The following is a 54,413-nucleotide window of genomic DNA, read 5'->3' as shown; positions in this document are numbered from 1 at the left end:
TTGATGCGCATTCCGATTTCCATACACCCGCAACAAGCGGGTCCGGCCATTTGCATGGCACGCCTGTGGGTTACATCACCGGCCTGCCCGGCTTCGACCATTTCCCGGCGCTGAAGGCACCTGTCCCGCAAGAGTATGTCTGCATGATCGGGCTGCGCTCCGTCGATCTGGAGGAAAAGCAGGCGCTGGCGGCGACCGAAATCACCTGCCACGACATGCGCGCCATCGACGAACATGGCATCGCCGCCCCCTTGCGTGACTTCCTGGCACGGGTCGAAGCGGCCAACGGGATGCTTCATGTCTCGCTCGACGTGGACTTCCTCGACCCTTCCATCGCGCCCGCCGTGGGCACCACCGTGCCGGGCGGCGCCACCTTCCGCGAGGCGCATCTGGTCATGGAGATTCTGCATGACAGCGAGCTTGTCACCTCTCTCGACCTTGTTGAGCTGAACCCGTTTCTCGACGAACGCGGGCGCACCGCATCACTGATGGTCGATCTGACCGCATCGCTGATGGGCCGCCGCGTCTTTGACCGCCCCACAAGGAGTTTCGCAGCATGAACAAACTACCCCAACCCTCTGATCGTGCTTACGTTCCCTTCGTTTCAGTCGAAAACATGATGCGACTTGTCCATTCCATCGGGCTGGAACGGATGCTTGTGGAAATGGCCGACTATATCGAGGAAGATTTCCGCCGCTGGCCGCTCTTTGACAAGACGCCACGTGTGGCCGCGCATAGCCCCGTGGGCGTGATCGAGCTGATGCCAACCTCGGATGGTGAGCAATACGCCTTCAAATACGTGAATGGACACCCGACCAATACAAAGTCCGGGCTTCAAACTGTGACGGCTTTCGGGCTTCTGGCGGATGTGGCGACGGGCTATCCGACGCTGCTCAGCGAAATGACCGTGCTGACCGCGATCCGCACCGCGGCGACCTCGGCCATGGTGGCCAAACATCTGGCCCCGAAAGGCGCAAGGACCATGGCGATGATCGGCAACGGCGCGCAGTCGGAGTTTCAGTCGCTGGCGATGAAGGCCGTGGTTGGGATCGACACCGTGCGGCTTTACGACATCGACCGCGCGGCGACTGAAAAAGCCGCGCGCAACCTGGCCGGTCAGGGTCTGACTGTTGTGACTTGCACCACGCCCGAAGACGCGATGGAAGGGGCAGAGATCATCACCACCTGCACTGCTGACAAGCAATATGCCACGATCCTGAACGACAACATGGTTGGCGAAGGGGTGCATATCAACGCAATCGGCGGCGACTGCCCCGGCAAGACGGAACTGGCGCCTGCAATCCTGCACCGGTCGTCCATTTTCGTGGAATACCCACCGCAGACGCGCATTGAAGGCGAGATTCAGCAGCTGGACGAAGATCACCCGGTGACGGAGCTGTGGCAGGTCATTCTTGGCGAGGCCGAGGGCCGGGTGTCATCCCGGCAGATCACGCTTTTTGACTCCGTGGGCTTCGCCATCGAGGATTTTTCGGCGCTTCGCTATGTGCGGGACCGGCTGGAAGGAACAGCGCTGTTCGACCAGCTCGACATGCTGGCCGACCCCGATGATCCGCGCGACCTTTTCGGGATGCTGCAACGCGCCAAGGGGTAAGGGATTTCGCCGCGCATCGCGCGTCGAGCCGCGGGGGGTGTCTCCCCCCGCATTCCCCTTTGGCAATTCAGCCCTGATGACGGAGTTAGGGTATTTTCTGTTAGTGAAGGGTAAGTTCACCCACGACGTTGCGCCATTCGCCCGGCCCGATCAGCTTGCGATGCGTGAAGCGGACGGAATGCAGCGGGCCTTCGATCTCATCCTGCCAGAACTCGATAAAGGAAAAGAGTTTTGGGTGGTCCGGCGCCAGGTCGTAATCCTGCCAGACGAAGGTATTCAACACATGCGGGTGATCGGGCATGTGGTAAAACATTTCTGCGGTTGTCAGACCATATCCTTTGAGCATCAATTCGGTCTCTTCGTGGGCCATATGCGCGCCTCCTGAGTTGCTGACTAAAAATGATGCTGCCACAGCTTTATTAAAAATCAACAAAAACAGATTGTTAGCCATCCACAGGCGCGAGTGCCAGCCGCCTCGGGCCATTGCCATTGCACCCTATATCCCGGCCCTCTATACTGCCCGACAACAATATATAGACGCGCGGACAGAAGCGAGCATCAGGCGTGACCGACACCCCAGAACCCCCTGAAAACATGGAAGAAACCGGCCCCGAAGCGCCGGTGCCCCATGGCCCCCAAATCTCAATCGCAGAGGAGATGAAGACCAGCTTCATCGACTATGCGATGAGCGTGATCATTTCCCGCGCGATTCCCGATCTGCGCGACGGGCTGAAACCGGTGCACCGGCGCATCCTCTATGCGATGCATGAAACCAACAACAGCCACGACAAGGCCTACCGCAAATCGGCCCGTCCCGTGGGTGATGTGATGGGTAAGTACCACCCCCATGGCGACAGCGCGATCTATGACGCGCTGGTGCGGATGGCGCAGGACTTCTCGATGTCGCTGCCGCTTTTGGATGGTCAGGGCAACTTCGGCTCCATGGACGGGGATAACCCGGCGGCGATGCGCTATACCGAAGTGCGGATGGACAAGCCCGCCGCGTTCATGCTGGCCGATATCGACAAGGACACTGTCGATTTCCAGGACAACTATGACGGAAAGGACCGGGAACCGACGGTTCTGCCCTCTCGCTTTCCGAATATGCTGGTCAATGGCGCCGGCGGGATTGCCGTTGGCATGGCCACCAACATTCCCCCGCACAATCTGGGCGAAGTGATCGACGCCTGTCAGGCGCTGATCGTGAACCCCGACCTCAGCAGCGAAGAGCTGATGGAATACGTCCCCGCCCCGGATTTCCCCACAGGCGGGATCATCCTGGGACGCACCGGCGCGCGAAAGGCCTATCTGGAAGGGCGCGGCAGCGTCGTCATCCGCGCCAAGACAAGGGTCGAGGAGATCCGCAAGGACCGCTATGCCATCGTGCTCGACGAGATCCCCTATCAGGTCAACAAGGCCTCGATGATCGAAAAGATCGCCGATCTTGTACGTGAGAAAAAGCTGGAGGGCATTTCCGCCGTTCAGGACGAAAGCGACCGGATCGGCGTGCGCGTGGTGATCGAGCTGAAACGCGACGCAACGCCCGAGGTGGTGTTGAACCAGCTGTTCCGCTTTACCCAGATGCAGACCCATTTTGGCTGCAACATGCTGGCGCTGAATGGCGGACGGCCGGAGCAGCTGACCCTGCGCCGGTTCCTGACGTCGTTCCTGGATTTCCGCGAAGACGTGGTCGCCCGGCGCACCGCCTATGAGCTGCGCAAGGCGCGTGAACGGTCGCATATCCTGTGCGGCCTGGCCGTGGCCGTCAGCAATGTCGATGAGGTCGTGGCCACCATCCGTCAATCCGCCGACGCCGCCGAAGCGCGCGAAAAGCTGATGACGCGGCGCTGGCCCGCTGGTGAGATCGCTGATTACATCCGGCTGATCGACGACCCGACCCACACAATGAACGATGACGGGACGTATAACCTGTCTGAGACGCAGGCCCGTGCGATCCTGGAATTGCGCCTTCAGCGCCTGACACAGATCGGGGTGAAGGAAGTCACCGACGAGCTGCAAGAGCTCGCCGCCAAGATCAAGGACTACCTCGCCATCCTCGCCAGCCGTGAACGGATCATGCAGATCATCTCGGACGAGCTGGCAGAAGTACGCGAACAGTTTGCCGTGCCGCGCCGGACAGAGATCGTCGAATGGTCCGGCGACATGGACGACGAAGACCTGATCGAACGCGAAGACATGGTCGTGACCGTAACCTCGGGCGGCTATATCAAGCGCACGCCGCTGGCCGATTTCCGGGCGCAAAAGCGCGGCGGCAAGGGGCTGTCGGGTGGTGAGCTGAAGGAAGATGACGTTGTCACCAACCTGTTCGTCGCCAACACCCACACGCCGCTTCTGTTCTTCACCACTGACGGGATGGTCTACAAGCTGAAGACATGGCGCCTGCCCCAAGGCGGACGTACGTCCAAGGGCAAGGCAATCGTCAACATCCTGCCCATCCCCACCGGCGTATCCGTGGCCGCTGTGCTACCCATTGACCGGGACGAGGACCACTGGGACGAATTGCAGATCGTCTTCGCCACCACGGCGGGCGATGTCCGGCGCAACCAGCTTTCGGATTTCGCCAATGTTCGTTCGAACGGCAAGATCGCCATGAAACTGCCCGAGGACGGGTCCGTCAGCATGGTGAACGCGCGCATCTGCACCGAGGACGACGATGTCATGCTCGTCACCGATGCGGGCCGTGCGATCCGTTTTCGCACCACCGATGTTCGCGTCTTCAAGGGCCGCGATTCCACCGGTGTCCGGGGCATTCGCCTGCCTGATGGCGCAACCGTGGTGTCCATGGCCGTGATCCGCCATTTCGAGGCCAGTGCCGAAGACCGTGCGGCCTATCTAAAGATGCGCCGTGCCGTGGCGGGCGTGACCGAAGAAGCCGAGGACAGCGACGAAGAGACCGTGGCAGATACGGCGCTGAGCCCGGAAAAATATGCAGAGATGTCGGCCGCCGAGGATCTGATCCTGACGATCACCGCAAAGGGATCGGGCAAGCTGTCCTCGTCGCATGACTACCCGGTGCGGGGCCGTGGCGGTCAGGGCGTCGCTGCGATGGACAAGGCGATGCGTGGCGGGGCCCTGGTGGCCTGCTTCCCGGTCGATATCAGCGATCAGATCATGCTGGCGACTTCCAAGGGTCAGTCGATCCGTTGCCCGGTTGACGGGATCTCGTTCCGATCACGCTCTGCTGGTGGGGTGAAGGTCTTCGACACCGCCAAGGGCGAAGAGGTCGTCTCGGTCGCCTGGATCGCCGAACAAAGCGATGAGGACGATGCAGCAGATGCCGATGTATGATTGGATTCCGCTCTTCCTGTTTGGAGGGGCGGTCATCCTGGCGATGATCCCGCTGGCCCGCTATCAATCGGGCCGCTATCAGGACTATCTGGCGCGTCATACGGCTGAGACCGAGAAGGTCACCTCCAACCAGACCCGGCAGATCGAGCAGCAGGAAGCGCATCATGCCCTGCTGCGCGAACAGAATGCCCTGCTGGATCGCATCGCCACGGCACTGGAACGCAAGGGATGACAAATCGGCTGGCGCTCGTGGCCTATCTGGCGCGTGACTATGATGAGGCCATTGCCTGGTTTCAGGACGCACTTGGCTGGGTCCTTCTGGAAGACACCGATATGGGTGGCGGCAAAAGATGGGTGCGGATGGCCCCAGACAGCACTGCAGCAACCCAGTTTCTAATCGCGCGCGCAGTGGATGATCAGGTGGGCGCCATTGGCCATCACGCAGGCGGGCGCGTGGGCTATTTCCTGCACACCGACGATTTCGAGGCCAGTCGTGTGCAGATGCTGGCCGCCAGTGTGGTGTTCGAGGAAGAACCGAGACACGAGACATATGGAACCGTCGCCGTTTTTCGTGATCTCTATGGCAACCGGTGGGATCTGATCGAGCCAAGTTAGGCGCTGGAACGCATAGAACCGGCGCATAGACGGGCGGTTTTGCGCATTGAGGAACAGGCCCTTTTTGTGGACATGATCATTGCGGGCCTCGCCCTCGTTGCGCATGGTGCTGGGGCGTTCTCGGTCGATAAACGTCTTTCGCGGGCAGCGCTCGCCTGAATTCGTCACATTGGTTACCCCTCACCGCCGCGGGCAGATCTGCCAGCGGCGGTTGTGTTTTCATACTGGGCCACAGTCCGGCCGCATTTGCGCCCCAGACCTGCCGCGTGAATGCACCGCCTTTTCCTCAAATACATAATAATACTGCCAGAATTCAGACCCAGATTGGTCCCACTGGGGCGACACGCCGGGGGGCGCACGCCAGTCTGCAAGGCTGCCAAGCAGAGAAGACTTTGGTCATGACCAATTCAAGCGCCGAACGCATCACGCTGAATGCCACTGCGCAAAACCTGTTGCGGATCGTCATCGCATCGTACTTTCTGGCCGTTGGGCTAAATCTAATCCCTGGCACCAACCTGACCATCCTGGCCGAGCAAGTCCTGCCCGCCCATGTGGCCGAGCCGCTGTCGGCAATGCTGGTCTTCGCCCTCGCCTTTCTGGTCATGATCGGCCTGTATATGCGCCCGGCTGCGCTTGTCCTGGGCTTGATGACGCTGTTTGCCAGCTATCTGCAAATGATTGAACTTGGCGTGGCGGATGAGCTGGGAACCTTCTGGCGTGACCTCGTGCTGATCGCGGCGCTGATGCTGACCTATGCCGAAAACGCGCCGCGGGATCACCGGATGCGCAGCGCCATTCGCCGCAAGGTGACGCCGCGCCGGATTACCCCCACCGACCACCCGCACCGCGCCCGCCCCGCAGCCAAGGCCGTGGCCCGCCCTGCACCTGTCGCAGAAGCGCCTGTGGTGAACTTTGTGAGCCGCCGCAAGCTGGCCGCGAACCTGCCCGACGCGGTCGACAACATATTCTCTGACTTCGCTGCAACTGGCTGACCCCCTGCTCCAGAGAGGGTGCCCAAGCGCCGCGTCCCTTTTGATAAGGACGCGGCGTTTTCTTTTCTACCAAGATCACGGCCTGATGCCGATCACGCGGGTGAACAATCCCCAGATTTGGAAACGACTTCCTTCGCAAATGTGGCACAGACCTGTCTAAAAAGTTAGGCCAAGTTGCCAAATAGAGAACAATGATGTGCTGTTGTCCGTACTGATGCCTGAATAGCTTGTAAAAGACCCCGAAGGTTCCCCGTCATCGGCCTTGTCCTGCCCCATTTGCAGCGGAGACTGTAGTTAACGAGCGATTTACCTTAACGAGACAGAGCACATGACCAACCTTACCGAATGGCTGAGACTGAACTTCCGGGTCTGCCTCTCGGCGACCCTTATGATCGAGGCCGCCATTGGCCTGGTCCCACAACTTCGCGATTGCAACATCCCGACAGTGGTCGGCGGCATGGAAGGGCTGGAGTTCCACTCCGCCGCCCTGGCCGCTCTGTACTTTGTGCTTAGCTTCTGGCTGATCCTTGGCATCCGCACCTCGATGGTGGCTGCCATGGCAATGGCACTGCTGGTTCTGCCCGCAATCATGACCAATCCCACTGGTGACCCGGCCCTGGCGGTCAAGATCACTCTGGTCTCGGTCTTCTCTGTGCCACTCATTCTGTACGGTGGTGGGCGCTACACGCTTTATGAAGTTCGGGAATCCCTTAATCTTTCCAGCGGTGGACGAGAAGAAGCGCACCACGCTGTCTAAAAAAAAATATTTTAGATCAAGGGGCAATCGCTATTGCGATTGCCCTTTTTTCATATTTATCTGCACCCTACATTAAACTATGTTAATATTAACTTAGTTTGATCGAAGATTCCTTGCTGAATAGGAAGGACCAAGGTTGCAAAACTGGGACGATCTAAAATTTGCATTGGCCGTTAACCGAACCGGAACGATGAGTGCGGCCGCAAAGATCCTTGGCACCAATGTCGCGACTGTTTCGCGGCGGATCGAACGGCTTGGTGAGAAAATAGGGATGCCACTGTTCATCAAGTCAGCTGGTATATGGAAATTGAACCCCGCCGTCGTCGGATTGCTCGAAGTTGTGGAAACGTTCGAAGGCGCGATGCTAAACGAAGAGCGGCGCATTAAAGCCAGAACCAACGCTGCCGTGTCGGCCCGTCTGCGCATCGGTGCTCCGCCATTCGTGACGTCAAATATTCTGGCTCCACGAATCACGGAAAGCATTGAAAATCATCCGAAATACTCCATTGAACTACATGATAGAGCCAATGGGGTGGGCCTTGGAGACATGGATATTATGCTGCGCGCAGGCCAACCGGAACACGGGCGGCTGATCACGCGCCGGATCGGTGAATTGACCTTCCGTCTGTATCGCCACAAGCTGTCCAAGGACCGCATGGCCTGGGCGGGGTTAACCGAAGAGTTCAATGATTTCCCACCCATGCGGCACGCCCTGGATTATTTCCAGAGCGCCCCCTCTCTCAGAACGACTCAGATCGCTCAACTCTTTCACCTGGCGCAATCCACGCGGATGATGGCCCCGCTTCCCGAACTTCTGGCCCGCGAAGATGACAATTTCATCCCGCTGGAGCCGGACGAAGACCCAATCTCAGTTGAGATCTGGCTTGCCTATCATTCTTCCAGAAAGTCAGACACCGCAATTCAGGATATGATCTTATGGATTTCCTCGTGTTTTCAGGAAATTTCCGCCCAACGCTATGCCCCGCAAGTGGCCTAGATCGATTGTGGTGCAAAAGCCTATTTGCATTTATTCGTCTTTTTGCTTTTGCAGTAGGTGATACTCTGTATTTACTAAAAAGAAAACTCGAGGCAAAGCAGTGACAATCCTCACCCTATCACACCTGCTGTGCAGGCTTTTGCTGGCGTTCTCCATTCTGGTCTTCGCTCTGGACGGGATATCGGTCGCTGCCCTGGCGCAGCAACAGGGCACTGGTGGGCTGCATCCGATTGAATGGGCCGCCGTCTTCTGCCTGTCCGGCCTTCTGCTGTTCATCTTTATCTGGCTGCTGTTCGGACTACAGACCCGTGTCATGGCTTCTTTGGGGCTTATCCTGTTCGCGGGGCAACTCCTGTGGTTCGAGAGGCTTGGATTGCAGACGCAATACGGTTCTGCCCATCTCGCCATCACCATATTGTTGGCTTTTCCCCTGCTGATTTTGGGCGGGGGTCGTTTTGCAATCTATCGGCGCGGCTGGCGGCTGCCGGTCTAAGCCCACTTGGCAAGGACGAGGCACTGGCCTACATCGCGGGCTATGACAAAAGCGATCCACATTATCGGCGGCGGCATGGCCGGGTCCGAAGCCGCCTGGCAGGCCATCACCATGGGCGTCCCCGTGGTCATTCACGAAATGCGTCCAACCGTCGGCACATTTGCCCACCAGACGGGCAACCTGGCGGAAATGGTCTGCTCCAATTCCTTCCGCTCGGATGATGACGAACAAAACGCCGTTGGCTTGCTGCATTGGGAAATGCGCGCCGCCGGTGGTTTGATCATGGAGATGGCAGATCGCCACCGCCTGCCCGCAGGTGGCGCACTGGCCGTAGATCGCGACCCTTTTGCACAATCAGTAACCGACCGGTTGCGCGCCCATCCTTTGGTTACTGTCGTCGAAGGAGAGGTCAATGCGCTGCCCTCCGAGGGTCCGGCCATCATCGCCACTGGCCCCCTGACCTCAGGCGCATTGGCTGACGCTATCGCACAAGAGGCAGGGCAAGACAGCCTCGCTTTCTTCGACGCCATCGCCCCCATCGTCCATGCCGACAGCATCGACATGTCCAAGGCTTGGATGCAGTCGCGCTATGACAAAGGTGAGACCGAGGAAGAACGCACCGCCTATCTCAACTGCCCGATGGACCGCGACACCTATGAGGCCTTCATCGACGCGCTTTTGGCCGCCGATAAGACCGAGTTTCGCGAGGGCGAGACCGCCAAGTATTTCGACGGCTGCCTGCCCATTGAGGTCATGGCAGAACGCGGCCGCGAGACGCTGCGCTTTGGACCGATGAAGCCCATCGGCCTGACGAACGCCCATCAGCCCGATCAGAAACCCTATGCCGTGGTTCAGCTGCGCTGCGACAACAAGCTGGGAACGCTGTTCAACATCGTGGGATTCCAGACCAAGATGAAATACGGCGCCCAGACCGAGGTCTTTCGCATGATCCCGGGGCTGGAAAACGCCAGCTTTGCGCGGCTTGGTGGCATCCACCGGAACACCTTTATCAACTCGCCCACGCTTCTGGATCACGAAATGCGCCTGCGTTCGCAACCCCATATCCGGTTTGCAGGCCAGATCACCGGGGTCGAGGGCTATGTGGAATCTGCCGCCATGGGGCTCTTGGCAGGCCGGCTTGCCGCTGCCGAAGTTCTGGGTCAAACACTGCCCCCCGTCCCACAGGAAACCGCCATGGGCGCCCTGATCCACCACATTACCGGCGGTGCTGAAGCAAAGACCTTTCAGCCGATGAATGTGAACTTCGGCCTCTTCCCGCCCATCGACTTGAAAGGCGGGCGCAAAAACCGGAAAGCGCGCTACAAGGGCTATACGGACCGGGCCAAAGCGGCCTGGCAAGGATGGCTGAACCAGGGTGAAGACCACCCCGCAACCATTTGAAATCGAAGTGACCTTTCGCACCCGATTTGCCCCATCGCCCACCGGCCCTCTGCATCTGGGCCATGCTTATTCGGCGATCCTCGCCCATGACATGGCGCGGGCAGCGGGCGGCGCGTTTCTGCTGCGGATTGAGGATATCGACCAGACCCGCGCAAAGCCGGAGTGGGAGGATCTGATCTATTACGATCTCTCCTGGCTCGGCCTGACATGGGATGAGCCGGTCATGCGCCAATCCGAACGGATGGACATTTACGCAGCTGCCCTGGACAAGCTTTGGGACCGAGACCTGCTCTATCCCTGCACGTGCAATCGACGTGATATTGCCCAGGCCGCTTCGGCCCCGCAGGAAGGGGCACCGCTTCTCGGCCCGGACGGGATCATTTATCCCGGCACTTGCCGAAGCAAACCACGTATGCCGAACCACATGTGTGCGCGCCCCAAACACACAGCGCTCCGCCTGAATATGGCGCAAGCGGCATTGGCCGACGATGTCTTTGTCCCTCGGCTTGGCACAGCAGGCGTGGCCGCGTTTGAGGAAAAGGGAAATGGGGAAGGCATCCCACGCGGGCTGATCGAATTCACCCCCGAGGATGTGGCCCACGACATCGGCGATGTGGTTCTCGCGCGCCGCGATATGGGCGGCTCTTACCATCTGTCCGTTGTGCTGGACGACGCGGCACAGGGCATTACGAACGTTGTTCGTGGCGCAGACCTGTTTGACGCCACGCGGATTCACGTGATCCTGCAACGTCTGCTTGGGCTCCCGACACCGGTTTACCACCACCACCGGCTGATCCGTGACGAGAACGGCAAGCGCCTGGCCAAACGCGATGACGCCCGCGCAATCCGCACCTATCGCGAAGAGGGCCTGACCCCATCTGACATTCGCGCCCTGGTGGGCCTCTCACATTAAGGTTAACCGCCCCCATTAACCTTAACGCGCGCCCTGCCCTTCTTCTTGGTCCAAATACTCCCGCCGGAGGCACCCATCAGACCCCGCAGGTGCAGGGCTCAGACCATGGGCGCCATCAGTTCCACCTCGTCCCCATCCTGCACGGCAGTGTAAAAACAGCTGCGGCGATTGGTATGGCAGGCAGGCCCGGTCTGGCGCACGACTGCCAGCAGACAATCCCGGTCGCAATCGACGCGCAACTCCACCAGGTCCTGCACATGGCCAGAGCTTTCGCCCTTGATCCAGAACGACTGACGTGAGCGCGACCAATAGGTGACCCGCCCGGTATCCAGGGTGCGTGCAACCGCCTCGGCATTCATCCAGGCCATCATCAACACTTCGCCTGTCCCCTCATCCTGCGCGATGCACGGGATCAATCCGTCAGCGGTATATGTCAACGTCGCGGGATCAAAGCTCATGACCGGCACCCTTTGCAATCCATGGATAGATCGCTACCTATAGGGCAGCAGCGCGGGGGAAAAGCCCATGAGCACCGAAAGCGACCTGATCAAACTCTATTCGCAGCGCATTCTTGCGCTGGCGGCGGACATTCCTCTGACTGACCGGCTGGAAACCCCGCAAGCAACGGTGAGAAAGCGCGCGCCGCTGTGCGGCTCGACGGTAACGGTGGATCTGGACCTCGAGGATGGACGCATCGTGCGGTTCGGCCAGGACGTAAAGGCCTGTGCGCTCGGTCAGGCGTCTGCTGCACTGATGGCGGCAAATGTCATCGGTCGCACCCGCGCCGAAGTGGAACAGGGCCGCGATCAGCTGCGTGCGATGCTGAAGGATGGCGCGCCACCGCCCGAGGCGCCTTTCACCGGCTACGAGGTTCTGGAACCTGCGCGTGACTACAAGAACCGCCACGCCTCGATCATGCTGGCTTTTGAGGCCACCGCGCAAGCCATGGCCGAGGCCGAAGCCGCCGCCTGCGCCTGAACTCCAACTCTAAACAAAAAAACCGCCGCTCTCCGGGGCACGGAGGCGGCGGCAGGTATGCGTGTCGGGGCGTCCAGTGGCCGGGCGTTTGGACAGGCAGTTCCAAAGACCCTGAGGCAGAGGCAGCGCGGGGAGTTGGGGACAGACCCGCAGCTATGAAGAAGCCATCCGGAGGTACGACCGCAGGCAGAAAAGCAAGCGTGTCAGAGGGTGCCGGGCAGATGCAGGGCCCCGAGGGTCATGACACCGATCGCCAGAACACCGGCAAAATCATACAGCAATGAGTCGCGCGAGGATTCGATAATCTGGCGGATCTGAGTGATCATGGTTTCCAATTCCTGAACAACTTGTGGCGTGTTAACGCTTTGTTCTCATATCCAGAGGCGGAATGCAAGAACTTTATGAGAACATTTGAGAACAAACGGAGCCCAATGGTTAACGATGGTTAATAGGTTATTAACCTTCCTTATCCGACCGAGATCAGCCCGATCGCCTTTTCCTGCTCCATCAACCACAACAGAACCCGCGCCGATTGTCCGCGCGGGCTGATCATCTCCGGATCCCGATCCAACAGCGCCCGCGCGTCCGATTGCGCGATGCTCATCAATGCTGTTTGCCCCTCCAAATCGGCCACGCGGAACTTCGGCAGTCCCGATTGTGCGGTGCCGATCAGATCTCCCGCCCCTCGGATCGCCAGATCCTCTTCGGCGATGCGGAACCCGTCCTCGGTTTCCCGCAAGACCTGCAACCTTCGCGTGGCAGTTTCCCCAAGCGGCGCGCGGTAGAGCAGCAGGCAGGTCGACGCACCCTCGCCCCGGCCCACGCGCCCGCGCAGCTGGTGCAATTGCGACAGCCCGAAATTTTCTGCCTGTTCGATCACCATAATCGTCGCATTGGGCACGTTCACCCCCACCTCGATCACCGTCGTGGCGACCAGAACGCGGGCCCGTCCCTCCACAAAATCTGCCATGGCGGCGTCTTTCTCGGCCGGCGGCAATTGGCCATGCACCAACCCCACGACGCCCTCGCCCAATGCGGCGCGCAGACTCTTGAACCGTTCCTCGGCGGCGGTCATTTCGACAGCCTCGCTTTCCCCCACAAGGGGGCAGACCCAATAGGCCTGCCGGCCCTCGGCCACCGCCTGACGCAGGTGATCGACCACTTCGTCCATGCGCGCGGTGCTGACCAGCGCGGTGCGCACGGGTTTTCGCCCCGGCGGCTTTTCATCCAGAACCGAGATATCCATGTCGCCATAGGTGGCAAGACTCAGCGTGCGGGGAATGGGTGTTGCCGTCATCACCAGAACATCTGCCTGCGCGCCCTTCTGGCCCAGCTTCACCCGCTGGCGCACCCCGAACCGATGCTGTTCGTCGACAATGGCAAGCCGCAGATCAGCAAATTCCACATCATCCTGAAACACCGCATGGGTGCCCACCAGAATGCCGATCTCCCCCGATCTAAGCGCCTCCAGCTTCGCGCGCCGTTCCGCCCCCTTATCGCGGCCAGTCAGGCTTTCCAGCCGCACACCCGCAGCCTCGGCAAGCGGTTTCAACCCATCGAAATGCTGCGCGGCAAGGATCGAGGTCGGCGCCATCATCACTCCCTGCCCGCCCGCTTCCACCGCCACCAGCAACGCCATCAACGCCACCAGCGTCTTGCCCGCGCCGACATCGCCTTGCAGCAAGCGGTTCATCTTGACCGGGCTGGCCATGTCCGCCGCGATTTCTGCAATCGCCCGTTCCTGCGCGCCGGTTGGATGATAGGGAAGTGATTTCAACACCTTGCCACGCAACGCCCCATCCCCCGCGCTGACCCGACCCTTGGCACGCTTCAGCTTAAGTCGCGCCAGACCGAGTGTCAGCTGATGGGCCAGCAGCTCATCATAAGCCAGCCGCTCTCGCGCAGGGTGGTTTCTCGACAGGGTTTCCGGCCCCTCCGGGCAATGAAGCTGCTCCAGCGCATCGGGCCAGGCAGGCCATTTTCGGGATTTCAGCAGCTCCAGATCAATCCATTCCCCGAAATAGGGCGCCCGCGGCAGGGCCGAGGCGATGGCTTTGGCAATCCCTTTTTGTGTCACACCTGCTGTCAGCGGATAGACCGGTTCATAGGCTGGAATTTCGTCTGCTTCGGCCGGGGGCAGGATGTGATCGGGGTGGACCATCTGCGCCAGCCCGTCAAATAGCTCCACCTTGCCAGAGACCAGTCGGCGGCTGCCCGTCGGCAAAACCCGTTGCAGATAGTCGCCATGTGCGTGAAAAAAGACCAGCTCGAAGCTTGTTGAAGCATCCGTCACCTGCACCCGGTAGGGCCGCCCACGCGAGGCGGGCTTCCGGTGCGGGCCAACCTCCACCTCGACCGTCACGATCCCCGGCAGCACCGCATCACGGATGCTGGCCCGGCGGGTTCGGTCCACGCCGCCAACGGGTAGGGTCAGCAATAGGTCATTGGGTGTTTCCACCCCCAAACCCTTGTAATGTTTTGCCGTTTTGGGTCCAATCCCATCCAGCCCTTCCAGCTCTGCGAACAGAGGGAACAGGATTTCAGGGCGTCCCTTGGGCATCTCAACCATCACCGATCAACGCGAGCCAAGCGTCCTCATCTATGGTTTCCACGCCCAGATCAGCGGCCTTCTTGGCCTTCGATCCGGCCCCAGGCCCCGCCACCAGAAGGTCCGTTTTGGCGGAGACCGAACCCGAGACCTTCGCCCCAAGCCCCTCCGCCCGCGCCTTGGCCTCGGCACGCGTCATCTTCTCTAGGCTGCCGGTGAAGACGACTGTTTTGCCAGCCACGGGGCTGTCGGATGTGGTGGGCGCCGCCTCTTCCTGCACTTTCAAAGCCGCGACCAGCCGATCGATGGATTCCCGTTCGCGCGGTTGCCCAAAGGCGGTGACAAGCGCCTGCGCAACTGTGGTCCCGATCCCGTCGATGCCGGTTATTTCGTCCCATGCAGTGCGGGCCTCGGCTGGCACGTCCTGCCAAATGGCATCCCGCGTGGCGCTGATTTGGGCGCGGCGACCTTCGTCAGCAGCGCGCGCACGCTCAGCAGCGATGGCTTCATCCGCCGCACGCGCGGCTTCGGCGGCGGGACGTGCCCGGTCGACGGTTAGGGCCAGGGCGGACCAAGACCCGAAATGGCGGGCAAGATCGGCGGCAGCCACTTCCCCCACATGCCGGATCCCAAGCGAAAACAGAAGCCGTTTCAGAGGGATGGAACGTTTCTCTTCAATCGCCTTGAACAGGTTCGCAGCCGATTTATCCCCCCAACCTTCTCGATTCTTCAGTTGTTGCAAGCCGCTGCCATAGCGCGCCTGAAGCGTGAAGATATCCGCCGGTTCCGACACCCAGCCATCCTTGTGGAACTGTTCCACCTGCTTGGCGCCGAGCCCCTCGATATCAAACGCCGCGCGGCTGACGAAATGCTTAAGCTTCTCGACCGCCTGCGCGGGACAGATCAGCCCGCCGGTGCAACGGCGCACGGCGTCGCCTTCCTCTCGCACCGCGTCGGACCCGCATTCGGGACATATGCTCGGGAATTCATAGGGTTTGGCATCCTCGGGCCGTTTCGACAGATCCACATCGGCCACTTTTGGGATCACATCGCCGGCGCGATAGACCTGCACCCAATCGCCCACCCGGATATCCTTGCCCTCACGGATCTGATTGCCCGAGGAATCGCGCCCTGCGATATAGTCCTCATTGTGCAGCGTTGCATTAGATACCACGACACCGCCAACCGTCACCGGGGCGAGGCGCGCTACCGGGCTGAGGGCACCTGTACGACCTACCTGAATGTCGATGGCTTCCAGACGGGTCCAGGCCAGTTCAGCTGCAAATTTATGGGCGATGGCCCATCTTGGCGTTGTCGAACGCATACCAAGCCTTGCCTGAAGCGCCAGATCGTTCAGCTTGTAGACGACCCCGTCGATGTCATAGCCAAGCGTGGCGCGGGCCTGCTCAATCTCGCGGTAATGGGCAAGCATGGCCTCGGTTGTGTCGCATAGCTTAGTGCGGTCATTTGTTTGGAACCCAAGCGCCTTTAGCCGCTCGATCGCACCCATCTGGGTGTCGGCCAGCGGTGCAGACAGCGCGCCCCAGGCATAGGCAAAGAATTTGAGAGGTCGGTCGCGGGTGATGGATGCATCGAGCTGGCGAAGCGATCCGGCAGCGGCATTGCGCGGATTGGCAAAGGTCTTGCCCCCACGTTGCGCTTGCCGCTCATTGAGCGCTTCGAAATCGGCGTGGGACATATAGACCTCACCCCGCACCTCGAGCACCTCGGGCGCATCGGCCAGCGTCTGCGGGATGTCTGCGATGGTGCGCGCATTGGCGGTGACATTCTCGCCCACCTCTCCATCGCCGCGCGTGGCAGCCTGCACGAGCAAACCGTTTTCATAACGCAGAGACAGGGAAAGCCCGTCGATCTTGGGTTCCGCGGTGAATTCCAGGGCGGACTCCGGTGAAAGCCCCAGGAAACTGCGGATGAACCGGGCGAATTCCGCGACATCCGAATCCTCGAACGCGTTGCCAAGCGATAGCATACGAACGGCGTGGGTCACCTTGGAAAACCCCTCAACCGGGGCAGCGCCCACCTGATCAGAGGGGCTGTCAGAGCGTTTGAGCGCGGGGAAGCGCGCCTCCAGCGCTGCATTCTCGCGTTTCAGCGCGTCGTAATCCGCATCAGAGATGTCCGGCGCATCCTGTCGATGATATGCGTCATTGGCACGGGCAATCGCTGCGGCCAGCTCTTTCAAACGTGCCGGTGCCTCAGCCTCGGTCACGGCATTCGCCCGGTCTTCAGGTGTCACGGATTGCGTTGCCATTTGTGCCTCTCGAAACTGTCACGGCCTCCTAGAGTGATAGGAGGCCGTAACCGGGAGGTCCAGACGTGAGAGCAGATCAGGCCGAGGCGGCGAAGCCCTGAGGCTGCGCCTCTTCCATTGGGTCGCGCAGCACATAGCCCCGGCCCCAGATCGTTTCGATATGATTGTCGCCGCCGGTGGCCTGAGACAGCTTTTTCCGCAACTTGCAGATAAACACGTCGATAATCTTCAGTTCCGGCTCATCCATGCCGCCATAGAGATGGTTCAGGAACATCTCTTTCGTCAGCGTGGTGCCTTTGCGCAGGCTGAGCAGTTCCAGCATCTGGTATTCCTTGCCCGTCAAATGCACGGCGCGCCCATCAACATCAACGGTCTTGGCGTCGAGATTGACGTTGATCCGACCCGTTCGAATCACGGATTGGGCATGGCCTTTGGAGCGTCGGATGATGGCGTGGATGCGCGCCACAAGCTCATCGCGATGAAACGGTTTCGTCAGATAATCATCTGCCCCGAAGCCAAAACCCTTGATCTTGCTTTCGGTATCATCAGAGCCGGACAGGATCAGGATTGGCGTATCGACACGGGACAGGCGAAGTTGGCGCAGCACCTCGTGGCCATTCATGTCGGGCAGGTTCAAATCGAGAAGGATAAGGTCGTAATCGTATAGCTTGGCAAGGTCGATGCCCTCTTCCCCCAGATCGCTCGAATACACATTTAGGTTGGCATGACTGAGCATCATTTCAATGCTTTTGGAGGTGGTGGGATCATCTTCTACAAGCAAGACACGCATCATGAACTCTCCGAATCTTTCGAACTGGTTACAACCATCGGCACACTTTGTTAATTTCAAGTTATCTTTATAGACAGTCTTATCAAAATTGCGTAATTGCAATCCCAAAATTGCATTATGCGCGGAAACGTTGAAGCGCTGTTGCCTTTAATGCCTGCTCCCCGTGTTCGAAAACGGCGCGAGTCCAACTGTCCAATTCTTCCTCGGACAGCGCGTAAATGCGACATGCCTCCTCCCGGTCCAGAAGGCCATATGAAACGGCATTTGCCACGGCCGCTTTTCGGCTTGCAACCCATCTCCGGGTTGCGGCACTGGGCAGATCTGCGCGTGTCATTACGCTGCCATCGGGAAGGGTAACGGATTGGACCCCTTTGACACGTCTGATATACATAGCGCTCCTCTCACCGCTCGGGTTGAGGGCCACCCTGTCGCAAAGAGTTTAACAGCCGGTAAGCACGTCCCTTGAGGATAGGTGGCATTTTCCTATATTGCCCCTGAAACCCCCGGAGACTCTCATGCCCCTTGACCCACATCCCGTGAATTCCCTTGGCTTTGCCAAGCCGCCCTCGGAAACCCGTGTCGTGGTGGCGATGTCGGGCGGTGTCGACAGCTCCGTTGTCGCCGCAGAGCTTGCAGAACAAGGCTATGACGTTATCGGCGTGACCTTGCAGCTTTACGATCACGGGGCAGCGCTTGCCAAGAAGGGCGCCTGCTGCGCGGGGCGCGACATTCATGACGCCCGGCGCGTGGCCGAAGAGATGGGATTCCCCCACTATGTGCTGGACTACGAGAATATCTTCAAAGACGCCGTAATCGACGAGTTCGCGGAAAGCTACCTTGCCGGCGCAACGCCCGTGCCCTGCATCCGCTGCAACGAGCGGGTGAAGTTCAAGGACCTGCTGGAAACCGCCCGCGATCTGGATGCCGACTGCATGGCAACCGGGCATTACATTCAGAGAATGGAAGGCTCAAACGGCGCGGAATTGCATTGCGCGGCGGATTCATCGCGTGATCAAAGCTATTTCCTGTTCTCAACAACAAAAGAGCAGCTGGAATTCCTTCGCTTTCCCTTGGGTCATTTGCCATCAAAGCACGAAACCCGGAAATTGGCGGCCCGATACGGGTTGCCGGTTGCGGACAAACCCGACAGCCAGGATATTTGCTTCGTGCCGGACGGAAACTACGCCTCGGTGATCGAGAAACTGCGCCCTGGCGCGGCAGATTCCGGCGATATCGTCGATATGGACGGCAATGTCCTGGGCGCACATCGTGGTGTGATCCACTATACGATTGGCCAAAGGCGCGGGCTTGGCATTGGCGGGCTGGAAACGCCGCTTTACGTGGTCAAACTTGACCCGGACACACGCCAGGTCGTGGTCGGCCCGAAAGAGGCTTTGTCCAAACGGATCGTGCCTGTGCGCGAAATCAACTGGCTGGGAGATGAGCCCTTTACCTCTCGTCCCGAATGGCACCTGGCGGTCAAGATCCGCTCCACCCGCCCCCCGCGTGAGGCGGTGATCCGGCCAATTTCGGAGACCGAGGCCGAGGTGGAACTGATCGTGGCCGAGGAAGGTGTCAGCCCCGGTCAGGCCTGTGTGTTCTACGATCCCGACGGCAGCCGCATCTTCGGTGGTGGCTGGATCTGGAGAGGCTACTAGGCACCCCCGCCCAGTAGATAGCTGCGCAACAGGATCAGCTGGTGCGTAGCGACCTGCCGAACCTCGGCCCGGTCGATGACCCGCACCATATCAGACGGCCCGCCCTGCCCCTCGATCACGTAGCCACCCGGCCCGAAAACGCGCACAGAGGCCGGGCGCTCTGCCGGGTCAGCTATGACGCGAACCGTGGTGAATTGCTCGGACAGGATCAATTGCACCGCATCGCCCGCCAGCGGCCCAACTCGGCGGCCGTCATCCCATGTTACCTGACACACCAGCCGCGCCACGGCGGCCTCTGGCCATGCGGTGGCATCGTCATGCAAGATCGCAGCCTGCCGCATCAGCGGAAACACCCGCGCGTCAGAGCTTGGCAGTTCCTGCAACCGATCCAGCGTGATCCGCCCGTAACGGGCACAAGTTACCAACCCACCAGGGGCCGAAACGCCTTCGATCGGCAAACCAAAGCGGCCCTCGACAGACCAGAAATACAGATCACCCTCCGTCGGGCTTGGGGCTGCGGGCTCGGGCAGCGGGCTGAACAATGGCAAAGCCTCGGCCAGTTGCATGGCAACCGCTTCGCGCGGTTGAAATGGGGCACCCATGATATCGAGCAAAGCCGCAAGGTCCGGTGGCACGGGATCGGCCCGCAGCGGACATGCCGCAAGGGTTAACATCAGAATGGACGGGATCAGACGCAGCATGTCCAAGATTGTGACGTAGCGGGGCCACTGCGTATAGAGGCAACCGCCACACCACCAACGACCCTGAAACAGCTTGGCAATTCAGCGCTTTACACCTCAGCCGACACAGGCTTATCTCCGACAATCTCATTTCGAAAAACAGCCATTGGGGGACATATGCCCGGTTTTATTGATGGGTCTTGGTTCTTCGGGATTACCGGAGCTGTCATCGCCTTCGCCGCGACCCGGTCGCGTGGCGGCATTCGGTTCTGGCAGCTTGTGCTCGTCGGGCTGGCCTCGGCCTATGTCCTTCCGCATGTGTTTGCATGGATTCAGCCACGCTGGCGCGCCGTGCCCTGGTTGCCTGACATCACCGGCGGCATGGTCTTTATCGGAGGCTGGTTCGCCCTTTTCGCGCTGACAATGTTCGAACAGAAAGGACAGCCGCGCAGGGTGCCCATATGGGCTGGACTGCTGTTTGCCACCTGCATGGCCTTTATCGTGCCTGCTGTGGTGAACCAGCTTACAGGGGCTTATCAAAGGGCCTCGCTGCGGGACGACGTCAATGCCTGCGTTCGGTACGCTCCGGGTGAAGATGGCGTTCTGGAAGCCACCAATCTGTGCGATCAGGAGATTGTCGTAGGCCTCTGCCTGCCGAACGAACACAACCCTGAGCCTTGTGCACAGTCCGTTGCCCTTGCCCCGGATGAGACAACCTTGCTGGATCCCGCCGGGACCGGTCTGTCCTCGGTGCCGGGCAACCCCAACGGATATACGCTGGTTGCATGTCGCCAGCCCAACCGCCCGTCCCGCATGACCCGAGTAACCGGTCGCGGTTTTGAAGGGGTTTGCCTGCCGGGCAGATGACGTCGGCGCAGGTCGTCCCGAAAAAATGTAAAATCTTTTTACATTCGCCCTTGAAGCTTCCGGGGACGTCCCCCATCTTGGGTCATGTAAAGACTGTTTACATTAACCCCGAGACGGAGGACACCATGACCGCAACCGCCACCACCACCGATGTGGCCGATACCGCCAAAGGCTGGTTTTCGCGCGCCGAAGACTGGCTTGATGACAAAGGCAAGGGCGCCTGGATCGCCGCCATGGTCCTTGGTTTCATCTTCTTCTGGCCGATTGGCCTCGCCCTTCTCTTCTACATGATCTGGAGCAAACGTATGTTCAACAAAAGCTGCCGTGCCCGTAAGCATTCCCATGGCCATTCCTTCCGCAGCTCCGGCAACACCGCTTTCGACACGTACAAGGCCGATACGCTGCGCCGGTTGGAAGACGAACAAGACGCCTTTGAAAGCTTCCTTAACCGCCTTCGCGAAGCCAAGGACAAGGCCGAGTTCGACCAGTTCATGGCCGACCGTGCCCGCCGGGCCCGGGAAGAGGCTGTTGACGCTGAAACCGTAGAGGCCTGATGCCCCTGACCCGGGCCTCTGCCCCCGCCGGCCGCGCCTGTCCCCGCGCGGCCGGTTCTTTTCAAACCTCAAGAAACACGCCATGACTTATTCCATGACATCAACCCTGCCAGACCCCGACCGCCAGGCCATCTTTTACGAAGGCATCCCCGCCAAGCGCCTTTTCGCCTGGGTCGTGGATGTGGGCCTGATTTTCCTCGCCATGCTGCTGCTTGGCGTACTCACCCTGTCGCTGGCCTGGTTCCTGTGGCCGCTGTTCTGGCTTGCCACCAGCTTTCTATACCGCAGCATCAGCATCGCCTCGGGATCTGCCACTTTGGGTATGCGGCTGATGAATATCGAGCTGCGCAACGCCCAAGGCGAACGTTTGAACGGCACCGAGGCGATGATGCATACCGGCGGCTATCTGCTGTGCGCCAGCTTTTTCCTGCCGCAGGTTCTGTCGATCGGGATGATTGCGCTTAGCCAACGCCACCAGAGTTTGCCGGACGCATTTCTTGGCACGGCAGCGATCAATCGCCCGCGCTGATCTTTCGTCGACTTACCGAGCGGGCCGAAATATGTTGCCCGCTCGTCCATCCTGTTGCAGGCTTTGTCCCATCAAGATGGTAACAGTAGCTTTTGCAGACGGGACGACATGCGCCATAGCCTACCGCTCGCGCCACAATTCTATGTGACGGCCCCGCAAACTTGCCCATATCTAGAGGGTAAGCGGGAACGGAAGCTGTTTACCGCGCTTCAGGGCGACCATGCCGAAAAGCTGAACGATTCGCTGTCTAAGCAGGGCTTTCGCCGCTCACAGAACGTGCTTTACCGCCCGTCCTGCTCTGATTGCTCGGCCTGTCTGTCGGCCCGTATCCGGGTGGCGGACTTTTCTCCGACGAAAAGCCAACGCCGCGCAATACGCCGCAATCAGGGGTTGGTGCGGGAAGCGCGCAGCCCTTGGGCGACCGAGGAACAATATGCCTTGTTCCGTGATTATCTGGATAGCCGGCACGCCGATGGCGGCATGGCCGATATGGATGTTTTCGAATTTGCCGCGATGATCGAGGAAACCCCTGTGCGCAGCCGGGTCATCGAATATCGCGACCGCGAGGCCGAGAATGATCTGACAGCCGTCTGCCTGACCGATGTGCTCGATGATGGGCTCAGCATGGTCTATTCCTTTTTCCGCCCCGATCAGGGCAGCAGATCGCTCGGAAGCTATGTGATCCTCGACCATATTCAGATCGCGCGGGATGCCGGGCTGCCTTATGTCTATCTGGGCTACTGGGTGCCGGGCAGCTCCAAGATGGGCTACAAGGCAAAGTATTCGGCGCTGGAGGTCTATCTGGGTGGCAAGTGGCAGCATCTGAAAAACCCAGAGGCCTACGAGTCCGAGGCGCATCCCCTGTCCATTGATCCGATCGCGGAACAGGTGGCTCGGCTTTCCCTGCCCGACACGCGCGCCACCGGCGACTGATCCCGCCCCTCACATTCGAACCACAATACAAAACGGGCCCCCGTTTCCGGAGGCCCGCTTTTTGGTGCGCTTGCCCTGCCCTTAGTTGTTGGGCAGCAGATCTGGCAGGATCGTCACGATCTGCGGGAAGAAGGCCAGCAATGCCAGACCCAACACCTGGATCAGCACGAACGGCAGGACGCCCCGATAGATATGGCCTGTCGTCACGCTGGCTGGCGCAACCCCGCGCAAATAGAACAGCGCGAAACCAAAGGGCGGTGTCAGGAAGCTGGTCTGAAGGTTCACAGCGATCATGATCGTCACCCATTTCGGATCCATCGTGCCGCCGTAGATGACCGGGCCCACGATAGGAATGACGATGTAGATGATCTCGAGGAAATCCAGCACGAAGCCAAGAACGAAGAGGATGATCATCACCAGAAGGAAGACCTTCCATTCTTCATCAAAGCTGCGCAGGAACGCTTGGATGTAGTGCTCGCCACCGAACGAAATCACCACCAGGTTCAACAGCTGAGAGCCGATGAGAATGGTGAAGACCATCGAGGTGACTTTCGCGGTTTCCCGCACAATCGGCGACATCACATTCCCGCGGAACAGCACCCAGCACCCGTAGAGCAGCCCGAAGAACGCGAAGTGATAGCTGCCAAGTGCGATCAGATAAGCGATCCAGTCTTCAACGGCCACGGACTCGCGGCCAACGCGCAGGTCGAAATTCACCCCGAAGAGGATCATGATCACGATGGCAAGGCTTGCCCACAGGATGATCTTGCCGGACTTTTGCTCTTCCTGAAGCTTGCGGTAGGCCGCTAGCATGATGGCGCCGCCGGCCCCAAGTGCCGCAGCGGGCGTCGGGTTGGTGATGCCACCAAGGATCGAGCCAAGAACCGCCACGATCAGCACCAGCGGCGGGAAGACCACGCGCAAAAGCTCGTTCGTGGACAGCCGCTTCATCCCTTCAAGCACACCATAAGCGGTGATCGCGAAGGGAATGGCGAGCAGAATGAAGGTTCTGCCAGAGCTGGTGAGGGGCCCAATCAGGGCAATATCCACCAAAAAGGCCAGCACGATCCCGAGGCCGCCAATCAGCAGCGGACGCGGATCAGCGGAAGGCATGATCCCACGGGCGAACGTCAGAACCATCGCCAGCAGCACGAAGAAGACCGCAACGCCGGTGCCGACTGGCGCGACATTGGCCAGGGCTTCGGCGCGTGCAACGTCCATTTCCTCTGCGGAGCGCTCGTGCGACTGCTCTACACCGCCAGCGGCGTCGATAGCCTCTTGCTGTGCGATAGCCGCATCCCAGGCCTCTTGGCCATGCAGTTCGATCATCGCATCACGGCAGCTGTCTGACACGTTCGTGCGCAGATCGGCGGACTCACCGGCCTCCGAGTAGGTGGAGACGAAGATCGTCTGGCTACCGACCAGGCCCACCTGCCCGCCCAAGACAACCGCGAAGATGATCGCAGCCGGAACACCAAGGAACCAGGTCAGCCCTTCGTTGCGGGTGATGACCTCGCCCGAGCCACCCTCGAACTGCACCGCAGGTGCCTTGGAGGGGTTGAGCAGTGCATAGCCAAAGGCATAGGCACCATAGAGGAACGCGAGAAAGATCCCCGGCAACAGCGCCGCCTGGAACAATGTACCGACCGACAGAACCGCCGGGCTACCCAGATAGGTCAGCGCGTCACGGCACCCTGCCGCGATGGCGCGGGTTTCCTGCCCGATGGCATAAAGGTCGCCGGCCAGTGTGCCGAGCAGAACGATCACGATGGATGGCGGAATGATCTGCCCCAGTGTCCCTGAGGCCGCGATCACACCCGTTGCCAGTTCCGGGCTGTAGTTATTGCGCAGCATGGTGGGCAGGGCCAGCAGACCCATTGTCACCACGGTTGCGCCCACGATGCCGGTTGAGGCGGCCAGGAATGCGCCCACGATCACGATCGACACGGCCAGACCGCCGGGCAGCGGCCCGAAGACCCGCGCCATCGTGGTCAGCAGATCGTTGGCGATCTTGGAGCGTTCCAGCGTGATGCCCATCATCACGAACATCAGAACGGCCAGCAGGGTCTCGATAGACTGTCCTGCAATTACCCGCTCGTTCATACGGTTGACGATAAAGCCCAGGTTCCGATCCAGCGCTTGTTCCCAGCCTCCGGGGAACAGGTGTTCTTCGACCCTTGGCAATTCCGGGTATCGGAAGACCGATATGGCCTCTCGCGCCACCCCTTCTGCGATCAGCGCGGCATAATCTGCCGAACTTGTATCAATGGCTGCGTGAACCAGCAGCCCGGCATTGTCCAGTGCGGCAATAATCCCGAAGGAAATCACCCCGGCGCCGCCGATGGCGAAGGCCACCGGGAAGCCGGTCATGATGCCCCCGAAGAGGCAGAGGAAGACCACGATCAGGCCGACCTCGACTCCATCAAGTCCGAATAGCATTGATCCCAGTCCCCTTAATGAGTGCCTTCGTAGGCTTCTTCGCCCTCGCCGAGCGAGTCTTTGTCCAGATAGCGGCCAGCGCTTTCCTCACCCTCGGCCCATTCCAGGAAGGACCGCCAGAAGAAGGCCATCGCCTGAATGAATACCAGTCCGCAATAGGCGACCAGCAGGACTTTGAACAGGAAGTAGGCATTGAAGCCATTGGGGCTGAACCCGATTGTTTCCACGTTCCAGCGCAGCGCCCGTGCCTGCATCAGCAGCCGGTCAAGATCGGCCGAGGCGTTCGGGTTCGGCGTCACCAGATGGCGCCAAAGGAAGTACCAGGCATACATCCAGGTCAGCACGGTCGCGGGCATCATGAACAGGATCGACCCACACATGTCGATGATCCGCTTGGTGCGGTGGCTGACCGCGGAATAGATAAGATCCACCCGCACATGGCCGCCCTGCACGAAGGTGTAGGTCACACAAAGCGCCACGATCATCGCGTTGTAGAGTTTCAGTTCCTCCGAGAACCAGCTGAGATCCTGGGTGAACCCAAGCCCCATGGGCCCGATGGAAATTTCAGCGACGCGGAAGATCCGTTGCAGAAAGACAATCATGATCTGCTGCAAAACCATGATCAAACCGGCCCAGGCAAAGAAGCGGCCGACCCCGTTCGCCAGACCTTCAAGGCCGCGCACGAGCCCCCACAGGAACTGGCGCTTCCAAAATCCGATGACCGTTAGAACGAGGAACATCGTGAAGATCACGAAGAAGAACTCGACCGAGCCGCCATAATAAATGAAGCGCGACAGAGACTGTTTGATCTCCAACGCACGCTCTCCTTCGGCATGCGCCCATCCGCCAAGCCATGCCAGCCACTCGCCGGGATGCGTTATCGCATAGCCCAGGTTGTAGAAAGACATGGCGATATTCTCCAGTGCCCAGAGAATGCCATCGAACATGTGGAATGCTCCCCCGTTTCGGTCGCCGCTCTGGTCATGTTGGCGTATCCGACCGTCACCTGTGGCACCGCCCCCCGGATTTGAGTCGAGGGGCGGGCCGGATTGTTAAAGCGCAATCAGCCCTTAGCCGAGAACGCGGTCACGCTGCGTGCGGTACGCACCTTCCGATGCAGTCAGCCAGCTGGACGAGGACGACATGGATTCCATCGCGCTGTTGCGGATGCGTGCGAACAGCTCGTCGCCCATGTTTTCGTCCAGCACTTCCTGAGCGGCGGCACCGAATGCATCCCAGACGGAGTCCGGGAATTCGCGGACCTGAACACCACCGGCAACCAGCTGCTGCAGGGCGGCACCGTTGTTCGACAGGAACTGCGAGAGGTTCCACTGGTGCGCTTCTGCGGCCGCGATCTCGATGATCTTCTGATGCGCGGGAGACAGGCTGTCGAACACGTCGCGGTTGGTTGCCAGCGACAGGCCCGCGCCCGGCTCGTGGAAGCCTGCGGTGTAGTAGATGTTGGTGATTTCCTGGAAACCAGCCGACTGGTCCGCCCAGGGGCCGATCCACTCGGTACCGTCGATGGCACCGGATGCCAGCGCCTGGTACACTTCGCCGCCGGGCAGGTTCTGCACCGATGCGCCGAGGCGGCCGAGCGCCTGACCGCCGAGGCCGGGCATACGGAAGCGCAGACCCTGGAAATCTTCCGGGCTGTTGATTTCGTTGCGGAACCAACCGCCAGCCTGTGCGCCGGTGTTGCCTGCAAGGAACGACTTCAGGCCGAAGATCTGGCCCAGTTCGTCATGCAGCTCGTGCCCACCCATGTGGTAGTACCAGTTCACAAGTTCCTGTGCGGTCATGCCGAAAGGCACAGCCGTGTAGAACGCGTAGCCGGGGTGCTGGCTGACGAAGTAGTAGTCGGCACCGTGATACATGTCGGCCTGACCAGAGGTCACGGCATCGAACACTTCGAATGCGCCAACCAGTTCGCCTGCTGCACGCAGGTCGATGGTCAGAGAGCCATCCGACATCGCGGTGATCGTGTCTGCAACGCGCTGAGCAGCGTCATGCACACCTGCAAGGCCACGGCCCCAGGTGGTGACGAGCGTCAGGGTGCGGTTGCCCTGTGCGTATGCCGGTGCGGCCAGTGCGGTCGAAGCAGCAGCAGCGCCGCCGACAGCGGACGTTCTCAGAAAAGAACGACGGTCCATATGGTATCCTCCCCATTTGGATCTCCACGACCCCCATCGGGCCGCGGTTGAGTGTTTTTAGTGAGGGCACGTTAGCGAAGCCTCACGGTGCAACAAAGCCCAATTTGACCCGTTTTACCAGAAAATTGTAAAATTATTTTACCAATTCCCTGATTTCGGGTGTCACTGTAGAAGATTGATCGAATTGATTGCGCTAACACTCAGTAAGTGTACACAATCGCATACACACGTATCCCGAACGACGATTAAGCGGGTACCTGTGATTCTCTTTTCGGGGTCATCGGCAGGGCTCAAACCTCGGCTAAAGTCGACAAATGCCACCTTGGTCGCGCCAGCCCGATCAGGGCCTGTCCGCACCATCAATGCCACATCCTTCGGGTCTGGCGACGATCCGGACAGAAAGTTGCTCAAAAACACCGTTCCGCGACATTCTTTCGCCCATGCAAGGTTGACGAGGTTTTTCAGTCATGCATAAGCTGCCGCCACCAGCAAAGAGGAGCCCGCGAATGCCCAGCATTCTCGTACTTGTAGGAAAGGCGCGCATGGGTCGGTGACGACAACCATATCGGTATCCCATGCGCCCCCGTTAGACCGGGGGCTTTTTTTTGCGACAGTGACAGATTTGACCAAGGACAGCCCATGAGGGGCAACTGCTGGAAGGAGCAAGAGCAATGACCCAGATGACCGGCGCCAGGATGGTTGTCGAAGCCCTGAAAGAACAGGGTGTCGATACCGTATTCGGCTATCCCGGCGGTGCCGTGCTTCCGATTTATGACGAGATCTTCCAGCAAAACGAGATCCGCCACATCCTTGTGCGTCATGAACAGGGCGCGGTGCACGCCGCCGAAGGCTATGCCCGTTCGACCGGCAAGCCCGGCGTCGTTCTGGTGACCTCGGGTCCCGGTGCCACGAACGCGGTGACTGGCCTGACCGATGCGCTGATGGATTCGATCCCGATCGTCTGCCTGACAGGTCAGGTACCGACCTTCATGATCGGCTCGGACGCATTCCAGGAAGCCGATACCGTCGGCATCACTCGCCCCTGCACGAAGATGAACTGGCTGGTGAAGGAAACAGACGCGCTCGCGGGCACCATCCACGAAGCGTTCCACATCGCCACTTCGGGCCGTCCCGGTCCGGTGCTGATCGACGTTCCCAAAGATGTTCAGTTTGCGACGGGCACTTACACGAACAAGCCGAAGGTGTCCAAATCGCATTACCAGCCGCGCTTGAAGGGTGATACCGACATCATCACTGCGCTGGTTGAGGCGATGGAAACGGCGGAACGCCCGATCTTCTACACCGGTGGCGGCGTGATCAATTCAGGTCCGGCAGCGAACCAGTTGCTGCGGGAACTGGTGGAAGCTACCGGTTTCCCGATCACCTCCACGCTGATGGGTCTGGGATCTTACCCAGCCAATGGCGACAAATGGCTGGGAATGTTGGGGATGCACGGCCTCTATGAGGCCAACCTCGCCATGCATGGCTGTGACCTGATGATCAATATCGGCGCCCGCTTCGATGACCGGATCACCGGGCGCATCGCCGATTTCAGCCCGAACAGCCGCAAGGCACATATCGATATCGACCCTTCGTCGATCAACAAGGTGATCCACGCGGATTTCCCGATCGTTGGCGATGTCGGCCATGTTCTGGAAGACCTGCTGCGAATCTGGAAAAGCCGTGGCCGCAAGACCAATGCCCCGGCGGTGAAACAGTGGTGGTCGCAGATCGAAGAGTGGAAGAAGACCCGCTGCCTCGACTACAAGACCTCCGAGACCACCATCAAACCGCAATACGCGCTGGAACGGCTGGAGGCGCTGACCAAGGACCATGACCGTTACGTCTGTACGGAAGTGGGCCAGCATCAGATGTGGGCGGCGCAATTCCTGGGCTTCAACGATCCCAATCGCTGGATGACCTCGGGCGGTCTGGGCACCATGGGTTATGGCACCCCCGCTTCGATCGGCGTTCAGATCGCGCATCCCGATGCGCTGGTCATCAACGTGGCGGGTGAGGCCAGCTGGCTGATGAACATGCAGGAAATGGGCACCGCGATGCAGTATCGCCTGCCGGTGAAGCAATTCATCCTGAACAATGAACGGCTTGGGATGGTGCGCCAGTGGCAGGAATTGCTGCATGGCGAACGCTACAGCCACAGCTGGTCGGAATCGCTGCCCGATTTCGTCAAACTGGCCGAAGCGTTCGGCGCCAAGGGTATCCTTTGCTCTGACCCGAAGGATCTCGATGACGCGATCATGGAGATGCTGAACTATGACGGTCCGGTGATCTTCGACTGTCTGGTCGAGAAGCACGAGAACTGCTTCCCGATGATCCCGTCCGGCAAGGCCCATAATGAAATGCTTCTGGGCGAGGCCGACACGCAAGGCGCCATTCAGGCTGGTGGCGCGGTTCTGGTGTGATGACCGGGGCATCGCAGACTGCACGCTCAGACGGGTCACTTCCCCGTCTGGCTCTGTTCGAAGGCCGTTTTGGCCTTCGGATAGGGGTGTTGTCTGCGGGCTCGACACTCCTGCTGCTTGCCATTTGGCTGTTTTTCGTCCGGCAGCTGTTTCTGTCCGGCGGGGCTGCCAGTTTCGACGTGGATTTCCGCGTGTTTTGGGCCGCCGCGCGGCTGGCTGTGTCAGGCGAGCCGTTGGCCGCGTTCGACCCGGCCCGATTGACCGAGATCCACGGCATCGCCGGCGATGACTGGCTGCCATGGGTCTATCCCCCGACCTTTCTGCTGATCCTGCTGCCACTTGGGCATTTGTCATTCTTTGCCGCGTGGCTTGTGTTCACGGCAATGTCGCTTCTCGCCATTCTTTTGGCGATCCGTCCGCTGGCGGCCGGGCATCGGGGGCTATGGGCGGCCATCGCGCTTGCCCCGGCCATGTTGCCCGCGCTGCTTCTGGGGCAGGTATCGGTCCTTTGGGCCGCCGGTCTGGTGACGGTTCTTGCCGCGTTGCAGGCGGGGTGGCCGGTGCTGGCCGGGGTCGTTTGCGGGCTGCTTACGATCAAGCCGCAATTGGGGGTGATGCTGGCCATCGCCTTGGTCGCCGGACGCCAGTGGAAAACAATCGGTGCTGCCGTTTCCGCAACCCTGGTCTTTGCGGCGCTTGCAACATTTGCCTTCGGATTAGCCTACTGGCCCGCCATGCTTGACGCCGCACAGGCCCATATGGACGTGGTGCGCAGCCGAATCGCTGAAGGCGGCTTCATGGTCAGCGCCTATTCCTTCCTGATTGCACTTGGCCTGGCAGAGCCCTCAGCGCTTGGGCTGCAATGGCTGCTGGTGATCGTCGCCGCCATCACTGTGTGGCTGGCCTGGTCGTCCCCCCTGATCGGACCGGACCTGAAAGGCGCTACCCTGCTGACCGCTGTGCTCGTCTCATCGCCGTATCTCTGGTACGGAGAAACTGCCTTGCTGGCGCCCGCGCTTTTGTTGTTTCTGCGCGCTGATGCGCTGCGACCGGGCTGGTTCGGCTATGCATTCGGGTTGGCTCTGCTCTTGGGAGCGGCGCCCTACATCCTGCTACACCTTCTGTCGACCGGCACCGAGGTTCCGGTTCGGCTTTTCGTTTCGCCCGTGATCTTGGCCGCGTTCGGCCTGTCGCTGGCCACCGTCATCACGCGCCGCAGGGCGCGCTAGCTGCTTTCGGGAAAGGAAGTCCACATGTCCCCGCTCAATATCGAACAAGGCTCTTCCAGCCACTCTGCCTATGACCTTCGCAGCCATCTGTCAGATGTCGTGGAATCCCATACGCTGGCCATTCTGGTCGAAAACGAACCGGGCGTGCTGGCGCGTGTCATCGGGCTCTTCTCGGGCCGTGGCTACAACATCGAAAGCCTGACCGTCGCCGAGGTGGATCACACAGGCCACCGCAGCCGCATCACCATCGTCACTTCAGGCACGCCGCAGGTGATTCACCAAATCAAGATGCAGCTGGAACGCATGGTGCCCGTGCACGAGGTCGCAGACCTGACCGTCGAAGGCCCCCATGTCAGCCGTGAACTGGCGCTGATCAAGGTGTTTGCAAAAGGGGATTCCCGCGTGGAAAGCCTGCGCATCGCCGAAATCTTCCGCGCCAATGTTGTGGACAGCACCCTGCAAAGCTTCATCTTCGAAATGACCGGCACACCGGAGAAGATTGACGCCTTTGCAGAGCTCATGCGCCCCTTGGGTGAAGTCCGCATGGCGCGCACCGGTGTCGCGGCGATGGCGCGCGGTCTCTGAGATTTCAGTACACACAAGATCGGGGGCGTCAGATCATCTCTGACGCCCCCTTGTCGTGACGGCTGTCCCGCCTTCCAGCTATTCGCACCCCGTCCGCCGGACGGCTGCCGCCGCGGGCTGCACCCCTCAGGCGTCTTCGGGCAACAGGCCCATGTCTATGCCTCGGGTGACTTCGGCAAGGTCAAGCGCCCCGCTGTCATCGATATCCATCGTCATAAACAGCTCTTCCGTAGCCTCTGGTATCGATGCCTGAAGTTCCTCCAGGGTCACAAGCCCGTCTCCGTCTGCGTCCATTGGCGCCCCCTGGGCCGCCAGTGCCGCCACCAACAGCGCGGCTCCGGCCAGGGATGCGCCCATGATGCCGGTGATCCCTCGTTGCAGGATATGGGTGAAATTCATGTCTCTTTCTCCTTCGCAAGCTGTTCTGGTTTGCGAGGACAGGCCTGGACCCGCACCTCATAAGAACAGGACGGATGGGCATCAGCTTCCTTCCACAGGCGACTGTCATGCGCGGCTGACGGCCTAAAACCACCCCATGGCTGCGCAACAAGCCGCCTTGGGGAACGCCTGCTCGCGAAAGCCCGCCGACCTGCGGCAGAGAGAAGCCCGAATACCGCCCGACCAAAGACCGTGATTGCGCGTATGCGAAAAGCACCCCTTCCCTTTCGCCATGACACGGCCCATTCCAACAGCTGCGGCAAGCCAGTTGCAGGCCCTTCTGCCAGACCTGCTGCGCCTGGCCCGCTACCTGTTGCGCGACCGAGCCGCCGCCGAAGATGTGGTGCAGGATATCGTGCTGCGGCTGTGGACGCGGATGATCGACCCGGTAGAGCCCCCGATCGACGATCTGCGTGCCTATGCGTTTTCCGCCCTGCGCAACCGGCTGCGCGACCGCCGGTCGTCCCTTCCCGATGCGGAAATCGACGAGAATCTGCCCGATCCCGTTGGAAGCAGCACCCTGCCCGCCCGGCTGGCCTGTGTTGATGCGCTGGCCGCGCTGGACAAGCTGCCCGCCGATCAGGCCGACCTGATCCGTATGCGCGCCATCGAGGGGCTGTCCTATGCACAAATCGCGGCGCGCACCGGATTGGCGGAGGGCACCGTCACCTCTCGGCTGTCGCGCGCCCGAATGGCGCTGCGCACCATATTGGACCTGCCAGCCGGTACGCCCGTCACTTTCCTTATCGAGTGATGAAGCAAACCCGACACCTGTGTCAATTTCCGTCATCTCGCTGTCGCGCACGGGCAAGACCCTTGATGGGTCATCCCCTATCGCTTTTTCAAACAAGCGACGTCCAACCGGGAGGGATAGGATGCCAAAAGATCGAGACCTGAACGTGTTGGATGCGGTACGCGCACCCATCGAATCCGCGCGCGGCCTGCCCAACAGCCACTACACCGACCCTGCCACCATCGCCGAGGAAAATGAGGCTGTGCTGCGCCGGACCTGGGCCGGGCTGGCCGTTGGCGCCGATGTGCCCGAACCATCCGACTGCAAACCGATCGAGTTCCTGGGCCAGCCGCTGCTGTTGGTGCGCGACAAGGACGGCACTCTGCGCGTGTTTGAAAACATCTGCCGCCACCGGGGCATGATCCTGGTTGAAGAACCCCGCAAGATCGAAGGCGCGATCCGTTGCCCCTATCACAGCTGGTGCTATTCCAAGGACGGTCGGCTTGTGTCCACCCCGCATGTGGGCGGCCCCGGCCAGAACAGCCACCCTCGTATGGACAAATCCGATCTCGGCCTCATCGAGGTGCGCAGCCATGTCTGGCGTGACGTGATCTTCGTCAACCTGTCGGGCGACGCCGCCCCGTTCGAGGAGGTGCACGCCACGGTTCTGGAACGCTGGAAGGACGTGGAAAAGCCGCTCTACCATGGCGGGGCAGACAGCAGCTTTACGCTCGACGTCAAAACCAACTGGAAGCTGGCGGTCGAGAATTACTGCGAGAGCTATCACCTGCCTTGGGTTCATCCGGGCCTGAACAGCTATTCCCGGCTGGAAGACCACTACCATATCGAGGAAAAGGGCCAGTTTTCCGGTCAGGGCAGCTATGTCTACCGGCAGCTGAAAGGCGAAAACGGCGAGGTTTTCCCCGATTTCGACGGCCTGCCGGAGTTCTGGGACACCGGCGCGGAATATATCGCGCTCTATCCCAACGTTCTGCTCGGCGCGCAGCGCGACCATTCCTTTGCCATCGTGCTGGAACCCGTCAGCCACATGCAGACGCGCGAACACGTCCATCTCTACTATGCGATCCCCAACACCACGGACGAGATGCGCGGCCGGAATGCGAAGCTTTGGAAAGAGGTTTTCGTCGAGGATGTCTTCGTGGTCGAGGGTATGCAAAGGGGCCGCAGCGCGCCCGGTTTCGACGGTGGCCGCTTCTCGCCCGCGATGGACGGGCCGACGCATCTGTTCCACGACTGGGTGGCAGGCAAGGTTGCGGCATTGCGGGCCGAACGCGATGCAGAATGATCTCGATCAGCGCCTGCTGGCGGCCCACGCGGCCGATGACCGGGCGGCGCTGATCACGCTCTATACCGAAGCATCCGAGGCGGCGGAGCATCCCGTCGCCCGGAACTTCTACCTTACCCATGCCTATGTGTTTGCGCTGGAAGCCGGTGTGCCCCTCGCCGGCGAACTGCGCGCCCGGCTGGTGGAATATGGGGCAGAAGAAGCTTTGGCCGGGTAAGCATTTAGCTTCGTCAATCGAGAACGCTGCACTCGGCTAGAATTTCATTCAGCAGTTCACTTTCCCGTTGAAGTGCGATCATGCCCGCACGATCACAATCCGACCGTGCAAGGTCGGGGTTTTCTGCTGAAAGAAGTCGTGCCCGCACAAGAAGGACGATCGAAAGAAAGTTCCAGCTCTGATCAATCGTTGCTTCAACATCTGCGTGCTGATCGGCACTCAATGTCCCCAGACCAAGCAATTCGTCTCCTGCTGCAATAACCTGTTCGTACCTGCGGATCGCGTTTGAACAACCTGTCAGGACTTGCGACCTGTCAACTCCCTGCACACAGTCCAGAAGCTCCCATGTTAGGGATGGGTTTCCCTCCTGTAGGGTCAGGAAACTGTCGTAGGTCATCTCTGCCTCGCACTGACCGGCAAAGAAACCGAAAGCGACCAAAGTTAGAAAGCCGGTGTAGGTTCTCATCGAAGTCTCCACTCCTTGCTTTAGGCAAAGAGCGTAACCCAAGACCGGCAAGAAACATTGATCAAGATCAAGTCAGTGTGGACGCAGGGATGCCTCTCAGATTAGTCGAAACCGATCGTTCTCATGGAAGCTCAAAAGACTCATTTCCACGGCGTCGGCACCATCTCCCCATCAGCCCATGCCTCGCCTGCCTCGTTGTCCAGAACCACTGGGCATTCCCACAGCTCCAGTGTGGGGCGAACGCCAAAGCGGCCTTCCATCCAGTCGGCCCATCCGTCGTTGAACCAGGCCTGAGCGGCCTCTCGGCTCTGGAATTCATAAACACCGCCTCCGCCAGCCTCGCCGTTCAGGAAGTATTTGCGGCGCAGCCCCGGAACCTTGTGAAAGATCTTGGTCGCTTCCAGCGACTGCGTCGTCACCTGATCATTCGGCCGCTTCGGACCTGGCAGCGCAATGCGGACAATGGCAATGATCATGCGCCAAGGATCGCGCGGACATATTCCTGCGTCTCAGCATAGGGCGGGATGCCGTCATGGGCCACTACCGCTTCGGGGCCTGCATTGTAGGCCGCAAGCGCCAGACGCCAATCGCCGAACCGGCGGAATTGCTGCGCCAGATAGCGGGCGCCGCCATCCAGGTTCTCGTTGGCATCATGCGGATCGACGCCAAGCAGTGCCGCCGTGTCGGGCATCAGCTGCGCCAGACCGATCGCGCCCGCATGGCTGACCGCATCCAGATCCCATCCGCTTTCCTGCTGCACAAGGCGCAGGAACAGATCCTCGGGGATGCCGTGACGGCGCGCGGCGGATCTGGCGACCTCCAGCCACGGACCATTATAGCTGCCGTCATAATAGGGTATACTTTCCTCGGCCTCTGTGTCGGGACGCAGCCGGTCGGAGAATTCGTACTGCGTGGCTGCGCGGCTATCTAGCAGGTCGAGCTGCTCGCTGAACCGGCTGAGCCTGTCCGAACTAAGTCCCTGCGCATATGCCACCGCGGCCCCCGCCAAACAGGCGGTAAATACGGACAGGAAGAAAACCCGCGATCTCGTCATGCAAACCTCGTCTCGCCAACCGGCTGCAATATACGGAAAAGACGCTGCATTTCCAGCCTGCTCCACCCCGGTTGGCAATCCCCCGCGCATTTGGGTTTTCTTAAGCATGTTGCAGTGATCTAAGCTGCATCAAATCTTGAGATTCGAAAAATACGGGGAGAAGTCATGGCTGGGTCCGTCAACAAGGTCATTCTGATAGGCAATCTGGGACGCGATCCCGAGGTGCGGTCGTTTCAGAATGGTGGCAAAGTCTGCAATCTGCGCATCGCCACCAGCGAAAACTGGAAAGACCGCAACACCGGGGAACGCCGCGAACGCACCGAATGGCACAGCGTGGCCATCTTCTCGGAACCGCTGGCACGGATCGCCGAGCAGTATCTGCGTAAAGGCTCCAAGGTCTATATCGAAGGCCAGCTCGAAACCCGCAAATGGCAGGATCAGTCCGGCCAGGACCGCTATTCGACCGAGGTCGTGCTGCGCCCCTATCGCGGGGAACTGACGCTTCTGGACAGCCGTGGAGACGGCGGCGGTGGCGGTGGCTATGGTGGCGGTGGCCAGGGCGGGGGATATGGCGGTGGCGGTGGCTATCCCGATGACCGTGACGGCGGCTTTGGCGGCGGTGGCGGCAGCCAGGGTGGCGGCGGCCGGTCGAACGACATGGATGACGAGATCCCGTTCTAAGTTCCAGACAATCCGACGAGGCGCGCCATGCATGTGCTGAACCCCAGATTCGCAGCCACCTTTCCGCCCCCGGTCATTGAGGCGCGGCGCTGGATCGATGGGGTCACCTTCCCTGCCGGCCGGCCACTGATCAATCTCAGCCAGGCCGCGCCCGCCGACCCCCCGCCGGAGGGCCTGCGACAGGCAATGGCCGAAGCACTGCTGACCCAGGCAGACAGCCATCTCTACGGGCCGGTCCTGGGCCGCCCCGAATTGCGCGCCGAACTGGCTGCGCAATGGACCGGTGGCTATGGTGGCACCGTGCGGCCTGATCAGGTGGCGATCACCTCGGGCTGTAACCAGGCGTTTTGCGCCGTCATGGCGACACTGGCGGGAGAAGGCGACGGGGTGATCCTGCCGACGCCCTACTACTTCAACCACAAGATGTGGCTGGACATGACCGGGGTCGAGGCACAGCTTTTGGCGACCGGTGAAAGCCTGATTCCTGATCCGGTTGCGGCAGAGGCGCTGATCACCGACCGCACCCGCGCCATCGTTCTGATTTCGCCCAACAATCCCGGTGGGGTTGAGTATCCGCCCGAGACAATGGCCGCCTTCCGCGACCTGTGCCGCCGCCGCAAGATTGCGCTGATCGTGGATGAGACCTATCGCGATTTCCATTCCGTTGAAGGCGCGCCGCATGATCTGTTTGCCGATCCCGACTGGGACGACACGCTGATCCAGCTCTATTCCTTCTCCAAATCCTTCCGCCTGACCGGCCACCGTGTCGGCGCCATCGTGGCCAGCCCCGAGCGGCTGTTCGAGGTGGAAAAGTTCCTCGACACTGTTGCCATCTGCCCCAGCCAGGTCGGCCAGATCGGCGCGCTTTGGGGGATGCAGAACCTTGGCGACTGGCTGGCGGGTGAGCGGCTGGAAATTCTGAACCGCCGCGCGGCGATGGAAACGGCATTTCAGCGGCTCTCCGGGTGGGAATTGCTGGGATGCGGGGCCTATTTCGCCTATGTGCGCCACCCGTTCGATCTGCGCTCTGATGCGGTTGCCAAGGCGATGGTGTCAAAAGCCGGTCTGCTGACCCTGCCCGGCACCATGTTCGGCCCGCTTCGGGAACAGGGCGGATCGGGACAGGCCGAAACCACCCTGCGCATCGCCTTTGCCAACGCAGATGCCACCGGATTGGCCGAAGTTGGGCACAGACTTTCCCAGCTTTCCCTCTGAGCCTCTTGCCCCCCCTGCCGTGACCCCCTAAACCTGCGCTTCAGAGCCAGATCAAGGGAGATATCCGGCATGGCACGACGCGCAGGCAAACGGAAGCTGTCAGACTATTTCGTCTGGGCCATTCTCGCCCTTCTCATGGTGGGGCTTGCAGGCTTCGGCATCGGCAATTTCGGGGGATCGGCGATTCAGGTCGGATCAGTCGGCAACGCCTCGATTTCGGCCAATGCCTACGCCCGCGCCATTCAGGCGGAACTGCGCGCCCAGGCCGCTGAAGGCGGCCCCTATCAGACACTCAGCGATCTGAGGGAAGCCGGGCTTGACCGCGCCATCTTGGAGGGTCTGGTTGCCCGTGCCGCGCTGACCCATGAAGCTGGCGAGATGTCGCTTTCAGTTGGAGACGAAGAGGTGGCGCGCCAGATCACCACAACCTCCACCTTCCAGGGCATCGACGGCAATTTCGACCGTGCAGGCTATGAGCTTGCGCTGAGTCAGGCAGGCTACAGTGTCGAAGAATTCGAAGACACCATCCGCGAAGATGTGTCCCGCTCGATCCTGCAAGCCGCTGTCATCGGCGGTCTGCCGACGCCCGACGCCTTCACCGAGATCATGGTCGCCTATCAGACCGAAACCCGGACATTCACCCTTGCCCGCGTGACCGAAACCGACCTGACCGCGGGTCTGGCTGCTGCCACGCCCGAGGATCTCCAAGAGTATTACGACGAGAACGGCCAACGTTTTGAGCGTCCTGAAAGCCGGACGATCTCTTACGCCTGGATCATTCCCGATATGCTTTTGGATACTGTCGAGGTCGAACAAGCACGGATTCGCGAGCTTTATGACGAACGGATCGAAGAATATGTCCAGCCCGAACGCCGCCTGCTGGAACGGCTGGTCTTCCCCTCACAGGAAGAGGCTGACGCCGCCCGTGCCGCGCTGGATGCGGGCGAAACGGACTTCGACACCCTGGTTGAGGATCGCGGACTGACGCTGGACGATGTGGACCTTGGCGAAACCGCGCCCGGTGATCTGTCCGCCGCTGCCGCCGAGGTAATCTTCGCCGACACCGAAAGCGAGATCATCGGTCCCCTGGAAAGCCGCTTTGGCCCTGCTCTCTTCCGCATCAATGCGGTTCTGGACGCAACCGAAGTGCCCTATGAGGACGCCGCCGAACATCTGCGCGCCGAACTGGCCGAGGATGCCGCCCGCCGCGCCATCGACGACATGCTGGAGGAACTGGACGATCTGCTGGCCGGTGGCGCCACGCTGGAAGAACTGGCCGAAGAAACCGACATGCAGTTTGCCACCATTGACTGGTTCGACGGCATGGATCAGGGCATTGCCGCCTATGATAGCTTCGTCGAGGCTGCCGCCGTCGCGCAAGAAGGCGATTTCCCGGAACTTCTTCCTCTGTCTGACGGTGGTCAGTTCGCGCTGCGCCTTGACGCGGTCGTTCCGCCGTCCATCCCGCCACTGGAAGAGATCGAGGCAGAGGTTGCCGCCGCGTGGCGCGCCACACAGCTGCGCATTCGCCTTGAGGAACGCGCAAATGCGATCCTTGCGAACCTCGCCCTGACCGGCAGCCTTGAGGATCAGGGGCTGGCGCTTACCACCGAGGATCAGATCCGTCGTCAGGACTTTATCCCTGATGCCCCGCCCACCCTTGTGCCGCAGGTCTTCCAACTGGACGCCCCCGGCGACATGGTCGTCATCCCCGGGGCCCGAGCGGCCTATATCGCCCGGCTCGACAGCATCAATCAGGGCACCCGTGGCACGCCGGAAGTGGCGGCGCTGCAAGGGTTGTTCGGGGCGCAGATCGCCAACTCTATTGCGGCAGACGTGTTCGAGGCCTTCGGGCAGGCTCTGGAAGCCGAGATCGGCATTTCGCTCGATCCCGCCGTCATCAACGCGGTCAACGCACAGTTTCCCTGAGGCACCATGGCACTGACCCCGTCATTTGAGGCGTTCGAGCAGGGCTGGTCCCAAGGCAAGAACCAGCTCGTCTACACGCGGCTCGCCGCGGATCTGGACACGCCGGTGTCGGTGATGATGAAGCTTGCCGATGCCGGCAAGGACAGTTTCATCCTCGAGTCCGTCACCGGGGGCGAGGTGCGCGGACGCTACTCGATCATCGGGATGAAACCCGATCTGATCTGGGAATGCCGGGGCGACACCAGCCGCCTGAACCGGTCCGCCCGCTATGACCGCGACGCGTTCGACCCGTGTTCGGAACCGCCGCTCAAGGCGATCCGGTCGCTGCTGGCGGAAAGTGCCATCGACATCCCAGACGATCTGCCCGCCGCGGCGGCGGGGCTGTTCGGATATCTCGGCTATGATATGATCCGGCTGGTCGAGCACCTGCCGAACGTGAACCCCGACCCTCTGGGCCTGCCCGACGCGGTGCTGATCCGGCCTTCGGTCATCGCGGTTCTGGATGGGGTGAAGGGCGAAGTCACCGTTGTTTCCCCCGCCTGGGTGGGTGGCGGATTGTCCGCCCGTGCCGCTTATGCGCAGGCAGCGGAACGGGTGATGGACGCGGTGCGCGATCTGGAACGCGCCCCCACCACGGCCGCCCGCGAGATGGGCGAGGCTCATGCGGTGGCAGAGCCGGTCTCGAACTTCTCCAAGTCCGATTATTTCGCGGCGGTTGAGAAGGCCAAGGACTATATCCGCGCGGGCGACATCTTTCAGGTCGTGCCCTCGCAGCGCTGGACGCAGGATTTTCCCGAGCCACCCTTCGCGCTTTACCGCGCGCTGCGCCGCACGAACCCATCGCCCTTTATGTTCTTCTTCAATTTTGGCGGCTTCCAGGTGATTGGCGCCAGCCCCGAGATCCTCGTGCGGGTCTTCGGCGGCGAGGTGACGATCCGCCCGATTGCGGGCACACGGCCAAGGGGCGCGACACCCGAGGAAGACAAGGCGTTGGAGCTTGATCTGCTGGCCGACCAGAAGGAACTGGCCGAGCACCTGATGCTGCTGGATCTGGGCCGCAATGACACGGGCCGCGTGTCCAAGATCGGCACCGTGCGCCCGACGGAGGAATTCGTGATCGAACGCTATTCCCATGTCATGCATATCGTGTCGAACGTGGTGGGCGAGCTGTCGGACGATCACGATGCGCTGTCCGCGCTGCTGGCGGGCCTTCCCGCCGGAACCGTATCCGGCGCGCCCAAAGTCCGCGCGATGGAGATCATCGACGAGTTGGAGCCTGAAAAACGCGGCGTCTATGGCGGCGGCGTGGGCTATTTCAGTGCGGGCGGCGACATGGACATGTGTATCGCGCTGCGCACGGCGGTTCTGAAGGACGAAAAGCTCTATATTCAGGCGGGCGGCGGCGTGGTCTATGACAGCGACCCCGAGGCCGAGTACCAGGAAACCGTGAACAAATCGCGGGCTCTGCGCAAAGCGGCTGAGGAAGCGAGCCTTTTTTCTGGTCGCGGCAACAGCTGAGACGCGCGTTACCCCAGTTCTTCCGCCAGCAGATCGAACACCACCCGGATGCGGCGGCTGTTGCGCAGCTCTCGATGCGTCACCAGCCAGTTGGGGAAGGTGATAGGGGCAAGTCCTTCGATCTGCAGGCGCTCCACCTCTGGTGTGCCGGCGGCCACAAGGTCGGAGCCAACCCCAACCCCAAGCCCCCGCCGCACCATTTCCCAGGCCACCACCGAATTCAGCGTGCGGATCGGGAAATTGACATGGCTGACCGGAATGCCCCGCTTGTTCAGCTCCGCCACCATGCGTTCGGGCTGGTCGATACCCACCATCTCGATGGTTTCAAGATCGGCCATTGTGCTTGGGCGCCCGTTCCGGTCCAGCCACTCTTTTGAGGCATAGAAACTGCCGGTCCCATCACGCAGGCGCTTGCCGATCAGTTCCGGGTCTTCGGGCCGCATATGGCGAATGGCAATGTCTGCCTCGCGCCTGCGCAGGTCGGATACGCGATTTTCTGCAAGGATTTCAATGGTCAGTCCCGGTGCCTCGCGGCGCAGGCGTTTCAGGATGTCCGGCAGGATATAGGCGGCATATCCATCGGCGACCGAGATGCGCACCTCACCCTGCACCTCCTGCACATGACCCGCGGCCGACAGCGAAATGCGGTTCGCCGCCTCGCCCATGGCACGCACATGTTCCAGCAGGTCCATGCCCGCCTGTGTGAGGATCAGGCTTTTGCCGACCCGTTCGAAAAGCGTGATGTTCAGGCTTTCCTCCAAGGCCGAGACCTGCCGCCCAAGCGTGGGTTGCGTCAACCGCAAGGCGCGTGCCGCACCTGACAGCGTCCCCTCCTCTACCGTCGCAAGGAAGGCGCGCACCTGGTTCCAGTCAAAAGATATCGCGGCCCAATTCATGCATATCCGTATAAACCGACTGCGGATTTCTGCAATTTCTTTTAGTATGCCCGCCAGATACCTCCTGCCCAACAAAGGAGACACGCCATGACAGCCACCGCCGCCATCTTCTGGGACAAGGTCGCCCGGAAATATGCCGCCCGCCCCGTGGGCGACATTCCCGCCTATGAGGCCACGCTCGACCATACACGCAGTTATCTCAAGGCCGGTGATCGGGTGTTGGAGATTGGCTGCGGCACTGGAAGCACCGCAATCGCGCTTGCCCCTTCAGTCGCAGAGCTTGTGGCGACAGATGTGTCGGCCGAAATGATTGAGATCGGACGCGAGAAAACCTGGGACGCGGGCCTGCAAAACCTCAGCTTCGTGCAGGCTGCGGCGGATCGGGGGGAATTACCCGAGGGGCCTTTCGATGCGGTTCTGGCCTTCAACGCCTTGCATTTGCTGGATGATCTTGACGCGGGGCTTGCAGAAATCCATTCCCTTCTGGCCCCAGGCGGGCTGATGATTTCCAAGACTGTCTGCCTCGGCGGGCCACTTTCGCCCTTCCGGCCGCTCATCGCGACCATGCAGCTCTTCAACAAGGCGCCGCATGTGCTCTACCTCACGGCCGACGCGCTGCGCATACGGATCGAGGCCGCAGGCTTCGAGATCACGGACACGCAGGATTTCAACAATTCCGCCAAACGCCCCTATTTCGTCGCGCGCAAGCGTTGACAGGCTTTGACAGCCAAGTGCCCCGTTTCTAAATTGGCCTCCATAGGCCATATTGGCGGGGCGCTTTTCATGTCAGAATTACCAGAGTTCTACTTTCGGGTGCGCGAAAATGGCGCCGCGGTCTATCGGGTGGACACTGAAAACCGCCAGAGGCGCATCGATATGACGGAAATCGCGGTCGTGAACATAAAGAACGGCCGGGTAAAACCCCATGGCGATCACGTCCTGACACCACAGGAAACCAAGGTTATCGCTGACTGGATGGCCGAGCGAGAGGCGCTGCTGGCGCGGCGCGATCTGGACGACATCCACCGCACCATCGACCATCTGAACCTGACCGCGCAATGGGCGCAGTCGCGCGCGGATGATGACGCGCTGGAGGATGTCACCGACCGGCTGCTGATGGCCATGCACGACCTGCGCAGCGTACTCGTGCGTAAGAAGGCCGACAGGCTGATGAAGGGCGACAAGGGTTAGGTGATCCCCGCCGCCCTGCCCGGTCACTCGTTTCCGAAGAACTGCCCGGGCGCGGTGATCGCAAAGCTGGATTGGCCGCCGGTCGTCACCATCACCTCAAGGCAGTTGCCCGGCCCGTCCGTGATCATGAACGGGTGCGTGACATAGCTGTCGATCGTCATCGACTCACCCGCGTTCATCGCACCCATGTCGACGAAATCGCCGTTATAATCAATCCAGACGACACCGCGATAGCCGTCGGTCATGTTGGTCAGGGTGATCTGCTGCGGCTGGTTGCCGTTCAGCGACAGGACCTGGCCCAGCATCTCGCAGCCATGGGCATCCGGCGCGGGCGGCGGCAGTTCGCCCCCGGTAACCGGGGCCGCGCCTGCCACGGGATCGGCGCAGGTGGTCAGGAACTGATCCATAGGCCCGGCGACGCCCGCAGTGCCAATCTCGAAGCCCTGCCCGCCGGGAATGGCATAGCTCAATACATCGCGCGCACGCATCAGGTTGAACAGGCCGTCCTCCAGCTCCAGCGCCAGTTCCACCCCGGTGATGCCGAATTCGGCATTCACACCGATGATGGACCCGTCAAGGATGGTGCCCGCACCCGCCCCATCGGTAAATGACATCGACACCGCCGCGCCATTGGGCAGGCCGGCCGTATCGGCGGCAATCTGCACCAGCGCATAGGGCATTCCTGCACCGATCTGGCAGCTGGCGAAAAATTGGATGTCATCGGTTTCCGGCACACCATAGACCAGCGTCACAAGGGGTTGGAACGGATCGGAGGACGGTTGAGCATAGTGCTGCCAGCTATAGCCCTGCTGCGCGGTGGCAGTGACAGAGCTGACCGCAAGGACGGCTGAGGCGAGGATCAGGGGGAAACGGATCATGAAATTGGCTTTCGCTAGGGTGATTCAAATGATGCTTCCATCATTAAGGAACTCGGCGGCAAAATGATAGTGTTTATTTAACACTTTTTTAGACTCTTCCGAAAGCCGGCAGCCATCAATTTGAAATTTCGTAGCAATCCTGCCCGGATTGCGGTTCCATCACCTGCCGGCAGAGTCCCCCCATATCCGTGATGAGCCAGGGATGGGTCAGAAAGCTGTCTATTGTCACCCAGAGTCCCGGCTCCACAATCGCGATCTGAATAGGCTGGCCCTGATAATCGATCCAGAACAGAACCCGCGCTGCATCAGCTTCATTGAAAAAGGTCACTTGCTGAGGAACATGACCGGACACCGAATAGGCGCTGCCGTAGGTATCGCAGCTGAGCGCCGAACCGGGCTGTGAAGGTCCTGCCCCCGACACAATCGCAGAGCAGTCGGCAACGAAACTCGCGATAGCGTCCCGGCCCTGATCTGCCGGCAGCGCAATGGTCTGCTGGCCCGCCAATTGGAAGGACAGGCCGGACCATCCCTGAAGCGCAGAAAAGAAAGGATGGGAAATCGGCAGTTCAGCCCGCGCGCCTGTATGTCCGGTTTCCCAGGAAAATACCTCCGACGGGATCTGAATAGGCGGCTGGCCGGGCGACATCACGGAAACAATGACGGGTCCACCATGCGACATCGGCCCGATCGCTGAAAAGAAATCCACGTGAACCATCGTCCCTGCAGATCCTGCATTGCAATTCAAACTGAACTGCACGGCATCCGAATAAGCAACGCCATAGTCGAGAGAGATCGAAGGCGGCTGTCCTGGCACCGGGGTCCAGTTGGTATAGACCCAATCCATCCCCTGAGCTGCTGCACAGCTGACCCAACCAGCCAACGCCAGTAGGGCACTCATACCTAGTACTTTCATATTACTCTCCTGTCGAAAGACCGCCGCATCCTGACACCTGGTCAATCAGGTGCTTCGCTTTGGCGGGTATAGCAGCTCTCCATCATGTAATCCTTGCGCGGGCCTGAAACCTGCCAGCGTGCTCTCCATTGCGGCCAGTGGTTGAAATCATAGCTCACATGGTAAAGATCCGGCGGACAGTCGTGGCTGGCTTCGGTCTCCTCGGCGGAAAACCAGTGAAAGGGCCGTCCGTCCTCGAAAAACACGGCGATACCGCCTGCCTCTTCACGCCACAGATAGCGCCGTTCGGCCTGCAAGGGCGCCCCCAAACCGTAGGTCAACTGCCCGCGTTCCGTCAGGATCAGCCCACCCTGCCCCTGCTCGAAGCGCGCCTCGCCTTGCAGGTGTCCGCTTAGCCCGGCACGGGCATCCTCAATCTGGCGGCTCAGCTGCCAGACCCCTTCGAATTCAGACAGTTGCCTCACCTCAATGGCCTTCCCATGGTGCTGTTGCCGTAAGGATCATCCCACCGGACAGTGCCGGATTCATCCTCAAAGACCTCGTAACAATCCCATCCAAGGCCCGGAGGCCATTGGCTGCAATATTGGCCATCCTCCACCCGCCAGTAGCCCCAGCTCGGTTCTGCAGCCGTATAGCGGGTGCGACCTGATGCATAGAAATGTTGCGTGGCCGTATTCTCATATAAGAACTCCCGGTCGGTCAGGGCTGCCGTGATGCCGGCATCATCCAGCTGCACCCAGTCTGCCAGGGCTTTGCCGGTCAAAAGAAGCAGGGCTGCACCGCATAGTGCACACAAGGGAAAAACGTTCTTCGGTGAACCCCTCATTCGCATTTCAGAGACATCCCCAGATTGTTTATTCGACCAGTTCTATGACGGGTCGCTCCGGCACCGGCCTGACCATGCCGCGACATTGCCCGCTGCTGTCAGTGACCAGCCAGACATGGGCCTGATCCGTGCCGATCGTGACCTGATAGCCGGGGTCCAGATAGGCCATCTGTTGCGGCTGCCCCTGATAGTCGATCCAGAACAGGACGCGCGCGGCCTGCTGCCTGTTGACGAAGGTCGCCTGAAACGGCGCAACGCCTGGCTGGGACTGTACCTGCCCGTAGTCGGCACAGCCGGATCTGTCCGAGGGAGGCACGAGCCCTGCCCCGCCCGCCCCTGATGCGCCAGATGACGGTGCGCATTCTCCCAGAAACGCACTGACAGCGGTGCCTGCCTGCGTCACATCCAGCTCGTTCAGGCCGGCGTGCCCCTCTAATCCGTAGCCGAGGTAGTTTCCGGAAAGGAGATACTCGAACAAGGGGTGTTCCAGTGGCAGATCCACCGCAAAACCGATATCGCCAATCCCCCCTTCAAAGCGAAAAAGAGTCCCGTCCATAAGCATTGGCTGACCATCAGGCCCGTTCAGTCGAAGCCTTGCCGCCTGCCCATCCACCATCGGGTCGGCCTGCGCCGCCATACGGATCGACGCCATGCCCGGGGCTGTGCATGTCGCCTCGAATTCGAGCAGGGACAATTCAAGGAACCAGTTGCTCAGCACTCCGCCGGAGCTGCCGGTTCCCGGCTGATAGTGCCATGCAATTTCCGGCGGTCCCGGAACCGGGGGTGGGGCCGTCGGCAGAGTGGCACAATCGGCAAGAAACTCGGTCGCGGCCTGGTGCGCCTCTGGCGAGAGAACCAGATCGAACCGCGCCCCGTCAGGCAGCATTGCGGAAAAGCGCGGCCAATGGGTTAGCCCCACTGCGGCAGGATGCTCAATCGGGATGGATATGCTTGCAGTTGCATCATTCGGCGATGCATCGGAATGCGAAATCGTTGCGTCGAAACGGAACGCCTGCCCATTCGGTGACACCATGGAAAGAGATTGCAGGGTCGCATTCGGCAGCGACGTAGACATCTGCAACATCATGTTCACATTGGCCGTTCCCTGTTCCGTCAAATGGCAGGTGCTGTCAAAGACCGGGGGCTCTGCATATGGCATCCAATATGTCAGTCCGGGTTGGTTCTGGAACAGAACGCCCGGTTCCGAGGGCCGATATTCCCAGACCCGCTGATCCTGAGCGGACACCTGCCCTGTGCAAACCAGACCTGCAGTCAGAAGTGCAAGACCAAAAATAATACGTCTCAAATCACTCTCCCATCTGAAATTACAACGCATTCGGGTCAACAACCAAGGCGGCGCGGAATTCCGGGGCCACTGCGACACCCCTTAACTTGTGGTCTGGTGGCTCTGCCCTTAAGAGGACGCCAACTCCTCTTCAAAGGCAAGGCTGCGCCCCATGATCCCCCGTTATTCCCGCCCCGAAATGGTCGCTATCTGGAGCCCGGAAACAAAATTCCGCATCTGGTACGAAATTGAAGCTCATGCCTGCGACGCGCAAGCCGATCTTGGTGTGATCCCGCGTGAGAATGCCGAGGCCGTCTGGAAGGCAAAGGACGTCAACTTCGACGTTGCCCGGATCGACGAGATCGAGGCCGTCACCAAGCATGACGTCATCGCCTTCCTGACCCACCTGGCCGAAATCATTGGCAATGACGAAGCCCGCTTTGTTCATCAGGGCATGACCTCGTCCGATGTGCTGGACACCACGCTGAATGTACAGCTGGTACGCGCCGCCGATATCCTGATCGCGGATGTAGAGGCCCTGCTGGCCGCCCTCAAACGCCGCGCCTATGAACACAAGGACACCGTCCGCATCGGCCGCAGCCATGGCATCCATGCCGAACCCACCACCATGGGCCTGACCTTCGCGCGCTTCTACGCCGAGATGGACCGCAACCTGTCCCGCCTGCGCGATGCGCGCGCCGAGATCGCCACCGGTGCCATCTCCGGTGCGGTCGGCACCTTCGCCAACATCGACCCGGCAGTCGAGGAACACGTTTGCGACAAGATGGGGCTCGTGCCGGAACCGATCAGCACACAGGTCATCCCGCGTGATCGCCATGCCATGTTCTTTGCGGTGCTTGGCGTCGTGGCGTCCTCGATCGAAAACATCGCGATCGAGATCCGCCACATGCAGCGCACCGAGGTACTGGAAGCGGCCGAATTCTTCTCGATGGGGCAGAAAGGCTCCTCCGCCATGCCGCACAAGAAGAACCCGGTTCTGACGGAGAACCTGACCGGCCTGGCGCGGCTGGTGCGCATGGCGGTCATCCCGGCGATGGAAAACGTGGCGCTGTGGCATGAACGCGATATCTCGCATTCCTCCGTCGAACGGATGATCGGGCCGGATGCCACCATCACCCTCGATTTCGCTCTGAACCGCCTGACCGGTGTGATCGACAAGCTTCTGGTCTACCCGCAGAACATGCTGGACAATATGAATAAATTCCCCGGCCTCGTGATGTCGCAGCGGGTGCTGCTGGCGCTGACGCAGGCAGGCGTTTCCCGCGAGGACGCCTATCGGCTGGTGCAAAGGAACGCCATGAAGGTCTGGGACCACCGCACCGATTTCCGCGAAGAACTGTTGGCGGATGAAGAGGTGCGCGCGGCGCTGTCGGAAGACGAGATCAACGAGAAATTTGATCTGGGCTACCACACCAAACACGTCGATACGATCTTCGCCCGGGTGTTCGGCGAGGACTGAGAAATAGGGGCGAGCCGCTAGGCTCGCCCCCGGTTATCACCCTGCGGCCATCGCCTTGATATCTGCGGCGCTCGGTGTTGTGCCGCCGATCCCCCACTGACCGCTGCGGACCTCCTTGACCCTTACCCAAGTTACGCCGCGCATATTCTCGCCTTCGACCTCGACCATGGCATCGGTCACCTTGTGGATCATCTGGGCTTTGTGATCTTCGTCGAAGACCCCTTCGATCACCTCGATATCAACCAGTGGCATGTGCATCTCCCTTGTTGTGGTTACCATGCCCTGAATGCTGTCAGCGGCTTTGATCGCCAGCCAGTCTCGTTTCTGCAGTAAATCCACTACAGATTGTGAAGTGGACTGAGCACCCACCCCTATGCTTAGCTTTGAGGGGAGGTGCCGCTATGTCAGATACGAGCTACCCGAAGTTCTGCCCTGTCGCGATGGCCGCAAGCCTGCTTGAACCACGATGGACGATGTTGCTGCTGTGCGAAATGTGGTCTGGATCAACCCGGTTCAACGAAATTCAAAGGGGCGTGCCGGGCATGTCGCCGGGCCTTTTATCAAAGCGTCTCAAAGAAATGGAAGCTCACGGGCTGATTGTCCGGCAGGAGGCAGGACCGGGCGCACATGCCGAGTATTTCACCAGCCAAATTGCCGACGAATTGCAGCCCCTGATCCACGGACTTGGCGAATGGGCGCATCGCAATGTCGACTGTGCGGTGTCGCTTCAGGGCTTGGATGCGCGGATGCTGATGTGGAAGATCCGTGGGAAGATCGACCAGCTCCATCTTCCAAAGCGAAAGAGCGTCATCCAGTTCATCTTGAACAACCCGCCGCAAGGAACAACGAATTATTGGCTGGTCTCCAAACCCGGCGAAGAGACGGACCTTTGCTACACCGACCCCAAGTTCACGGTCGATCTCTATATCGTTTGCGAGCTTCGGACGTTGACAGCGGCCTGGATGGGGCATTCGACATTCGAGAAGGAGATCGACAAAGGCCGCATATCCCTTGACGGCCATGACCTGATGGCGCGAACCCTGACCAAATGGCTGATACGCAGTAGTTTTGCTGACAGTTCCAACAGCACTGCAAAAAAGGCGGGCTTAGTCGGCCGGGCCTGATGGCCCGTCCCGTCTTTCAGCAACAGGACGCGGCTCAAAAACCGTGTTGCATGGCATAGCCGGTCTATTCAACGGTCGTTTCAGCCGATTGCCGCGCAGTATGAGACATCTTCGCATGATCGCAAATCTATGCTATGAAAGCAGTGTTTCCCAAAGGAGGCCCCCATGCGCCCCGCCGCTTTGATCGTCGCCATTTCCCTCGCCCTGTCGCCTGTTGCGGCACTGGCCCAATCGGGCTGCGAGCATGGTGACCGACGAGCCAGCTGCACGGATGGCACGACCTGGGACCCAGTAACCGGGCGCTGCGAGACTTCGGTCAGCAGCTGACCCCTGCCCCTTTTTCAGACGTGCTGTGACGAGGGCTGCGCTTTGGCGTTGAGCCCCTGCTTGAAACACGCTACCTCCCCCACCACCACTTGACCACAAAGGAACAGCCCATGACGGCGAAGGTCTTCATCGACGGTGAAGCCGGCACGACCGGCCTGCAAATTCTCGAACGGCTCTCAGCCCGCGAGGATATCACCCTTGTACAGGTGGAGCATGAACGCCGAAAGGATCCTGTCGCCCGGGCGGAGGCTTTCGCGGAAGCCGATGTCGCGATCCTGTGCCTGCCCGACGCCGCCGCCATCGAAGCCGTGACACTGGCGGGCGACTGCCGGATCATCGACGCCTCGACCGCCCATCGGATTGCGGATGGCTGGGTCTATGGGATGCCGGAACTGCCCGGTCAGGTCGAGGCGATCAAGGGCGCGTCGCGGGTGGCCAATGTTGGGTGCTTCGCGACCGGAGCCATCTCGTTGGTCCGGCCCCTTCGGGACGCAGGGCTGATGGCTGAAGATGCGCCCGTGGTGCTGACCGGCACGTCTGGCTATACCGGTGGTGGCAATGCGTTGATTGCCGAATTCGACCAAGGCACCGCACCCGACTTTTTCCTCTATGCCACGGCGCAGGCCCACAAACATGTGCCCGAAATCATGCGCTATGGCCGGCTGACCCGAAAGCCTGCCTTCCAGCCAGCAGTGGGTAATTATGCGCAAGGCATGATCGTACAGATGCACCTGCATCGCGAAGCACTACCCGGAACGCCATCCAAAGCGCAGATCGAAGACACCCTGCGCGCCTTCTACGCGACGGCACGATTTGTCGATGTGGTGGACGCCCCCGCTCGGCTTGACCCGCAAGCCGTAAACGGAACCAACCGGATGGAGATCTCGGTTCATGGCAACGAGTCCGCCGGGATCCTGACCGTGACCGCAACGCTTGACAATTTGGGCAAGGGGGCATCGGGCACCGCCGTGCAGAACCTCAACCTGATGATTGGCGCACCGGAAGACGCCGGACTGTAACGGTCCGATTTTAACAAGACCCGCCGCGCTTTCCTTGCGGCGGGTTACCAGCCCTTAACTCCTGTTCTCCGATCCTGCCTGTCGGGTGAGTGACAACAGACGTGGGGCTGACGATGCAATTGACAGAACGATTTGTGGACGCACCAGCGCCGCCTTTGCAGATGTCGAATGCCGACAAGGCTGCGGTGATCGTGCGGCTGTTACTGTCCGAAGGAGCGATGCCAAGGCTGACGGGCTTGTCCCTGCGCCAGCAGGAGGCGTTGGTTCGGCGGCTGGCCGGGCTCGGCCCGATCGACCGTGATACCTTATCCGCCGTGGCGCGTGAATTCGCCCATGCGCTCGACACGCTCGGCCTAACCTTTCCCGGCAGCGTCGCGGGCGCGCTCGACATGGTGCGCGATCACCTGTCGGATGAAGCGCGTGAAAGACTGACGGACCTGGCAGAGGGCTATAGCCCGCCCGATCCCTGGCGCCGCATTGCCGCGGCTGACCCAGACCGCTTGAAAACCCTACTATCCAGTGAAAGCGCCGAAGTCTGCGCTATCCTGCTATCCAAATTACCGGTTGCGAAAGCCGCCGCCCTGTTGGCCGAATTGCCAGAGGATCGGGCCCATGTGGTTGCCCATGCAGTGGCGTTGACCTCGTCCATCGGGGAAGAGACCATCGCGCGCGTCGGCCGGTCCCTGTTCGACCAATTGCAGGCACAGCCGAGCAAAGCCTTCGCAAGCCCCCCGGCAGATCGGGTGGGCGCAATCCTGAACGCCGCCGCAACGGCAACCCGCAACAAGGTGCTGGAGGGGCTGGATAGCACCGATGCGGACTTTGCCGGTCTGGTGCGCAAGGCGATCTTTACCTTTGAACACATCCCCAGACGGTTGGACCAAAAGGACGTGCCAAAGGTCATGCGCGCGCTTGATGCCGAAACCACTGTCGTGGCTCTTGCCGCCGCGATGGAGGCCGCGCCGCTCGCCGTTGAATTTCTGTTGGAAAACATGTCCAAACGCATGGCCGAACAGCTGCGCGACGACGCAGAGGCACGCGGCAAGATACGCGGCCCCGAGGGGGAGGCCGCGATGGCAGAACTTGTGAGCGCGATCCGCAAACTAGCCGATAGCGGCGAAATCCGCCTGATCGAGCCGGAAGATTAGGGATGACTTGACCGAAACGGCATCCCGGCACACCATGTCCTCCCCACCCGCAGCGATCCCCAAACAGGAGGAAACTGACATGGGAACAAGTGATCTGATCCAATATGCCCACGCGCTCTATAATGCGCATGGCGACAAAGCCGAGGCGGAGGCCGCCCAAAAGGCAATTGCGGAAGAGACAGCCGGAAACACCGCTGAAGCCGAAAAATGGCGCGCGATCCGTGGGCATATCAAAGAGTTACGCGGTCCAAAATCAACCTGAAAGACGTGCGTGTCATGCATTTATGCATGGTATGATGACGAATTTCAGCAATTAACGTATGACGTGATGGGGCGTAGACCCTGGGGCATCTGATCCACATTTGCCAAAGGATGCCGTCATGCCCCGCCCCATTCTGTTTCGTCTCGCCAAAGCTGCGGGCTTGCTCTACCTCGTGATCATCGTCACGGGGCTAAGTTCCGAGTTGCTGTTGCGTGGCCCCCTGCTGGCCCCCGACAACGCCCTGCAAACCGCCACCAATATCAGCGCGAACATGACGGGATTTCGGCTGTCATTGTTGCTCGATCTGGTGATGATCCTGTCAGATGTGGCTCTGGCCTTCCTGCTCTACCTGCTCTTTGCGCCGATCAGCCCGGTTCTTGCGGCCCTGATGAGCGCCTTTCGCATGGTTCAGGCGGCGATCCTGGGTGCGAACCTGTTCAACCAGACCATGGCTTTGACGCTGCTGACCCTGCCTGGTGATCTGCCGGGGCGCGAGGCGCTGAGTTTGGCAAACCTTTTGCTACAAGCGCAGGGCTATGATCTTGGCTTGGCTTTCTTCGGCGTTTCTTGCGGGTTGCTGGCGCTGATCCTGCTACAATCGCCTGGCCTGCCCCGCTGGATCGGCTGGCTTATGGCAGGCGCGGCACCGGTCTATGTCGCGGGTGCTGCGCTGCGCATCATCGCTCCGGGGGGCGTTGCGGCTTTCGAACCAGCCTATGTGGTTCCACTATTGGCCGAGCTTGCCTTCTGTCTGTGGCTTCTTCTTCGCGCAGCGCAGGCGTTTACGCCACGCCCTTGACCGGAACCGTGCGCTTCCCATCAGCCCAGGCCCGTGCGGCGCGTCCGAAAGCTTCAAACAAGGGCCGCGAGACCGGGTCTTCCGCAGCCCGGTACTCTGGGTGCCACTGAACCGACAGGGTAAAGCCTGGCGCATCGGCGATATAGATTGCTTCCGGCGTGCCGTCGGGCGCCTGCCCGTCAATCACAACCCGCGCGCCAGCGCGCTTGATCCCCTGCCCGTGCAGCGTGTTGGTCATCACCTCGCGCGCACCAAGCAGTTGGTGAAACGGCCCGCCCTCGGTGAAGGAAACGCTATGGCGCAGGGCAAACTTCTCCTCCAGCGACCCGTCAGGAGGCATCCGATGGTTCATCCGCCCCGGTAGGTCGCGAATCTCGGGGTAGAGCGTTCCGCCCATGGCGACGTTCACCTCCTGAAATCCCCGGCAAACGCCCAGAATGGGCTGACCCCTGTCCACGCAAGCGCGAATAAGTGGCAGGCTGACAGCATCCCGGCAGCGATCGAACGCGCCATGCGCCTCGGTGGGGTCTTCGCCATATTCCTCGGGGTGGACATTTGGCCGCCCGCCGGTGAACAGAAACCCATCGAAGATTTCCAGCAGTTCGGCCGTGGATGCATACCTCGGATCAGCCGGGATCAGCAGGGGCACGCAGTCAGCCACCTCGGCAATCGCCTCGGAATTCATCGTGCCGCCTGCATGGGTCGGATACTGATCATTGATCAGGTGATGGTTGCCGATAATGCCGATGACCGGTCGCTGCATGGGGATCCTCTGTTTCCAGCGCTTTCCCAAGCATATAAGCCGCCTCGTCCAGCGAGGAAAGCGGCGTCAGCGCACAGATCCCACGCGGATTGTGCGCTGCCTGATATTGAGGCGCTTATGCGACCCCGATAAGCCCCGCTGCCTCGATCCCGGCCATTGCAGCCTTGGCGTCATTGTCAGACGTATCGCCTGTGACACCCACGGCTCCGATCACCTCG

At 60.5% G+C, this 54,413-nt stretch carries 60 protein-coding genes (2 of these 60 cut by a window edge); 36 read left to right on the top strand and 24 right to left on the bottom strand.

Features of this window, described 5'->3' with window-relative positions; all coding sequences use genetic code 11:
* Positions 1 to 560, top strand: the 3' portion of a protein-coding gene (gene rocF, locus ACROHD_RS07545; RefSeq protein ID WP_432676907.1) for an arginase. It extends 370 nt beyond the left edge of the window; the window shows 560 of its 930 coding nt (coding positions 371–930); its start codon lies off the left edge, out of view; its stop codon occupies positions 558 to 560.
* Positions 557 to 1,612: an ornithine cyclodeaminase gene (gene ocd, locus ACROHD_RS07540; protein ID WP_432676904.1), complete on the top strand. Its 1,056-nt coding sequence runs from the start codon at positions 557 to 559 to the stop codon at positions 1,610 to 1,612. Before rocF ends, ocd begins: the two co-directional genes overlap by 4 nt.
* Before the next feature lie 100 nt (positions 1,613 to 1,712).
* Here ocd and ACROHD_RS07535 read toward each other — a convergent pair whose 3' ends face one another.
* Positions 1,713 to 1,982: an usg protein gene (locus ACROHD_RS07535; RefSeq protein ID WP_432676902.1), complete on the bottom strand. Its 270-nt coding sequence runs from the start codon at positions 1,980 to 1,982 to the stop codon at positions 1,713 to 1,715.
* Between the two features lie 194 nt (positions 1,983 to 2,176).
* Between ACROHD_RS07535 and gyrA the strand changes: the two genes are divergently transcribed.
* The 9 genes from gyrA to gluQRS all read left to right on the top strand — a co-directional run bounded on the left by gyrA (position 2,177) and on the right by gluQRS (position 11,089).
* Positions 2,177 to 4,921, top strand: a complete 2,745-nt coding sequence (gyrA, locus tag ACROHD_RS07530) for a DNA gyrase subunit A (RefSeq protein WP_432676900.1) — start codon at positions 2,177 to 2,179, stop codon at positions 4,919 to 4,921.
* The gene (locus ACROHD_RS07525) at positions 4,914 to 5,153 is read left to right on the top strand and encodes a hypothetical protein (RefSeq protein WP_432676898.1); all 240 of its coding nucleotides are present in this window, start codon (positions 4,914 to 4,916) and stop codon (positions 5,151 to 5,153) included. Before gyrA ends, ACROHD_RS07525 begins: the two co-directional genes overlap by 8 nt.
* Positions 5,150 to 5,536, top strand: coding sequence for a VOC family protein (locus ACROHD_RS07520; RefSeq protein ID WP_432676896.1), 387 nt, complete (start codon positions 5,150 to 5,152; stop codon positions 5,534 to 5,536). The genes ACROHD_RS07525 and ACROHD_RS07520 overlap by 4 nt, the downstream gene beginning before the upstream one ends.
* 398 nt (positions 5,537 to 5,934) lie before the next feature.
* Positions 5,935 to 6,528 (top strand): hypothetical protein, encoded by a 594-nt coding sequence (locus tag ACROHD_RS07515; protein ID WP_432676895.1) that lies wholly within the window; start codon positions 5,935 to 5,937, stop codon positions 6,526 to 6,528.
* Between the two features lie 328 nt (positions 6,529 to 6,856).
* Entirely contained in the window at positions 6,857 to 7,285 is a 429-nt protein-coding gene (locus tag ACROHD_RS07510; RefSeq protein ID WP_432676892.1) for a hypothetical protein, read from the top strand.
* A 136-nt stretch (positions 7,286 to 7,421) separates the two neighbouring features.
* The gene (locus tag ACROHD_RS07505) at positions 7,422 to 8,282 is read left to right on the top strand and encodes a LysR family transcriptional regulator (RefSeq protein WP_432676890.1); all 861 of its coding nucleotides are present in this window, start codon (positions 7,422 to 7,424) and stop codon (positions 8,280 to 8,282) included.
* A gap of 100 nt (positions 8,283 to 8,382) precedes the next feature.
* Positions 8,383 to 8,775: a hypothetical protein gene (locus ACROHD_RS07500; RefSeq protein WP_432676889.1), complete on the top strand. Its 393-nt coding sequence runs from the start codon at positions 8,383 to 8,385 to the stop codon at positions 8,773 to 8,775.
* A 42-nt stretch (positions 8,776 to 8,817) separates the two neighbouring features.
* On the top strand, positions 8,818 to 10,176 hold the full coding sequence (trmFO, locus tag ACROHD_RS07495) for a methylenetetrahydrofolate--tRNA-(uracil(54)-C(5))-methyltransferase (FADH(2)-oxidizing) TrmFO (protein ID WP_432676886.1): 1,359 nt from the start codon (positions 8,818 to 8,820) through the stop codon (positions 10,174 to 10,176).
* 7 nt (positions 10,177 to 10,183) lie between these two features.
* Positions 10,184 to 11,089 carry a tRNA glutamyl-Q(34) synthetase GluQRS gene (gene gluQRS, locus ACROHD_RS07490; protein WP_432676884.1) on the top strand — a complete coding sequence of 302 codons (906 nt, stop codon included), beginning with the start codon at positions 10,184 to 10,186 and terminating at the stop codon, positions 11,087 to 11,089.
* Between the two features lie 98 nt (positions 11,090 to 11,187).
* Here the strand turns inward: gluQRS and hisI are convergent, their stop codons facing one another.
* Positions 11,188 to 11,547, bottom strand: a complete 360-nt coding sequence (gene hisI / locus ACROHD_RS07485; RefSeq protein ID WP_432676882.1) for a phosphoribosyl-AMP cyclohydrolase — start codon at positions 11,545 to 11,547, stop codon at positions 11,188 to 11,190.
* A gap of 67 nt (positions 11,548 to 11,614) precedes the next feature.
* Between hisI and ACROHD_RS07480 the strand changes: the two genes are divergently transcribed.
* The gene (locus tag ACROHD_RS07480; RefSeq protein WP_432676881.1) at positions 11,615 to 12,067 is read left to right on the top strand and encodes an iron-sulfur cluster assembly scaffold protein; all 453 of its coding nucleotides are present in this window, start codon (positions 11,615 to 11,617) and stop codon (positions 12,065 to 12,067) included.
* 203 nt (positions 12,068 to 12,270) lie between these two features.
* Here ACROHD_RS07480 and ACROHD_RS07475 read toward each other — a convergent pair whose 3' ends face one another.
* The 5 genes from ACROHD_RS07475 to sciP form a co-directional block, all read right to left on the bottom strand.
* A complete protein-coding gene (locus ACROHD_RS07475) occupies positions 12,271 to 12,393 on the bottom strand; it encodes a hypothetical protein (RefSeq protein WP_432676878.1) in 123 nt (40 codons plus the stop codon).
* A 140-nt stretch (positions 12,394 to 12,533) separates the two neighbouring features.
* On the bottom strand, positions 12,534 to 14,636 hold the full coding sequence (gene recG / locus ACROHD_RS07470; RefSeq protein ID WP_432676875.1) for an ATP-dependent DNA helicase RecG: 2,103 nt from the start codon (positions 14,634 to 14,636) through the stop codon (positions 12,534 to 12,536).
* Positions 14,629 to 16,887 carry an NAD-dependent DNA ligase LigA gene (gene ligA / locus ACROHD_RS07465; protein ID WP_432676874.1) on the bottom strand — a complete coding sequence of 753 codons (2,259 nt, stop codon included), beginning with the start codon at positions 16,885 to 16,887 and terminating at the stop codon, positions 14,629 to 14,631. The genes recG and ligA overlap by 8 nt, the downstream gene beginning before the upstream one ends.
* Before the next feature lie 76 nt (positions 16,888 to 16,963).
* Positions 16,964 to 17,677 (bottom strand): response regulator transcription factor CtrA, encoded by a 714-nt coding sequence (gene ctrA / locus ACROHD_RS07460; protein WP_432676871.1) that lies wholly within the window; start codon positions 17,675 to 17,677, stop codon positions 16,964 to 16,966.
* A gap of 115 nt (positions 17,678 to 17,792) precedes the next feature.
* The gene (gene sciP / locus ACROHD_RS07455) at positions 17,793 to 18,068 is read right to left on the bottom strand and encodes a CtrA inhibitor SciP (RefSeq protein WP_432676870.1); all 276 of its coding nucleotides are present in this window, start codon (positions 18,066 to 18,068) and stop codon (positions 17,793 to 17,795) included.
* A gap of 124 nt (positions 18,069 to 18,192) precedes the next feature.
* Between sciP and mnmA the strand changes: the two genes are divergently transcribed.
* Positions 18,193 to 19,335: a tRNA 2-thiouridine(34) synthase MnmA gene (gene mnmA / locus ACROHD_RS07450; RefSeq protein WP_432676867.1), complete on the top strand. Its 1,143-nt coding sequence runs from the start codon at positions 18,193 to 18,195 to the stop codon at positions 19,333 to 19,335.
* Here mnmA and ACROHD_RS07445 read toward each other — a convergent pair.
* Entirely contained in the window at positions 19,332 to 20,036 is a 705-nt protein-coding gene (locus ACROHD_RS07445) for a hypothetical protein (RefSeq protein WP_432676864.1), read from the bottom strand. The two genes, mnmA and ACROHD_RS07445, sit on opposite strands and share 4 nt — an antisense overlap.
* 156 nt (positions 20,037 to 20,192) lie before the next feature.
* Here ACROHD_RS07445 and ACROHD_RS07440 point away from each other — a divergent pair, with 156 nt between their 5' ends.
* From ACROHD_RS07440 to ACROHD_RS07425, 4 genes are all read left to right on the top strand, one after another.
* Positions 20,193 to 20,882, top strand: a complete 690-nt coding sequence (locus ACROHD_RS07440; protein WP_432676863.1) for a hypothetical protein — start codon at positions 20,193 to 20,195, stop codon at positions 20,880 to 20,882.
* Positions 20,883 to 21,007: 125 nt separating this feature from the next.
* Positions 21,008 to 21,436 (top strand): DUF2852 domain-containing protein, encoded by a 429-nt coding sequence (locus ACROHD_RS07435; RefSeq protein WP_432676861.1) that lies wholly within the window; start codon positions 21,008 to 21,010, stop codon positions 21,434 to 21,436.
* 94 nt (positions 21,437 to 21,530) lie between these two features.
* Entirely contained in the window at positions 21,531 to 21,965 is a 435-nt protein-coding gene (locus tag ACROHD_RS07430; RefSeq protein ID WP_432676859.1) for an RDD family protein, read from the top strand.
* A 108-nt stretch (positions 21,966 to 22,073) separates the two neighbouring features.
* On the top strand, positions 22,074 to 22,898 hold the full coding sequence (locus ACROHD_RS07425; RefSeq protein WP_432676857.1) for an arginyltransferase: 825 nt from the start codon (positions 22,074 to 22,076) through the stop codon (positions 22,896 to 22,898).
* 81 nt (positions 22,899 to 22,979) lie between these two features.
* Here ACROHD_RS07425 and ACROHD_RS07420 read toward each other — a convergent pair whose 3' ends face one another.
* From ACROHD_RS07420 to ACROHD_RS07410, 3 genes are all read right to left on the bottom strand, one after another.
* The gene (locus ACROHD_RS07420) at positions 22,980 to 25,337 is read right to left on the bottom strand and encodes a TRAP transporter large permease (RefSeq protein WP_432676855.1); all 2,358 of its coding nucleotides are present in this window, start codon (positions 25,335 to 25,337) and stop codon (positions 22,980 to 22,982) included.
* A 14-nt stretch (positions 25,338 to 25,351) separates the two neighbouring features.
* The gene (locus ACROHD_RS07415; RefSeq protein ID WP_432676853.1) at positions 25,352 to 26,284 is read right to left on the bottom strand and encodes a TRAP transporter small permease subunit; all 933 of its coding nucleotides are present in this window, start codon (positions 26,282 to 26,284) and stop codon (positions 25,352 to 25,354) included.
* A 123-nt stretch (positions 26,285 to 26,407) separates the two neighbouring features.
* Complete coding sequence (locus tag ACROHD_RS07410) at positions 26,408 to 27,490, bottom strand: TRAP transporter substrate-binding protein (protein ID WP_432676850.1); 1,083 nt, start codon at positions 27,488 to 27,490, stop codon at positions 26,408 to 26,410.
* Between the two features lie 671 nt (positions 27,491 to 28,161).
* Here ACROHD_RS07410 and ACROHD_RS07405 point away from each other — a divergent pair.
* From ACROHD_RS07405 to ilvN, 3 genes are read left to right on the top strand one after another with little or no spacing between them, the layout of a single operon-like run.
* Positions 28,162 to 29,913: an acetolactate synthase 3 large subunit gene (locus ACROHD_RS07405; RefSeq protein ID WP_432676848.1), complete on the top strand. Its 1,752-nt coding sequence runs from the start codon at positions 28,162 to 28,164 to the stop codon at positions 29,911 to 29,913.
* Positions 29,913 to 31,142, top strand: coding sequence for a glycosyltransferase family 87 protein (locus ACROHD_RS07400; RefSeq protein WP_432676845.1), 1,230 nt, complete (start codon positions 29,913 to 29,915; stop codon positions 31,140 to 31,142). The genes ACROHD_RS07405 and ACROHD_RS07400 overlap by 1 nt, the downstream gene beginning before the upstream one ends.
* Before the next feature lie 24 nt (positions 31,143 to 31,166).
* Positions 31,167 to 31,727, top strand: a complete 561-nt coding sequence (gene ilvN / locus ACROHD_RS07395; protein ID WP_432676844.1) for an acetolactate synthase small subunit — start codon at positions 31,167 to 31,169, stop codon at positions 31,725 to 31,727.
* A gap of 126 nt (positions 31,728 to 31,853) precedes the next feature.
* Here ilvN and ACROHD_RS07390 read toward each other — a convergent pair whose 3' ends face one another.
* A complete protein-coding gene (locus ACROHD_RS07390) occupies positions 31,854 to 32,126 on the bottom strand; it encodes an EF-hand domain-containing protein (protein WP_432676841.1) in 273 nt (90 codons plus the stop codon).
* Between the two features lie 271 nt (positions 32,127 to 32,397).
* On the opposite strand from ACROHD_RS07390, the gene ACROHD_RS07385 reads away from it, so the two are divergent.
* The 3 genes from ACROHD_RS07385 to ACROHD_RS07375 all read left to right on the top strand — a co-directional run bounded on the left by ACROHD_RS07385 (position 32,398) and on the right by ACROHD_RS07375 (position 34,421).
* A complete protein-coding gene (locus ACROHD_RS07385; protein WP_432676840.1) occupies positions 32,398 to 32,919 on the top strand; it encodes an RNA polymerase sigma factor in 522 nt (173 codons plus the stop codon).
* Between the two features lie 121 nt (positions 32,920 to 33,040).
* Positions 33,041 to 34,204, top strand: a complete 1,164-nt coding sequence (locus tag ACROHD_RS07380) for an aromatic ring-hydroxylating oxygenase subunit alpha (RefSeq protein WP_432676838.1) — start codon at positions 33,041 to 33,043, stop codon at positions 34,202 to 34,204.
* Complete coding sequence (locus ACROHD_RS07375; RefSeq protein WP_432676836.1) at positions 34,194 to 34,421, top strand: hypothetical protein; 228 nt, start codon at positions 34,194 to 34,196, stop codon at positions 34,419 to 34,421. Before ACROHD_RS07380 ends, ACROHD_RS07375 begins: the two co-directional genes overlap by 11 nt.
* Positions 34,422 to 34,434: 13 nt before the next feature.
* Here ACROHD_RS07375 and ACROHD_RS07370 read toward each other — a convergent pair whose 3' ends face one another.
* From ACROHD_RS07370 to ACROHD_RS07360, 3 genes are all read right to left on the bottom strand, one after another.
* Entirely contained in the window at positions 34,435 to 34,887 is a 453-nt protein-coding gene (locus ACROHD_RS07370) for a hypothetical protein (protein ID WP_432676834.1), read from the bottom strand.
* A gap of 140 nt (positions 34,888 to 35,027) precedes the next feature.
* Positions 35,028 to 35,363 (bottom strand): hypothetical protein, encoded by a 336-nt coding sequence (locus ACROHD_RS07365; RefSeq protein ID WP_432676833.1) that lies wholly within the window; start codon positions 35,361 to 35,363, stop codon positions 35,028 to 35,030.
* On the bottom strand, positions 35,360 to 35,941 hold the full coding sequence (locus tag ACROHD_RS07360) for a lytic transglycosylase domain-containing protein (protein ID WP_432676830.1): 582 nt from the start codon (positions 35,939 to 35,941) through the stop codon (positions 35,360 to 35,362). Before ACROHD_RS07360 ends, ACROHD_RS07365 begins: the two co-directional genes overlap by 4 nt.
* A 165-nt stretch (positions 35,942 to 36,106) precedes the next feature.
* Between ACROHD_RS07360 and ssb the strand changes: the two genes are divergently transcribed.
* From ssb to trpE, 4 genes are all read left to right on the top strand, one after another.
* A complete protein-coding gene (ssb, locus tag ACROHD_RS07355; protein WP_432676829.1) occupies positions 36,107 to 36,622 on the top strand; it encodes a single-stranded DNA-binding protein in 516 nt (171 codons plus the stop codon).
* Between the two features lie 27 nt (positions 36,623 to 36,649).
* On the top strand, positions 36,650 to 37,837 hold the full coding sequence (locus tag ACROHD_RS07350) for an aminotransferase (RefSeq protein WP_432676827.1): 1,188 nt from the start codon (positions 36,650 to 36,652) through the stop codon (positions 37,835 to 37,837).
* A gap of 69 nt (positions 37,838 to 37,906) precedes the next feature.
* Entirely contained in the window at positions 37,907 to 39,766 is a 1,860-nt protein-coding gene (locus ACROHD_RS07345; protein WP_432676825.1) for a peptidylprolyl isomerase, read from the top strand.
* A 6-nt stretch (positions 39,767 to 39,772) separates the two neighbouring features.
* The gene (gene trpE / locus ACROHD_RS07340) at positions 39,773 to 41,284 is read left to right on the top strand and encodes an anthranilate synthase component I (RefSeq protein WP_432676822.1); all 1,512 of its coding nucleotides are present in this window, start codon (positions 39,773 to 39,775) and stop codon (positions 41,282 to 41,284) included.
* An 8-nt stretch (positions 41,285 to 41,292) separates the two neighbouring features.
* Here the strand turns inward: trpE and ACROHD_RS07335 are convergent, their stop codons facing one another.
* Positions 41,293 to 42,180, bottom strand: a complete 888-nt coding sequence (locus ACROHD_RS07335) for a LysR family transcriptional regulator (RefSeq protein ID WP_432676820.1) — start codon at positions 42,178 to 42,180, stop codon at positions 41,293 to 41,295.
* An 87-nt stretch (positions 42,181 to 42,267) separates the two neighbouring features.
* On the opposite strand from ACROHD_RS07335, the gene ACROHD_RS07330 reads away from it, so the two are divergent.
* Positions 42,268 to 42,894 carry a class I SAM-dependent methyltransferase gene (locus tag ACROHD_RS07330; RefSeq protein WP_432676818.1) on the top strand — a complete coding sequence of 209 codons (627 nt, stop codon included), beginning with the start codon at positions 42,268 to 42,270 and terminating at the stop codon, positions 42,892 to 42,894.
* 69 nt (positions 42,895 to 42,963) lie between these two features.
* A complete protein-coding gene (locus tag ACROHD_RS07325; protein WP_432676815.1) occupies positions 42,964 to 43,371 on the top strand; it encodes a Rossmann-fold NAD(P)-binding domain-containing protein in 408 nt (135 codons plus the stop codon).
* 23 nt (positions 43,372 to 43,394) lie between these two features.
* Here ACROHD_RS07325 and ACROHD_RS07320 read toward each other — a convergent pair whose 3' ends face one another.
* From ACROHD_RS07320 to ACROHD_RS07300, 5 genes are all read right to left on the bottom strand, one after another.
* A complete protein-coding gene (locus ACROHD_RS07320) occupies positions 43,395 to 44,249 on the bottom strand; it encodes a VHL beta domain-containing protein (protein ID WP_432676814.1) in 855 nt (284 codons plus the stop codon).
* 115 nt (positions 44,250 to 44,364) lie between these two features.
* Complete coding sequence (locus ACROHD_RS07315; RefSeq protein WP_432676812.1) at positions 44,365 to 45,162, bottom strand: VHL beta domain-containing protein; 798 nt, start codon at positions 45,160 to 45,162, stop codon at positions 44,365 to 44,367.
* Positions 45,163 to 45,203: 41 nt separating this feature from the next.
* On the bottom strand, positions 45,204 to 45,626 hold the full coding sequence (locus ACROHD_RS07310) for a DUF6314 family protein (protein ID WP_432676809.1): 423 nt from the start codon (positions 45,624 to 45,626) through the stop codon (positions 45,204 to 45,206).
* Positions 45,623 to 45,925 (bottom strand): hypothetical protein, encoded by a 303-nt coding sequence (locus ACROHD_RS07305; protein WP_432676807.1) that lies wholly within the window; start codon positions 45,923 to 45,925, stop codon positions 45,623 to 45,625. The genes ACROHD_RS07310 and ACROHD_RS07305 overlap by 4 nt, the downstream gene beginning before the upstream one ends.
* Before the next feature lie 91 nt (positions 45,926 to 46,016).
* Positions 46,017 to 47,294, bottom strand: coding sequence for a VHL beta domain-containing protein (locus tag ACROHD_RS07300; protein ID WP_432676805.1), 1,278 nt, complete (start codon positions 47,292 to 47,294; stop codon positions 46,017 to 46,019).
* A gap of 151 nt (positions 47,295 to 47,445) precedes the next feature.
* Here ACROHD_RS07300 and purB point away from each other — a divergent pair, with 151 nt between their 5' ends.
* Positions 47,446 to 48,753, top strand: a complete 1,308-nt coding sequence (gene purB, locus ACROHD_RS07295; protein ID WP_432676802.1) for an adenylosuccinate lyase — start codon at positions 47,446 to 47,448, stop codon at positions 48,751 to 48,753.
* Between the two features lie 36 nt (positions 48,754 to 48,789).
* On the opposite strand, the gene ACROHD_RS07290 is transcribed toward purB, so the two are convergent.
* Positions 48,790 to 49,005 carry a tautomerase family protein gene (locus tag ACROHD_RS07290; RefSeq protein ID WP_432676799.1) on the bottom strand — a complete coding sequence of 72 codons (216 nt, stop codon included), beginning with the start codon at positions 49,003 to 49,005 and terminating at the stop codon, positions 48,790 to 48,792.
* 188 nt (positions 49,006 to 49,193) lie between these two features.
* Here ACROHD_RS07290 and ACROHD_RS07285 point away from each other — a divergent pair, with 188 nt between their 5' ends.
* The 6 genes from ACROHD_RS07285 to ACROHD_RS07260 all read left to right on the top strand — a co-directional run bounded on the left by ACROHD_RS07285 (position 49,194) and on the right by ACROHD_RS07260 (position 53,432).
* On the top strand, positions 49,194 to 49,877 hold the full coding sequence (locus ACROHD_RS07285; protein ID WP_432676796.1) for a winged helix-turn-helix transcriptional regulator: 684 nt from the start codon (positions 49,194 to 49,196) through the stop codon (positions 49,875 to 49,877).
* A 165-nt stretch (positions 49,878 to 50,042) separates the two neighbouring features.
* Positions 50,043 to 50,204 (top strand): hypothetical protein, encoded by a 162-nt coding sequence (locus ACROHD_RS07280; RefSeq protein WP_432676793.1) that lies wholly within the window; start codon positions 50,043 to 50,045, stop codon positions 50,202 to 50,204.
* A 110-nt stretch (positions 50,205 to 50,314) separates the two neighbouring features.
* A complete protein-coding gene (argC, locus tag ACROHD_RS07275; protein ID WP_432676791.1) occupies positions 50,315 to 51,223 on the top strand; it encodes an N-acetyl-gamma-glutamyl-phosphate reductase in 909 nt (302 codons plus the stop codon).
* Between the two features lie 89 nt (positions 51,224 to 51,312).
* Positions 51,313 to 52,371, top strand: a complete 1,059-nt coding sequence (locus ACROHD_RS07270) for a FliG C-terminal domain-containing protein (protein ID WP_432676789.1) — start codon at positions 51,313 to 51,315, stop codon at positions 52,369 to 52,371.
* Between the two features lie 79 nt (positions 52,372 to 52,450).
* Complete coding sequence (locus tag ACROHD_RS07265; protein ID WP_432676787.1) at positions 52,451 to 52,633, top strand: hypothetical protein; 183 nt, start codon at positions 52,451 to 52,453, stop codon at positions 52,631 to 52,633.
* Between the two features lie 118 nt (positions 52,634 to 52,751).
* Positions 52,752 to 53,432 (top strand): DUF4386 domain-containing protein, encoded by a 681-nt coding sequence (locus ACROHD_RS07260; RefSeq protein WP_432676785.1) that lies wholly within the window; start codon positions 52,752 to 52,754, stop codon positions 53,430 to 53,432.
* Here the strand turns inward: ACROHD_RS07260 and ACROHD_RS07255 are convergent.
* Positions 53,416 to 54,195: a gamma-glutamyl-gamma-aminobutyrate hydrolase family protein gene (locus ACROHD_RS07255; protein WP_432676783.1), complete on the bottom strand. Its 780-nt coding sequence runs from the start codon at positions 54,193 to 54,195 to the stop codon at positions 53,416 to 53,418. The two genes, ACROHD_RS07260 and ACROHD_RS07255, sit on opposite strands and share 17 nt — an antisense overlap.
* 115 nt (positions 54,196 to 54,310) lie before the next feature.
* Positions 54,311 to 54,413, bottom strand: the end of a protein-coding gene (locus tag ACROHD_RS07250) for a GlcG/HbpS family heme-binding protein (RefSeq protein WP_432676781.1). 320 nt of this gene lie beyond the right edge of the window; the window shows 103 of its 423 coding nt (coding positions 321–423); its start codon lies beyond the right edge, outside the window; the stop codon is at positions 54,311 to 54,313.

Origin of the sequence: Nioella aestuarii (genome assembly GCF_050896395.1) — a bacterium.
Taxonomy (GTDB): Bacteria; Pseudomonadota; Alphaproteobacteria; order Rhodobacterales; family Rhodobacteraceae; genus Nioella; species Nioella aestuarii.
Note: the sequence above shows the minus strand (reverse complement) of the source record. Positions and strands in the feature narration are given on the sequence as shown.

What these genes read in the sequence shown, in the direction of transcription:
- ACROHD_RS07420 (WP_432676855.1), bottom strand. Translation starts at nt 25,337, where the DNA reads ATGCTATTCGGACTTGATGGAGTCGAGGTCGGCCTGATCGTGGTCTTC.
- ACROHD_RS07380 (WP_432676838.1), top strand. Translation starts at nt 33,041, where the DNA reads ATGCCAAAAGATCGAGACCTGAACGTGTTGGATGCGGTACGCGCACCC.
- ACROHD_RS07510 (WP_432676892.1), top strand. Translation starts at nt 6,857, where the DNA reads ATGACCAACCTTACCGAATGGCTGAGACTGAACTTCCGGGTCTGCCTC.
- hisI (WP_432676882.1), bottom strand. Translation starts at nt 11,547, where the DNA reads ATGAGCTTTGATCCCGCGACGTTGACATATACCGCTGACGGATTGATC.
- ACROHD_RS07535 (WP_432676902.1), bottom strand. Translation starts at nt 1,982, where the DNA reads ATGGCCCACGAAGAGACCGAATTGATGCTCAAAGGATATGGTCTGACA.
- argC (WP_432676791.1), top strand. Translation starts at nt 50,315, where the DNA reads ATGACGGCGAAGGTCTTCATCGACGGTGAAGCCGGCACGACCGGCCTG.
- sciP (WP_432676870.1), bottom strand. Translation starts at nt 18,068, where the DNA reads ATGTATATCAGACGTGTCAAAGGGGTCCAATCCGTTACCCTTCCCGAT.
- ocd (WP_432676904.1), top strand. Translation starts at nt 557, where the DNA reads ATGAACAAACTACCCCAACCCTCTGATCGTGCTTACGTTCCCTTCGTT.
- recG (WP_432676875.1), bottom strand. Translation starts at nt 14,636, where the DNA reads ATGGTTGAGATGCCCAAGGGACGCCCTGAAATCCTGTTCCCTCTGTTC.
- ACROHD_RS07320 (WP_432676814.1), bottom strand. Translation starts at nt 44,249, where the DNA reads ATGATCCGTTTCCCCCTGATCCTCGCCTCAGCCGTCCTTGCGGTCAGC.
- ACROHD_RS07335 (WP_432676820.1), bottom strand. Translation starts at nt 42,180, where the DNA reads ATGAATTGGGCCGCGATATCTTTTGACTGGAACCAGGTGCGCGCCTTC.
- ACROHD_RS07365 (WP_432676833.1), bottom strand. Translation starts at nt 35,363, where the DNA reads ATGATCATTGCCATTGTCCGCATTGCGCTGCCAGGTCCGAAGCGGCCG.
- ligA (WP_432676874.1), bottom strand. Translation starts at nt 16,887, where the DNA reads ATGGCAACGCAATCCGTGACACCTGAAGACCGGGCGAATGCCGTGACC.
- purB (WP_432676802.1), top strand. Translation starts at nt 47,446, where the DNA reads ATGATCCCCCGTTATTCCCGCCCCGAAATGGTCGCTATCTGGAGCCCG.
- ACROHD_RS07425 (WP_432676857.1), top strand. Translation starts at nt 22,074, where the DNA reads ATGCGCCATAGCCTACCGCTCGCGCCACAATTCTATGTGACGGCCCCG.
- ACROHD_RS07325 (WP_432676815.1), top strand. Translation starts at nt 42,964, where the DNA reads ATGTCAGAATTACCAGAGTTCTACTTTCGGGTGCGCGAAAATGGCGCC.
- ACROHD_RS07390 (WP_432676841.1), bottom strand. Translation starts at nt 32,126, where the DNA reads ATGAATTTCACCCATATCCTGCAACGAGGGATCACCGGCATCATGGGC.
- ACROHD_RS07475 (WP_432676878.1), bottom strand. Translation starts at nt 12,393, where the DNA reads ATGATCACTCAGATCCGCCAGATTATCGAATCCTCGCGCGACTCATTG.
- ACROHD_RS07360 (WP_432676830.1), bottom strand. Translation starts at nt 35,941, where the DNA reads ATGACGAGATCGCGGGTTTTCTTCCTGTCCGTATTTACCGCCTGTTTG.
- ACROHD_RS07375 (WP_432676836.1), top strand. Translation starts at nt 34,194, where the DNA reads ATGCAGAATGATCTCGATCAGCGCCTGCTGGCGGCCCACGCGGCCGAT.
- ilvN (WP_432676844.1), top strand. Translation starts at nt 31,167, where the DNA reads ATGTCCCCGCTCAATATCGAACAAGGCTCTTCCAGCCACTCTGCCTAT.
- ctrA (WP_432676871.1), bottom strand. Translation starts at nt 17,677, where the DNA reads ATGCGTGTCTTGCTTGTAGAAGATGATCCCACCACCTCCAAAAGCATT.
- ACROHD_RS07260 (WP_432676785.1), top strand. Translation starts at nt 52,752, where the DNA reads ATGCCCCGCCCCATTCTGTTTCGTCTCGCCAAAGCTGCGGGCTTGCTC.
- ACROHD_RS07400 (WP_432676845.1), top strand. Translation starts at nt 29,913, where the DNA reads ATGACCGGGGCATCGCAGACTGCACGCTCAGACGGGTCACTTCCCCGT.
- ACROHD_RS07480 (WP_432676881.1), top strand. Translation starts at nt 11,615, where the DNA reads ATGAGCACCGAAAGCGACCTGATCAAACTCTATTCGCAGCGCATTCTT.
- ACROHD_RS07415 (WP_432676853.1), bottom strand. Translation starts at nt 26,284, where the DNA reads ATGTTCGATGGCATTCTCTGGGCACTGGAGAATATCGCCATGTCTTTC.
- ACROHD_RS07520 (WP_432676896.1), top strand. Translation starts at nt 5,150, where the DNA reads ATGACAAATCGGCTGGCGCTCGTGGCCTATCTGGCGCGTGACTATGAT.
- ACROHD_RS07285 (WP_432676796.1), top strand. Translation starts at nt 49,194, where the DNA reads ATGGCCGCAAGCCTGCTTGAACCACGATGGACGATGTTGCTGCTGTGC.
- ACROHD_RS07370 (WP_432676834.1), bottom strand. Translation starts at nt 34,887, where the DNA reads ATGAGAACCTACACCGGCTTTCTAACTTTGGTCGCTTTCGGTTTCTTT.
- ACROHD_RS07440 (WP_432676863.1), top strand. Translation starts at nt 20,193, where the DNA reads ATGCCCGGTTTTATTGATGGGTCTTGGTTCTTCGGGATTACCGGAGCT.
- ACROHD_RS07280 (WP_432676793.1), top strand. Translation starts at nt 50,043, where the DNA reads ATGCGCCCCGCCGCTTTGATCGTCGCCATTTCCCTCGCCCTGTCGCCT.
- mnmA (WP_432676867.1), top strand. Translation starts at nt 18,193, where the DNA reads ATGCCCCTTGACCCACATCCCGTGAATTCCCTTGGCTTTGCCAAGCCG.
- ACROHD_RS07315 (WP_432676812.1), bottom strand. Translation starts at nt 45,162, where the DNA reads ATGAAAGTACTAGGTATGAGTGCCCTACTGGCGTTGGCTGGTTGGGTC.
- ACROHD_RS07515 (WP_432676895.1), top strand. Translation starts at nt 5,935, where the DNA reads ATGACCAATTCAAGCGCCGAACGCATCACGCTGAATGCCACTGCGCAA.
- ACROHD_RS07330 (WP_432676818.1), top strand. Translation starts at nt 42,268, where the DNA reads ATGACAGCCACCGCCGCCATCTTCTGGGACAAGGTCGCCCGGAAATAT.
- trpE (WP_432676822.1), top strand. Translation starts at nt 39,773, where the DNA reads ATGGCACTGACCCCGTCATTTGAGGCGTTCGAGCAGGGCTGGTCCCAA.
- ACROHD_RS07410 (WP_432676850.1), bottom strand. Translation starts at nt 27,490, where the DNA reads ATGGACCGTCGTTCTTTTCTGAGAACGTCCGCTGTCGGCGGCGCTGCT.
- ACROHD_RS07430 (WP_432676859.1), top strand. Translation starts at nt 21,531, where the DNA reads ATGACATCAACCCTGCCAGACCCCGACCGCCAGGCCATCTTTTACGAA.
- ACROHD_RS07385 (WP_432676840.1), top strand. Translation starts at nt 32,398, where the DNA reads ATGACACGGCCCATTCCAACAGCTGCGGCAAGCCAGTTGCAGGCCCTT.
- ACROHD_RS07290 (WP_432676799.1), bottom strand. Translation starts at nt 49,005, where the DNA reads ATGCCACTGGTTGATATCGAGGTGATCGAAGGGGTCTTCGACGAAGAT.
- ACROHD_RS07445 (WP_432676864.1), bottom strand. Translation starts at nt 20,036, where the DNA reads ATGCTGCGTCTGATCCCGTCCATTCTGATGTTAACCCTTGCGGCATGT.
- trmFO (WP_432676886.1), top strand. Translation starts at nt 8,818, where the DNA reads ATGACAAAAGCGATCCACATTATCGGCGGCGGCATGGCCGGGTCCGAA.
- ACROHD_RS07350 (WP_432676827.1), top strand. Translation starts at nt 36,650, where the DNA reads ATGCATGTGCTGAACCCCAGATTCGCAGCCACCTTTCCGCCCCCGGTC.
- ACROHD_RS07265 (WP_432676787.1), top strand. Translation starts at nt 52,451, where the DNA reads ATGGGAACAAGTGATCTGATCCAATATGCCCACGCGCTCTATAATGCG.
- ACROHD_RS07435 (WP_432676861.1), top strand. Translation starts at nt 21,008, where the DNA reads ATGACCGCAACCGCCACCACCACCGATGTGGCCGATACCGCCAAAGGC.
- ssb (WP_432676829.1), top strand. Translation starts at nt 36,107, where the DNA reads ATGGCTGGGTCCGTCAACAAGGTCATTCTGATAGGCAATCTGGGACGC.
- ACROHD_RS07255 (WP_432676783.1), bottom strand. Translation starts at nt 54,195, where the DNA reads ATGCAGCGACCGGTCATCGGCATTATCGGCAACCATCACCTGATCAAT.
- ACROHD_RS07405 (WP_432676848.1), top strand. Translation starts at nt 28,162, where the DNA reads ATGACCCAGATGACCGGCGCCAGGATGGTTGTCGAAGCCCTGAAAGAA.
- ACROHD_RS07525 (WP_432676898.1), top strand. Translation starts at nt 4,914, where the DNA reads ATGTATGATTGGATTCCGCTCTTCCTGTTTGGAGGGGCGGTCATCCTG.
- ACROHD_RS07345 (WP_432676825.1), top strand. Translation starts at nt 37,907, where the DNA reads ATGGCACGACGCGCAGGCAAACGGAAGCTGTCAGACTATTTCGTCTGG.